Below are 56,284 nucleotides of genomic sequence, written 5' to 3'. Positions count from 1 at the left end.
CGCGCGGAGACCAGTCTGAACAGCCGCCTCTGGCGGTTGGAGGGGAAGGTCATTCTGACGAGTTCTGGCTCATGTCGTGGTCCGATACGCAGCGGATCACGTCATTCCTAGCACGCGTCGGCGGTATGCGAAGCTGAAGAAATCAGCACGGTGTGCCGGCGCAGCCGCCAAACTCCAGGGCCGAAATCCGCGATACCGCCTGAGGCCTCAATCTTCGGCGATCTCCGGGAGGCTCGCGCGTGAGTTTTGGTGTCTGAACGACTCCGCCTTGGCGCGTACTTTCCCGCCGTGACGCATGGTTGAGGGACGCGGAAAATCTGGCACAAACTGCACTTTGCGCGGCTTCCGCTGCGGCGTATTTTGATCGCCCCATTGAAGGGCGCATGTCATGTCCGAAGTGATTGTTCGAGCGGGCATCGTCGTATTGGGACTTTGCCCAATCGCAATGGTTGCCGTTGCTCTGTTCATTTGATGGAAGCCCACCTGGCCCGACCGCGCCAACCGGGCCGGTAGACGGCCCCAGCGCCTGCCCTCCCAGGCCCCCATAGGTTGCTGGGGCCACTCAACAAGGAGGCCGCCGGTTGGCGGCCTCGTTCTTTGCCTGGTACCGATTTGGGTGCGTCACCGGGATCATTGCCGCGCGAAGACATGGGGCGCTGAATCGAAAAGGGCCGTCGCATCGGCGGCCCTTTTCTGCAAATGCTCTGCAAAGAACGGTAACGCCGGCAGGGTTGGTATTACGACCGTCCTATCTGTCCAGAAATCCGGATCAGTACGGTGTTCCTGCGGTGGAACTCTTGGTCTGCGGATGCGTATCCGACGATCATGATGGGGCACCAGAGAGGGTGCCGCACCCATCAGGACATTCGCCTTGGGGAATCAGGACATCCCATGTCGCCGCGCTTCGCCAAGCATCATGTTGAGCATCGAGATGTGCTCGGCCGTGAGCTGCCGCTGCATGAGGCTCACGGCCCATCCTTCCGGGATCGCGTCCAGGCGCGCCGTCCAGGAACCGACGCGGCGGAGCATGATTGTCACAGGTTCGGTGCTGTCCCTGCCGGCAGCGCCTGGACGATCAAGGTAAACTCGCGGCCCCAGCTTGTACCCCCCTCGCTGGGGCCGTTTCTTTGGGGTGGATGCGCGGCGCATTCAAGCAGCGATGGTCCCGCCGCCTATCTCCGGCGGCGCTGCTTTCTCGGAAACAGCCGGTCGCGGATGTAGCGGGAGGTCGGCGTCAGGCGAAGGCCCCGCGGCTTCTGCCAGGCGGCGCGGTCGATCTCCTTCTTGTCGCCGATCGCCAGTCGGCCCTTGGCGTTCTTGGCGATGAAGATCGCGTCGCTCATCCTGCGGCCAGAACGCTTGTTCCTGGCGGTCACTTCCTTCCACAGGCTAAGCCTGCCGAGCTTGAGCTTCGGCAGCTCCTCCTTGATCTCGCGCTTGAGGCAATCCTTCCCGGTCTCGCGCGCGCGCCTGCGCCCGCCGGGGAACATCCACAGCCCGTCAGATCGGCGTCTAACCAGAAGAACCTTGCCGCGCTTCGCGGCTACCAGCTTGGAGGACTTGGGCATTGGAGTACTTGGGCATTTGCTGCGCAATGATCGAAATAGAATCGACCCATTTTAACTTGTCTATTTGTGTAGACAAGTTCGATGCCGCATTGTTCCACAGTCGTATGTCGGCCGTTTGTCTTTGACGGCTGCGATCCTCGCCGCGCGCGGTCGGCCGCGGCTTCTTGATCTCGCTTGATGTCCGGTACCTCACGTTGAATTCGTGAAAGCTGTTACGGCCGGTGACTGCAACTCACCCGGTTGCGTCGTGATAACGATACCCATGACGGACGGCTTTCGCTGCTTGACTCAATGTTCTTGTTTTGTTCTAATTGCCCTCCACCGGGAATTGGAGGACGCCATGGACAACCGCATCAGCGAAATTCGCAGGCAGATCAGGGCGCTGCGCGTCAGCATGCTCGAGGCCGAAGCCATCATGCGCCAGCAGATCAACCGCGATGAGGACTGCGCCTTCGTCGCCGGGGATCTCCTGAAGATGCGGCTGGTCATGAGCCGCCTGGTCGAGGAGCGGGAGGTCCTGGGCGACCGCGATCCGATCATCGTGCATGCGAGCGTTGCACCGCGCCGTCGCGCCGCGACGCCGGCCTTCATTCGCCCGGCGAAGCGAGAGCTGGCCGCCGGCGAAGCGCGTGCATGACGGCGCGCCCGGGATGCGGCGGCTGTGCGCCGAGCTGCAAGACGTGATGTGCCGGAGGAAAAGATGAGAGAGCCGCTTCGGTATTTCCACGACAGCGATGACCACGCGCCCTGGATCAAGGCGCTGGCCGAGGTCCGGCACATGGCGACGCGGGAAGGCTGGTGCTTTCACCACGTGCAGGCGATCATCGTGGCGATCGACCAGTATGCGGAGGCCGCGCTCGGCAATCGCGAGTTCTTCCTCAACCGGCCGCAGACCGTCGGTCCAGTGAGAAGAGGCGACGTGCCTTAACATGCTGACCGGCAGGCACGCGTGTTCGACGTCGCGGCAGCTCGACGCGCTGTCCGCGGCGGCGAAAAGCCTCGCTCAGGAAATAAAAGCCTCGCTCAGGAAGTGCCGACTATTTCGCGTAGCCTTGACTGCTGCAGTACCACCAGGATTCGGCGGGCGATGCGCCATGCTCGATCACGTATTTCCGGCAGGCTTCGTAGCTGACCGCATACCGCTTCCCGCACGGTACTGCAGAGATGCCGAAATTGCTGGTCGAGCATGTGGATGCGGCGTGGCTCGTCGACATCGACAGGACGCCGATAAAGGGCAGGACCGCTAGAAGTGACAGGGTCTTCATCATAGCCATCGCCTCCCAAGTTGGAGGACAGCGGGGCCGCCGTCCCCGCCGAGAACCTACTACATCGCACGCCGTTCACCACCGGATTTCGCGGGTCTCATGCGCGATCCGCATCGTCACGCACGCCGTGTTCGTCGTCATGCCCGGCGCGTGACGCCTTCCGGGCGCAGGGGCCAAATGTCCCGGCCTGCCTGAGGCGGGCGGGATGGCCAATCCGCTGCCAGCGACATATCGTGACGGTCCGAGGCCGAATCTGAGGCGGGCCGTTCATCGCCGGGTCATGTCCATCCGGCCATCGTCAGCGCCGCGCCCGCGAGGGCGGCGGCATATTTGCGGAGGAGGTTTCGGATGATCAGGGGCTGGCAGGTTGCGACGTCGGCGCTCGCCATCGTCGTGATGGTTGCAACGCTGGGGGCTGAGGCGAACGCGGCGCAGTGCGGCAACGGGCCCGGCGGGTTCGAAGCCTGGAAGCAGCAGTTCTCGGGCGAGGCGAGCGCCAAGGGCATCGGCGCCACCGCGATCGCCGCGCTGATGCAGACCCATTACGCCAGTGCGACGATTGCCGCGGATCGCGGCCAGCGCAGCTTCGGCCTGTCGCTCGAGCAGTTCATGGCCAAGCGGGGATCTGCAACCATCGTGGCGCGTGGCCGATCGCTAAAGCAGTCGCAGGCGGCGCTGTTCGCCTCGATCCAGCAGCGCTATGGCGTGCCGCCGGGACCGTTGATCGCGATCTGGGGCATGGAGAGCGGTTTTGGCAGCCAGCGCGGCAACCAGAACATGCTGTCCTCGATCGCAACGCTTGCCTATGACTGCCGCCGTCCGGAGTTCTTCACCGACCAGCTCTATGCGGCGCTGAAGCTCGTCGACCGCGGCACTTTGTCCGGGAGCACGCGCGGCTCGATGCATGGCGAGATCGGCCAGACCCAGTTCATGCCGAAGAACGTCCTCGCCTACGGCACCGGCAATCTCGACGTCGCGGCCAACGCGCTGAGCTCGACGGCGAACTTCCTGCGCGCCCATGGCTGGCGCGCCGGTGCCGGCTATCAGCCCGGGGAACCCAACTTCGCCGCGATCGAGGCGTGGAACGCGGCAGGCGTCTACCAGAAGGCGATCGCCATCATGGGACGACAGATCGACGGCCAATGAGCGCAGGCGTGAGTTCCTTCATCGCCTGTTAACGCAGCGGTGCCCAGATCGTGCGCTGTGAAACGGGAGCAGATGGAGACCGGCTCCATGCTCAAGAATGGCACCTACGCGGCGTGGTTTCGAACGTCGCTTGCGGACGGCACCGGCATCGTGCACGTCGCCGATGGCAGGCTGTGGGGCAGCGACGCGGTCATGCTCTACAGCGGCACCTATGAGGTCGACGGCGAGCGCTTCTCCGCCGTGCTCACCACGCAGCGGCACTCCAGAGACGGCACGACCGTGTTCGGCACCGACGACCTCGTGGTGCGGCTCGAGGGCATCTGGACCGGCGCGATCGCGACCTGCACGGGCAGGGCAGATGCTGTGCCCGATCTCGCCTTCGAGGTGACGCTGATTCCGAGCCAGGAGGTGGCACCCGAGCCGCCGCCGGATCTGCCGCTGCCGAAGTTCGACCCGAGCAAACTCCCGAAGCTGCCGAAGCGCTCCAGCCGCTAAGGCATGATCCGGAAACGTGCGAAGCGGTTTTCCCTCGCGACAAGCGCCAAGGCCGTTTGCGCGGGGACACGCGCTACGCGTCTCGCGGGCCCGCGGTCTCCGGAAATGGCGCGCCGGGGATGTAGAGCTTCAGCGCGCGGATCTCGTAGACCGCCGACGGGTTGACGCTGCGCAGGTCGCGCGCCGCGGCGATCGCCTCCGCCTCATCGGTGCAATCGATCACGTAGAAGCCGAGCAATTGCTCCTTGGTTTCGGAGAACGGCCCGTCGATAACCATGCCGTGGCCGGGCCCACGCAGCGTGCTGGCATTGCGGGTATCGCCGAGCCGCGCAGCCGGACCGAGCTTGCCCTTCAGCCGTTGATGGACCTCGCGCAGACCCGTCATCACGGCAGCGTCCTCCTCGGCGTTCCACGATTTGACCTCGGCTTCGACGTGATAGGCCAGGATGGCATAAAGCATCTGATGTGCTCCTTATTTCTGATGCGACTGGCCCAAGGACGTCCCGCGGCGATCCGAGCCGACATTTCATCTGTAGCGGATCGGACGGTTTCTGTGTTGCGACAAGGTATCCCGGCGGCCGGCATGGCGGCGGCGAATCGCGCAGGCCAAAACAGCAAAAAGGCGCGGCGGATGAGCTCCGCCGCGCCCCCGATATTGATGTCTCGCTGGTCCAGGGCTGAGAGCGCCCCGATGCCAGGCTGATTGCTCAGGGCCTAGCGGGCGATCCCAGCGAGGTGACAGCGCTTGAGACAAGACACTAGATCACCTCCTTTCTTTGTTGATGGGACTTCCAATATAGGTGCCGAATCCGCCGCTGTTAAGGCCGCCTCCGGCCCGGCCGCGCCGGAAAACCGGCCGGATTGCGGCGAAATGGTTTCGTTTACCGGAGAACAGAACGCACGCCGGGGCAGTTGAGGCCGCCGCCCGGCCGTGTTAGGTGAACCCGAGATGCGGGTGTAGCTCAATGGTAGAGCAGCAGCCTTCCAAGCTGAATACGAGGGTTCGATTCCCTTCACCCGCTCCAATAATTTGAGGTACTTATCGGAATATTTGATTTCCGTTCCGACAACAGCGCCGAATCCATTCCGACAAACGTTCACTTTCTGGCCGCCTGCTTGCGCCGCTTGATCTGTGCGTGCTTGGCCTCGTCGTCATGATGAAGGTCGTGCGCCATCGCTTTGGTCGATGACCATTGGCCGTTCTTCATCAGTCGCGTTCTTGTGGGGCCGGACGTGCTCGCCTCGGTGGTCCCCAAACGGCGTGAAGGTCAGCTCAGGGCGCAAGCCCCCAGCCGGAAAGATCTTCTTCGAAATCCGCTCGGCTTGTGTCGGCATTCGCCCTTGCTGCTTAACGACACCAAGCGAAATCAACTGCCTCGCAAGGCCAATTTCCGCTATCTTGCGCGCTCAACCGGACGCGATCCCGGATGGATATGCTCGGCGCGATGGACCGGGCGAGATCCCGTCCGTGGATTAGGAGGGGTGGGGGGAGCCATGCCGAGCTTCGTTCAGTTCCTGCAGAATTCGGGTGTGTACGCTGCGCAAAATTTCATGATCGTTCCTCGGGGAGGCTTCAACCTGGTCTGCCTCCGCGACAGCAAGGACGTTGGCCTGTCGTATGATCGCAATCGATTACTGGTCGAGGATGTGCGGCTCGATGACGTCGAACGTGTCGCTCAGGAATACATCAAGACCCGCTTCAGGGAGCAAAAAGGCCAGGAGCGCGACGACCAGTTGCTGCGTCTGCGTACAGCGCTGTATGCCACTGCACGGCCGGACGGCCCTGCGCGCGGCCTCAAGGTCTCGCCCAAGGATAAAGGCATTCCCGAGCTTAAAGCCGTACGCGGCAGCACAAGCATCAAGTTGGATGTCGCCATTCTGCCGCGCAAGGATTTCACGATCGCGTTCAAATTCCTCAAGTACCTCGATCAATCTGGCAATCTGATCAACGCCACGAAATGGACGCCGGACGACGTGCCCTGGTTCCTCACCAAGCTGAACTGGACGTTCGGGGCTCAGGCAAATATCTTCTTCACCCCGGCAGAGGCGACTTGGATGACGGTCCGGAAAGCCCTGGGGCCAAAAATCTCGCGGGATGTTTTCCGCAAGGAGATCGTCCCGTTCAAGGTGCGCGGCGCCGATCTCACGTGCTTTCTCGTCGGCGACTATGACGCAATGGATAACGAGGCGGCTGGAGAGTATCTGCCCGACGAGCAGGTCTTCGTGGTTGTCGATCAGGGCAATCCACCCGTGTTCGACTATGGCGAGGCGTTCGTTGGCGTCATGGCGCACGAGGTCGGTCACTTCCTGCACCACAAGCGGAACATTCCCGGCAGTGGGCACCATAATCGAAGCGGCATTTTGCTTTCCAGCGGCATGGAAAGCTTGTCCCTGGACAAGCAACTCGTCACCGACCTCAACGCGTGGTGAGAGCGCTTGTTCTCCACTCACGCTTTGGCAGCAATGTACCCGTAATAATTCATAAGGAAGTCCCCAATCGAGAGAGGCTTCTGAGCGCCACCCTTGCCCGGATGCGGGATCGCGTAATCTCCTTTGCCCCATGTGAAGATCGTTGTCGTCACGTTTCCGTTCGACACTTGTATCCTGTCACGCAAGACGACCCAGTGCCGCGTCAACACCGAGCCTTCATCCGACTGGTCGTCATATTCGATCATGTTGGCGCTTATGAACAGGCATACGCGGTATCCACTGGCGAGCAGGGCGTTGGCTTCGTTGACGCTGTCGATGCCTTTGCTGAATTTCAGATTGGTCTCCTCGCGTACGTCCTGGTATCCGGCCTTGCGGAACCATTGCTCCATTTCGCTCGGCAAGGTGATCCCCGCGACGTCGCTTATTCTGCCGGTGTCGTCAAAATCGAGGAACCAATTTTCCGAGTCGCGAATGGAGGCGCAAGTCAGCCAATCGACGTGGTCCAGCGAGTAGGGCGGCGTGTAGTTTTTCACGTCCTTTCCCGGCTTGATCAGCAGGCGGCCGAGGTTCGCCTGCCCCTTCTGATACAGATCGATGGCGAACCGCGCATATTGCCCCGGCTTGTCGGATGCGTAGCTGAACATCAGCGCGGAGGGGCCGCACATGCTCGCTTGATCCTGATCTATGAGGCTCGGCTTCGCAATTCGCCTGAGAATGCCTATCCCGACGCGGTGCGGGTCGAGCTTCGGAAAGAATGTGGTCCTCGTGTTCTTGAGGAAATCGCAGACCATCTCCGCGGCGAGCTTCTTTTGATCCGAGTTGAGGTCGTACGGTCCAACCCCGAGCCACTTCTTCTTTTCGTCGCCGACGAAGAGCGTGATGAGCTTCTTCGAAGTCGGAGAAAGCGTTCTGGAGGTGTTTGCAATAGTGGTCAGGTCGTCCAGCTCGAATGCGGTGACCATGCCATCCGTGACGGTCGCCCTGATAATGTCGACGACTTCCCCATAGTCCAGCTTGGAATCGTCGAGCAGACCCTTGCGAAGTGCGGCATCGACGGATGGCGTCGCGATCCCGTCCCATTGACCCTTGGGAGGAGGAGGCTTGGCGGCTGCCTTGGTCGCGAGATCAACGAGCCGAGTGAAGGTTGGCCCACCAGGCCGGATATAGCCGTCCGGCGTGCCCGGGAAGTTCTTCTGCTGGAAATACAGGATCGAGTTGTAGAGGCTGTCGCTGGCGTGACCCGTCACGACCATTTGCGGTTTGAGCGTGGTCTCGGCTCCTCCGTCGGAAATGGCGATCTTGTTGAGCAGCGAGATGACCAGTTCCTGGTCCTGCTTCCAGTTTTGGCAGCTGCGACCCGTGGCGGCAAACCGTCCTACTTTGTCTTTCAATTGCGGCATGAGCAATCACCAGCAATATGATCGTTTTCAGTGGCGGATTGCGGGCTCAACTATCGCATTGGTGGTCGGCTGAAGCGTCCACGCTAGCTTGTCGATGAACTCGTACTCAAATAGCGCCTGCGGATCGGTTCCGAAATAGTATCCATACTGATGCAGAATCTTGGAGCCCTTGGCGACCATCTCGCGTTTCCATTTCAGGTCCTTGGCAGAGCTGAACTGAAATCCAATCACCACCGCATAGTTTTCGTACGCTTCGGCCACTTGCAGAATGGTCGCGCGCGTCAGGATGCCAGCAGGGTCTTCCAGACCTTGAACTCTGAACGCGGTGATGCGGTTCATCAGATTTGATGCAACTTCCTCCTCGGACCAACCCATGACGCCCGCTGCAACGCCCTTTGCAAACCCCTCCTTGATGAACTTGACTTGAATGTTCTTGAGTGCCTCTCGGGCCGCGACCTTGTCAGCCACCATAAGGACCAGATCGGGGATCATCGCAGCGATGTTCTCGGCCTTGAAAGCCTCCTTTAAACCCGCCTTGAAGCCGGCCTTGGCCGCGCTCCAAAATCCTTCGCCAGCGACGGAGCCTGCCGGCGGCGGCGGGACCTCTGGCGGGGTCGGTGTGTTCCGCGGGACCTTCAATCTCACCTCCGGTGCCCGGAAGTCGAGCGCTTGAACGCCTCTCCTGCGCATCGCAATGAGCGTTCCTCCGCTGTCCCTGGTCAGCAACACCGGATTCTTGATGCCGCGAGCCACTCCGCCTGCCCTGACCTGGGCAACAACATCGGAATCGAACGCGGAAAGCCCGTGATTCAAACCCTCATTGCCCCACTTCCAAACTTGCGCGCGGGGCACCTGGGTCATCATTTTGTCTTCGACGATCCGCAAGTCAGTGAGCAATTTTTCGCCGGACTGAGCACGCGCTCCCTTTAGAAATTCAAACTTGACCCGCGGTGAGATCAGAACCTCGTGACCGTCCTTGGCCAGATTGAGAATTTCATTCTCGAAGCGTCGGCTGAGCGCTTTCTCGGCGGTGCTCGCCGCAGCTCTTTGCCCGTTCTGTATGTCTATAAGAATATTGGTATCGAGCCAGACGGGGGGCTTTAAGGGCGCCATTGCAACAACACCATTGGCATAAACTGTAGGACGCATTTTGCGTCGGCGAGCCTATCCCTCAGTCGCGTCTGCTGAAGCGCCGGTTCAAGCGGCTCTGCCGCACCCTCGATCGCAGACATGCGATCGTCAGCGCGCGCCTTTCGGCTTGGAGCCAAGCAGATCATGCGTTCCACTGACGCTTAACGTTCCCGAGCACTCGAATCCTCCGAAAATGCCGCAGGAGCCGGTGACGGTGACGCGCAAGTCCTTGCGTTGATACAGGTCGACCGAAACGCCAAATCGCGAAAAATCGTTGGCGCTGTTCGGCAGGATCAGGTCGATGTGATCGATCGCCCAGCGCGGCAGGTGAGGATTGCTCTTCCAGAACAGTTCATTGACGGCGTGGTGGCCGAAATTCGGTCCGACCGTGAGGGCGCCGTCTGCGCCCTCAAACACGAAGCCGGTCTCGTCGATGTGAACATTGACCCGGTCCGGCGCTACCGCGAAATGCAGCGACGTGATGTCCTGCGGCTGCGGGTCCTTGCCGAACTGCGCGCTATAGTCGTCGCTCCATTGCCCGCGGCCGCGCCCGAGCCCGAAGCCGTGCCGGCCCGGAAGGTCTCGCGTCGAGAGCGGCCGGTCGGATAGTTTTGGGCGCCAGATCTCCCGGAATCCCTTGCCGATTGTGGCTGCCATCGACAGATCGAGGGCCCAATGCGACGGCTTCTCCGGGCTTTTGCCTTCGGCGAAGGCGTCGAATCCGTCCGACGTCTTGGCAATGCGCAGCGTCTTGATAAGGTCTTCCCAGTCCTTGGGCAGGAACGTGACGCCGTCGAGCGTGCTCGTCGCGGCCGCGACGCCATACTTCTCCAATTGGCGTCGGATATAGGCCTTCTCGTCATAGAGGCGGACATTGGGATTCGGCCCCGCGAAATATTTCGACAGATCGATCTGCGGCCGGAGCATGGTCAGCCGCGCCGCGATCTTGCGGTAAGTGTCGGTCGTGGTCGGGTCGGTGGTCGTCACGGGGCTGCCCTCCGAGTGAAAGCCAGTCCCCGATTTGTCTGATCCGGCCGGGGCCGGGTTCAACTGAACCTCCTAACCGGAAACGCCGACCACCATTCGTGGAGCAGTGTCAACAGCAAGGACGATCCGATGTCACTTCGGAGCAGGGTGCTAGACGTACTCAATGGCCCGGCGGTCGCACGCATTCGCTTCCGGTTTCCGATCCGTGGCAGCCACGTGACGATTGCACCGCAAACGTTCCATCACGTCGCTCGCGCGATCCGGTTGGGACAGGTCAGCGTCAGAGTTCCGACGGACCTCGCGGCAAATGTTGCGGCACAATATAACGACGTCGCGCGGACCCGGGCGGACGGTACGGTCGTCGCGGCGAATACGCTGGAGGTCGTGTCGGCGACGGGGCGAATGGACGAAGCCTATATCGTCCACGAGGCATTGCATGCGGCTTACGATCTGCTGCGTACCGGCCTTGACGGCAATGCGGAGGAGGCGTCCGCCTATGTCTGTACCGCGCTCTACTGCCGCATGACGGGCCTGCCGCGACCCCGCTGGGCGAACGGCCCGATCTACGCCAATGCCGCGGAAGTCGCCCGAACGTTGCTGTCGCAATATCAGAAGGGTGATCCCGGCATTCCCTGGGTCGGCGAGCATGAATGGCGGATGTTGCGCGCCGGTGTCGGCCTTAGTGCGGTCTATGCCAGCGGACCCGGCGGCATTCTCACCGGGTGGCTGCTCGGCCAACAATACACCCACGACGGCTGATGGGACGTGGGGCGTCCGCTCCACAAAATGACGGGCCGGCTCCTTGCCGCCCGTCCTCAGGCCACCAGCAAACCCAGTTTGCCGACCGTCGCCAGCGAACGGTCAACGCTTTGCCGGGTTGACAGCAGCAACGGCTCGGCGGGCTGCCCGGCATCATCCAATTGCTTGACCTGGATGGTCGGTCCGAAGATTTCAGTCATTTCGGCTGTGATTTGCTCGATCGTCCGGGAGCCGTCGAGCAGTTGCAGAAAGTGGCGCGTCCTGTCGTCCTCCAACTGCACGGTTTGGTGAAGCAGATTGGTGACCAGCGGGCCGCTCTGCGCCTGTCTGCGGGCGAGCAGACTCGCCTGCGGACAATCCGTGACTTCTTTCACGAGAAACGGCCGTGATTTCAGAAAGGAGACCTCGCCGCTGCAGGCCAGGATATAGAGCGCTTCCGTCAATATCCGTTGGTCATCGGCTGTTTGCCGGCCTTCCAGCAGCGTCCGGGCGCCATCGAGCAGTTCAGTGAACGAGAGTGCGCGCGGCCAGGCCCGGCCGAGACAAAGATGTGCGGCCTTCAGGAGCGGATTGGTCACGGTGATTCGGCTGCCGTCCTGATTTTCAAATTCCATCTCGGAATCGTCGGTCAGGCAGGCGTCGGGGCGACGTGGGCTGGTGGTGCTCAGCAGATAGAAGGCGGTGATGAAGTCGAGATCGACCTTGCGGTCAAGGGAGATGCCTTCGTGGCAGAGCAACGTACGCCGAAACCCGTTGCCGTCGATGAAGTCCTGATACTGATCGCGCGCCATGAACTCGCTTTCGGGAAAGCGCTGCAGCGTGGCGCGGACCTCTTCGGTGTAGCCGGCAAGATAGCGTCGTGAGAAATCGGCGTCGCTCAGATATTGCAGCCCATGTCGGCCGGCGTCTTCGACGACTTCGTGCAGCAGGAACGCCGTCGCGCCAGAATCGAGATCGTCGTGAAAAAGCAACTCGTCCGGAGCCTTGAGCACGCGGTTGCACTGGTCGCGCATGACTGTACCGTGCACCGAGCTGGACTTCGATCCTTCGCTGAGAAATTTCACGATGGCGCGAGCTTGTCCCACTTTCTCCTTCATCCCGGTGATGCGCCGGGTGTGGTAGCGCATCATGTCGCGGACCATGTCGCGAAGATGCGAGAACGGGTGCGCGTTGTAACTGACGTAGCAGAGCCCCTGTGGCGCCAAATTCCGTTTGAAGATGGACATCATCTTCTCGCGCACGATCGGTGGTACCCATGAATACACGCCATGGGCGATGATGTAGTCGAACTGTCCGAAGGCAGCGTCGACATCCATGATGTCGCAATGCAGAAGCCTGATGTTGCCCAAGCCCAACGCGGCGATGTTCCGCTGTCCGCGTTCGATCGTAACGCCGCTCAGGTCGATACCGATGAACTCGCTGTCCGGATATTGAAAAGCCATCGGCAACAGATTGCCGCCAACGCCGCAGCCGAGCTCCAGGACCCTGCAGCGCTCGACCGGAGCCGGCTGCATGCCGTAGACCGTAGCGATCGTTGCCAGATGGTTCGGGTGAGTGAGCCCGTAGACATGCCCGGGATAATACACCTCATCGTATGGTGTGGTGCCGGTGGTCGGCTGGCGGTGCTCGGTCTGGATGTTCATCGCAGTCAGTTCCACGAATATGCAAACTTGTCGTTCACGATCGAGACGCGCGTCTGCTTGACCTCCTCCTTGGCGAGAGACTTGCTGAGGAATTCACGCGACAGTTCGGGCAGCAACGTGTTGGTGATGATGTTGTCGATCATCCGCCCGCCGGAGTCCGGATCGTTGCAGCGGGATACGATGTGCTCGACGACTGCATCGTCGTAGCCGAAGACAGCCTTGTGATTATCGCGGAGGCGCTGTCCGATCCGGTCGAGCTGCAATCTGACGATGCCGGCAAGCATCTCGTCCGAAAGCGGAAAGTAGGGGATCGAGACGATGCGCCCAAGCAACGCGGCAGGGAACACCTTCAGCAATTCCGGCCGCAGCAGCCTGGCGAGTTCTTCCGGCTCGTTGCGATACTTCGGATCGCGCGCCAGGCTCATGATGAGATCGGTGCCGACGTTCGTGGTCAGAATGATCAATGTGTTCTTGAAATCGATTCGCCGACCGTTGCCGTCCTCCATGACTCCCTTGTCGAACACCTGGAAGAAGATCTCATGGACGTCGGGATGGGCCTTCTCCACCTCGTCGAGCAGGATAACGCTGTAGGGCTTGCGCCGGACCGCTTCGGTGAGCCGGCCGCCTTCACCATAGCCGACGTAACCCGGAGGTGCGCCCTTCAAGGTCGAGACCGTATGCGCCTCCTGGAACTCCGACATGTTGATCGTGATCATGTTCTGCTCGCCGCCATAAAGGGTTTCGGCAAGCGCGAGGGCGGTTTCTGTCTTGCCCACGCCGGACGGTCCGGCCAGCATGAAAACGCCAATCGGCTTGGACGGGTTGTCCAACTTGGCGCGGCTGGTCTCGATTCGTTTCGCAATCATCGTCAGCCCGTGGGACTGGCCGACCACGCGTCGATTGAGAATTTCGGGTAGCTTCAGGACGGTTTCGATCTCGTCGCGCATCATTCTGCCGGTCGGGATACCGGTCCAGTCGGACACGACAGAGGCGACCGACTGCTGGTCGACATGGGCATAGATCATCCGCTTTTCCGGATTGATGCCTTCCAGTGTCTCGAACTTGCCGCGCAACTCGACGCGCTTCGTCGCTCGATCTTCGTCGCCGTTCTCGGAGAGGATTTCGCGAATGCTGCGGATGTCCTTGACGAGCTCCTGTTCCTTGGCCCAGTCGGCCTCCAGGCCGGACAGCTTGGCCTTCAGCGTCGCGATGTCGCCGTCGATTGTGGTGATGCGCTCGCTGTTCTCGTCCCCGAGATCGCCGTCGCTGACCAGCGCCGATCGTTCGGCCTCGCGGGCCGCGATCGCGACGCGAGCGTCCTCGATCAGGGCCGGCGTCGCGCTTTGACTGATGGCTACCCGTGCTGAAGCTGTGTCCAGCAGGCTGACCGCCTTGTCCGGCAGCTGTCGGGACGGAATGTAGCGATGCGACAGGTTGACCGCGGTCACGATCGCGGCGTCCGAGATGCGAACGCCGTGGTGCTTCTCCATCGGGCCCAGGAGACCGCGCAGCATGATGCAACAGGTCTCGACATCCGGCTCATCGACCTGGATCGGCTGAAAGCGCCGTGTGAGTGCGGGGTCCTTTTCGATGTATTGGCGATACTCTGCCCAGGTGGTGGCGGCGATGGTCCGCAGCGTGCCGCGAGCGAGGGGAGGCTTGAGGAGATTGGCCGCATCGCCGGTGCCGGCGGCGCCACCGGCCCCGATCAGCGTGTGCGCTTCGTCGATGAACAGGATAATCGGGGTAGGCGAGTTCTGTACCTCGTCGATCACCGAGCGCAGGCGCTGCTCGAACTCGCCCTTCATCGAGGCACCGGCCTGCATCAGGCCGATATCCAGCGCGCAGAGCCTGACGTTGCGCAGCGGCGGCGGCACCTCGCCGGCGGCAATGCGCTGGGCAAATCCCTCGACCACGGCGGTCTTGCCGACGCCGGCCTCGCCGGTGAGGATCGGATTGTTTTGCCTCCGGCGCATCAGCACGTCGATCAATTGGCGGATTTCGTCGTCTCGACCGAGGATCGGGTCCATCTGGCCCGATCTGGCCTTGGCGGTCAGATCCTGGGAGAACCGGTCGAGCGGCGTCGTCCCCTTGGGATTCGCCCGGTCCGTACCGTCAGTACCGGCACCGGCCAATCCGGAGCCGTCCATCGGACGCATGGTCTCCTCCTCGGAGCCTGCCCAGATGGCGCGGTGCTCCGCAGCCAATGCGTCGACATTTATCTTGGCGAATTCCTGCGAGATGTTGTTGAGCGCACGACGGATCTCGTTCGATTTCAATCCGGCGACTAGGAGATGTCCGGTGCGGATCTGGGTCTCGCCGAAGAACAGCGTGGCGTAGTGCCAGCCACGGTCGAGAATATCGATGACCGAATTGGCGACGCCCGGCATGTCGGTTTCGTTCTTGCGGAAACCGTTGATGACGCCTGCGAGGTCCGACAGCAGCCGCGCGCGGTCGAGCTTGTAGTGATCCACCGACAGGCTGAGGTCGGTCCGCTCCTGTTGCAGGATGTGAAACAGCCAGTGCGCAAGCTCCACGTTACGGTTGCTGACGCTCTTGGCGTGGCGCAGGGCCTGTATGAAGGCATCGTAGCCGGCCCGGTTCAGTTTGCCAGTCACGGCCTCAAGGCTGATATCGGTCACGATGGCGCCTCCTGCTCAATCCCGGACGATGCCGGGTCGTCGCGGAAATCGGCTCGAACTCCCATGATGTTAGGACAATCGGAGCGATCCTTAGGTTCAAATCGGCTGCTGATCAGTCGCAGCGTTGCGCCGGGCTCTGAGACGCTCGGCAAGGTGAAAGCGTGCATCGCGCCGATACTCCTCGGTCGAGGCCCAGTTCGGCGAAACCCAGCTGGTCCATCCAAGGCGTCCGCTCTGCCCGAGCTTCATCGGGACAACCGCTCCCGCCGGAATGGCAAGTTCCACCTCCCACTCGAGTTCGTCGCCGATGTAGAAGTAGACGGCGTCAGCCAGGGGCTCGGACAGGTTCGGCGCTTCGGTGGGCAGGAACTGCTCGTATTGAGCAAAATCCTTCACGAACACGCGAACCCTGATCTTGTCTTCGACGCTGAACACACGCGAGCCCAGGAGCGCGTCGTGACCAAGCTTGGCGTGCGTCCCGCCGAGCCGGCTGCAATGGCTTGGGTCGAATGGGAGCCACGTGCCGACGAACTCGTCGATCTCGACCCTGACATCGAACAGCCCTTGCAGCAGCCGCGCCAGTCGTGATGCGGATTTCGCTCTCGGTGAAACCAGCCCGGCGAAGCTCAGCTTCGCCATGTCAGGCACGGTATCCCGATTGGCAAAAATATCGGAGCCGAGGCCGGCGAAGGAGCCGACATAAGCGATGAAGCGGTCGTCGGATGGCCGATCATGCTGGGCGATCGGCCGTGCGTCTGCCCAGGCTCGAAAGAACAACTGCAGAAAGCGTCCGTTCAGCAGGTCGAGAAAACGGGGGAAAGCGTCGTCCCGCATCAACTGCCAGCCGACGCTCTCATCGGTGGTAGCCAGCGGCAGCGCGCCCTGCGGTCCGAGCAGGCCGAGGAATTTGACCAGAATTTTGAGCCTGCCATCACGATCGTCGACCGAGCTCAGATTGGAGGCGGGAAATTCCAGATAGGGGGTTTGACCGAGGTCGACAAACTCCTCGCGACGCGCTGCATTGTCGCCGATCCGCGGTCGATCCGGATTGCATCGCTCGAGCTGGCGGAGCGTCTGAAAGAAATCGAACCGCCAGGGCTCGGCCTTCATCTGGTCGATCAGCGTCACAGCGGCCTCCGGGTGCCCATGCGGGCCGGCCAACGCATGATCTCGCCGCGCTCCGGGGTCGAGATGACGGTCTGGGTGAAGGTGTTGAAGCCTGAATAGTCGGCGAAGAAGCGTTCCAGCACAGCTCCGAGCAGGAACACGCCGCTGCCCTCGAATGCCTTCTCGTCAAGCGTGACCGTGATCTCCAGGCCGCGCGCCGCGCCGCTGCCGGTACGCTCACGCACCCGCCGCACCACGGGCCTGCTCTCGACGCTGCGCACGCCACGAATCTTTCGCTCCGTCGCGTCGTCGAACTGGTCGGCGAACAATGACAGCATCTCCCGCAGTGCTCCGGCGTTCTTGCCGCCGCTGCGTTCCACGAGGCCGAGATAGTTCAAACTCAGCATGTTGATCAGGCGCCAGCTGACGACGCCGCTATTGGCGATTTCGCTGCGGCTGCGCAACTGCGCCACCACCGGCTCGCGTGGTCGGGTGGGGCCGGCGATGCACATCAGCTCGAGCGAGGTGTCGTCCAGCAGGCGAAAGTCGGCTCCGCCCTGGCCGACCGGCAGATGTTCCGTGAGATGCCGGTTGGAGCACAGCGCGCGGACGCTCAGCTCGGCGGCGGATCCGTCGCCGCTCGGGTCGCCGGGCTCGAGCAGCGAGAGGAACATGTCCGTCCCGGTATAGTCCGAGGCCGCGCCATAGGTCTTCTCTTCGACGGTGCGCCGCCGCGGCAGCCGACGAACCGTGTAATAAAGTCCCTCGACCGATCCGGCCGTCCTGTCGACGGCGGCGGAGTACAGCGGACGCACGCGCCGCTTGTCCTTTTCCGCCGGAAAGTGCGCGTAAACCTCCAGCACCTGGTGCGGCTCGTATTCGAGGTAGCGGCTTCGGTCGGGCACCACGTGGTATTCGTAGGTGTTCGACTTGATCGGGATGCGATCACTGGTCTTTTCGAACAGGTTGATCGCCGGGGCGGTGTAGAGACTGAACGTATCCGCCCGGACCGAGGCGGCGAGACGCGAGTTGTGTTCATCGAACGCGAAGACGATATCGATGGATTTGCTGCGTAACCGCGGCATCACAGCGCGAAGTTGCGTCAGATTGACGCCGAGGAACTTGCGCGGAAACACGAAATATTCCCGCAACAACTCCGACCCGCGAAAGACCCGGTTGTCGTTCGGAAACAGGGATTCGTTCTCGCTGAAGCCGACTTGCTGCACACAGTCGTTCGGAGCCCGGATGACGACCGGATCGCCGAAATCGTCGAGATAGCGAAAATAGAGCCCGACGCAGTTCGAGGTCAGTTGTTCGTAAAGTGCGATGGCGTCCGACTCGGCGCCGGTCAGATAGATGGGCAGTTCGCTGGTGCGGCAACCAGCGAACCAGGTCTCCGGCTTGTTGCGAGTCTCCGCGTCCGCCGGCTCCTCGTCGAGCCGCGCGGCGGTACGGTGTGTCAAGGAGACCCTGAGCCCGGCGATGACCTCTCCGCCGACTGGAATCCCGAGGGCCTGCAACGCGCCCGCGGTCGCAAAATATTCGGCGCCGGTGACGTCAAAAGGCCAAAGCACGATATCGCGGCAAAGCCGGAACCGGCAGGCGAGGCTGCGTTCCCTTTCGCGATAGTTCGCGTCGAAATAGGCGCCCCGCGCAATCTTCTTGCCGTCGCGCAACGCCGGATCGGCGTAGGTCGGCTGAATCTTGACCAGCATGGCGGACGGAGTCGGCGCGAGATAATTCGGAACCAACTGCTCAAGCAGGTTCGCGGTGAATTCCGGAAACTCGTGCTTGAGCTTGAGCTGGACACGCGCGGCGAGAAATGCAGCGCCCTCCAGCAGGCCTGAGATCATCGGATCCGAGCGGTCGCGGACCAGACCGCCGAGGCGCTCGGCGATACCAGGATATTCCTCGGCAAAACCCTCCGCGTGCTCGTACAGCAGCGACAGTTCACGATTGTAGAAGTCGAGGAATTCGCGGTTCATGCTATAATCGGTTGATCTGTATATCGCCGCTGTCGAGGTCGACGTCTGCGACGAATTCCACGGGTACGTTGAGCGGTTCGCATTTCAGGTCGGAATGCACGACGAAGCGCAGCTTGAGCTGCTCGGCGCCCACGGAGGTGTCGCGCCGCACCCGGATGGACTTGCGATCGAGTCTCGGCTCGTAGGTCGTGAGCGACATGCGCAGGGCATCGCTGAGCTCCTCGTCGGTAACTTCGTCGATCGAGCGGTTTGCGATATCGGGGAAACCATAGTTCAGGATCGAGGTGCGGACGCAACCGCGACCGGTCAGGTCAAGCGTCGATTCGAGGGCAATGGTATTGAGGAGTGTTTCGACGTCCTGCGAAACCTCGCGCCTTAGCAGCGTCTCCGAGATCGGGAAACGACCAGCGCTGCGCCGTCCCGCTATCACTCGCTCACCGAACTGATCGCGCAGTTCGAGTGGTTTGCGGGCATCGCGCGCGTCATGCGCCGCACGAAAGGCCAGCATCAATGGCGGAGAGAGCCGGTCCTTCCTTGGCGTAATGGTCATTGACGGTCCCCGTACCTCCCGCGCCGATTGCCGCTATTGGCAACCGGCGCCGGGCAGGAAGCCTGCGATCAGGCCCATTCCTTGTTGGCCGCAACGTCCCATCCGAACACCGGAGACGCGCCGGCGCCGCCTTTTTCGGTCTGGGTCTTGTAGGTCATTTTGACCTTCTGGAAGTTCAGGCTGACGTTTTCGGTGAGGCGATCCTCGCCGTGCGATCCGCCCGTCGAGACGCTGGAAACCAGAACGTGCTTCATCTCGATCTTGAGATATTCGAGCGGGTGTTCACCGGCCTTGCGTACCGTGAGGATGGCGCTGTCGATGTGCTTTCCATTGGCGCAGACCTTGAAAAGCTCGGGTGTCGCCTTGTCCACGAAGTGCGTGAAGTGGAGGTCTTGAACCGCGACCTTGCCGGCGCCGCCGCCCGACCCGCTGTGGAACGTGCCGCTTTGGCTCTCGCCGAACGACCAGCTCAAAATGTCGATTTCGTCCTTGTGTTTGTCGTCGAGCGACTCGCCCTTGATCGGATCGAGTTTCAAAAAGATGTCGACAGCCATAGCATAGCCCTTTCAAAATTCTCTGATGAGTGACGGTTGCAATAGCGCGGCGTCAGGAGCTCGGGCCTGGCAGGCGCGAAACGAGACTGAGACCGACGTCCATCGCTTCCAGTTGAAAGTGTGGACGGAGAAAGAAGCGCGCGTTGTAATATCCCGGGTTCTCCTCGTTTGCTATGACCTCAACCTTCGCAGCGGCCAGCGGCTTGCGCGCTTTCTGAGCTTCTGACGACAAGGCCGGATTGGCATCAACGTATTCGTTGATCCAGGTCTGCAGCCAGACCGTCAGCTCATCCTTTTCCTTCATGGATCCGATCTTGTCGCGAACCATGCACTTCAGATAATGCGCAAAGCGGGATACTGCGAACATGTAGGGCAGGCGTGACGACAGGTTGTCGGACGCGGTTGCATCCACGCCCTTGTCGCCGAAATACTTCTTCGGCTTATAGAGCGACTGGGCGCCGATGAAGGCGGCCTTGTCGGTGTTCTTGCGATGGATCAGCGGGATCAGTCCCGCCTTTGCAAGCTCGTGCTCGCGACGATCGCTGATGGCGATCTCGGTCGGGCATTTCAGGTCGACGCCACCGTCGTCGGTCGGGAACGTATGCGTCGGCAGGTTGATGACCTCGCCGCCGGACTGGACGCCGCGGATGCGCGTGCACCAGCCGAACTCCTTGAAGGCGCGGTTGATGTTGACCGCCATCGCATAGGCGGCGTTGATCCAGCCGTATTTGTCACCGGTGTGCCCGTCCGTCTCCTCTTCGAAGGCGAACTCTTCCACCGGCTCCGATTTGGCGCCGTAGGGGAGGCGGCCCAGTGCGCGCGGCATGCACAGACCGAGATAGCGCGAGTCGTCCTGATCGCGCAGTCCCTTCCATGCGGCGTATTCCGGCGTGTCGAACACCTTGCCGATGTCGCGAGGGTTGGACAGTTCGGTCCACGAGTCCATTCCCATCAGCGTAGGCTCGGCGCCGCTGAAGAAGGGGGCGTGCGCGGCGCCGGCGATCTTGCTGAGATCGCGGAGCAACTGCACGTCGGTGGGTAGGTGGCTGAAATAGTAGTCGCCGATCAGGCAGCCGAACGGCTCGCCGCCCAACTGGCCAAATTCGTACTCGTAGATCTGCTTGAACAGCGGGCTCTGGTCCCAGCGCGCATCGGGATAGAGGCGCAGGTTCCGATACAGCTCGTTCTTGGAGACGTTCATCACCCGGATCTTGAGGTTGGCGTCGGTCTCGGAGTTGAAGACGAGGTAGTGGAGGCCGCGCCAGGCACTTTCGATCGCCTGGAATTCGGGCGCGTGCAGGATCTCGTTCATCTGCGCGGTCAGCTTCTGATCGATCCGCGCGATCATCTCCTCGATGGTGTCGAGCACGTCCGACTTGATGACGCTCGTATCTTTCAGCGCTTCCTGAACGAGCGTGGACACCGCGTTCTCGACTTCGGTCGCCGCACGTTCGGTGCGCGGCTTGAAGCTTTGCTTCAGCAGGGCGGCGAACTCGTCAGCCTCGACGGTCCCGACCTTGGCGGTGGTCTCTTTGTGGATTGCTTCTTTTGCCATGGTCCCCATTCCTTCCCTTAGCTGTTGCTGTCGGATTCGGTGGACTGGCCGGTCGCGCGCTCGCGCAGTGCGGCCATCAGTTGAGGATCGGCGAGGAGCTTCTTCAGCTGGTCCTCGGCACCCACCTTGCCATCCATGTAGCGCAGCAGGTTGGCGAGCTGTTCACGCGCTTCGAGCAGCTTGGCCGTCGCCGGCACCTGGCGGGCGACCGCCACCGGCGTGAAGTCGGATATCTTGTTGAAGCGCAGGTTGACGGAGATCTTTTCGTCGGACCCGTCGCTGAGACGGTTGGCGACGCGCGCCGTCACGCCGGGCTGGATCGCCGCCATGCGGTTGTCGAAATTGTCCATGTCGAACTCGAGGAACTTGCGCTCCTCGACCTTCGTCTTCTCGATGCCGGGGTTGTTGCCGGAAAGATCGGACAGGACGCCCATGACGAACGGCAGTTCGATCAGCCGCTCGGCGTCGTAGGGATCTTCGTAAGTGATGTGCACGCGCGGTGCGCGGTTTCGGCGAATGAATTTTTGACCGCTGTCGGTTGCCATTGGGTTGCCCTCTTCACAAAAAATATCTGCGGAAGCCGACTTGCGCGACGCAGGCAGGGAAGTGCCTCGGTCTTTCGTCGGCGGAGCTTCCTTCCGTGCAGTTAGTCCCGTCGAACGGAAGGCGGGTTCAATTCGATTTATCGATCGCCTTCAGAGCGCCCTCCGGCAACACTTCATTCAGCAGGCTGAGGAAGTCTCGCTGCGCGAGTTCACGTGCGCGATCGACCAGGAACGGGATCGGGCTGGACGGCTCCGCGGCCCGGAAGAACGACGCGACCTTGCTCAGCAAGTCCAACGCCTGGGCTCTGTTTTCGGCTGCAAAAACAGTACCTTGAGCCTCATTTTCGGCCGCGGATGGGAGCGAGGTGGCGAATTCCGCCATGCGCTCGATCGGCAGGTCGAAGACTTTGTCGCGACCGATATTGATGGCGGCGGTTTCCACGTGGGCCGGCATCAGCATCCGCATCACTTCGATAAACGATTTGCCAACCATGTCCTGCGCCTGCCGCACCAGCAACAGCGCCGGGCTCGACGGTTCCTTCCGAGCGAAGTAGTCGGCAGCCGCCGCCAGCGCCGCGGATGCCTGTCCGGGTGACGTGACTGCGCCGGCGATTTCGATCGGAGGCTGTGGGCCGTCTTGGGCGGTCTCCTCCGGGGATGAGGCAGCTGCGGCCGGATCGCGTGCGGTCACCAGAGCTGCGAGCCAGCTGGACAAGCCGTTCGCGACGCCCGCCAGCCTGTCGAGACTGATGGGTTGCCCCGAGTTCAACTTTTCGTGCCAAACCGATTTGATGCCGGCAATCTCGGCAGCGACCGCCGAACAGCGGGCGCTCACCGCCTTGAGGGTGTCGAGATCGGTCTCGGCGACGATGCGCTCGATGGTTCCGAGATCTGGCATGTCGACATCGGCATCGCCGGCGGGAATTTCACCCTTGGCAATCTGATAGGCACGGTAGTTGAGGCTGCCGTGCCTTCGATTTTCGATCAGGGGGAGGAATTGGAGCGGGTTGATCACCGTCGGAAACACGTCGATCGCCTCGATGGTGACGGCACGAAAGGCATAGTCGCCGTCCTCGCCCCTCGGGTGAACCGCTTCCCATTGTTCGCGGAGCAGCAGGGTGGTTGCCCGCAGGCAGCCGAGGAAGCCGTCGAGATCGCGGTTCAGGATGGAAAACTTGGCGAGCAGCATGGTCAGGCGCAGATCGCGGGTGCGAGCCAACAGGGGCTGCGCAGCGGCGAACTGGCCGGCAATATCGATGGCCTTCGGGTCGAAGCGTCCGCGCTCTCCGTTCGCATTGACGACCTCGAAATACGACATCGGCAGCAGCGATTCCGCAGCTGCGAAGAAGTTCAGGTACTGGACGTCGCCGGCCGCATCGAGGTCAGGCCCGCAGGGATCGTCCGGGTCGATGGGCTGGGTCAGGGATGCGACGTCGAGCATGCAAAGAGGATCCGTCTGCGAGGCCCTGGCCCCTCGACCAGGTCCATGACATCTGGCGGATCACGCGGGGGATCATGATCCGATTGACTGGTAGGTCAGATCAACGCCGGCCTCGGTTCATTCCCGCGATGGTGGCGGTTTCCCGTGAACCAGCAAGCGCTTGGAACCGACTACATGAGTGCCGCAGTGGCTTCCCCGGGCGGGTGCGTTGCCGCGTCAGGAGAGTGACACCGAGCGGACTTGTCGGCCATCCCACCGATGGACGGCTCGGATTTAGGTTGTTCGTGCTTGACCGCCTGATGCGCCGGTTGCGCAGCTCGTGCGGTCAACGAGGGAGTTTAACGCCCACATGGGCCAGCTTACCCAGGATACCCGCCTCTGCGAGCTCAAGACCCCCCTTGGCAAGGACGTTCTGGTTTTTGCCCGGTTCGAGGCCGCCGAAGGTCTGAGCGAACTGTTCGAATATCGCATCGAGTGTCTCAGCGAGGAAGCCGATCTCGACTTCGATCGGGCCATCGGCAAGCAGTGCACCCTCACCATCAAATTGCACGAGAAGGAACGCGAGTTCAGCGGCATTCTCACGGAAGCCCAATGGCTGGGGGTGAAGAACGACTATTTCAGTTACCGGATCGTGCTGAGGCCCTGGTTGTGGCTGCTGTCGCGGACCACCGATTGCCGGATCTTTCAGGACAAGAAGGCGCCCGACATCATCAAGGAGGTCTTCAACGAGCGCGGCTTCACGGATTATGAGTCCAAGCTTACCGAAGAGGGCTCATGTCCAAAGCTCGAATACTGCGTTCAATATCGCGAGACCGATCTGGATTTCGTGTGCCGGTTGATGGAGCAGCACGGGATCTACTACTTCTTCAAGCATGAAGGCGGCAAGCACACGCTGGTGCTGGCTGACTCCAAGTCCTCGCACAGTCCAATCAACGGTCTTGCGAAGATCCCCTACATCCCGCTCACCGGCTCCGATCGTCGCGGCGAGCAGCATATTTATGAATGGGCTTCCGAGCGCCGGTTCCGCACCGGGAAGATCGAGCTCAACGATTACAACTACCAGAAGCCAAACGCGCAGATGATCAGCGACGCCAAGGGCTCCGAGCACTACACGCGATCCGAGATGGAGTTCTACGACTATCCCGGCAAGTTCAAGGAGAAATCCGACGGCGAGCGATACGCGAAGATCCAGCTCCAGGCTGAGCAGGCGATGGATCGTCGCCGCCGGGGCAACGGCGACGCCGTCAATCTGTTCCCGGGCGGACTAACCAAGCTCGAGAAGCACGCGAAAGACTCGCAGAACGTCGAATATCTCGTGGTACGGGCAGCTCACTCGTTTTCCATCGAATCCTATCGCACTGGCGGCCCCGGCGACGCCGGACAGCACGTCTACTTCGGCAGCTACGAATTTCTGCCGAGCGATCGGCCGTTTCGATCTCCCATGACGACGCCGAAGCCGAGGATCAACGGCATTCAGACAGCCAAGGTGGTGACCAAGGACGACAATTCGAGCGAGGAAATCGACGTCGAGTCGCTGGGCGAAATCTATGTTCGCTTTTTCTGGGATCGGAAGAAGAAGCGGTCGTGCCGGTTGCGCGTGGCGCAAGTCTGGTCCGGCAAGCGCTGGGGCGGTCAGATCATCCCGCGCGTCGGGCAGGAGGTGGTCGTGGAATTCCTGGAAGGGGATCCCGACCGGCCCCTGGTGATAGGGACCGTATACAACGATGAATACAAGCTGCCGTACGACCTGCCGTCCAAGAAGACGATCGCGGGTCTGAAATCCGACTCGACCAAGGGAGGAGGCGGCTACAACGAATGGAACTTCGAGGACAAGAAGGGGTCCGAGAAGATCACCCTGCACGCCGAGAAGGACTACGACGTCACGGTCCGCGACACCGAGACCAGGACCATCGGTGAGGCGGCGTTCGGCGGCGATACCCGCAAGACCACGCTCAAGAACGGCAACGACAAGCTTGATATCCAATTGGGCGGTCAGCACGTCAAGCTGGCGATGGATCAGTCCGTCGATGCGGGCCTGAGCATCACCCTTTCGGCCAACGTCAATATCACCCTGCAGGTTGGTCCAAGCCAGATCATCCTGTCTCCAGCCGGCATCGTCATCAACGCCCCAACCATCACCATGACCGCGCAGGCCGCCATGGCGCTCGCCGCCGGCGGCCCATTGGTTGCCCACGGCACGCCAACCATTGTCGGCTGACAGCCATGAATCAGGTTCGGTTCAGCACAGTCCGCGATCTCTTCGAAGCCTATCCGCTGGCGCGCTACGACGTCGGCAAAGCCGCTCCGGACAAACTGTCGTTGGATTTCCTGCAGGAGGCGGCCGATGCGGGCAACTGGCACCAGGCTGTGTCCTTCTGCGCGTATCTGCTCCCCAGGCGTGTGGCCGTCGCCTGGGGCTGTCGCTCGTTGCGGCAGATGTTCGATCATTTCGACGGCAATGAAGGCAGGTCGCTCAATTTTGCCGAAACCTGGGTCCGGCAACCGGACGAGCAATCGCGTAACAAGGCTTTGGCGGTCGGCAATGCCAACGATCTCGAGCAGCCGGCGACCTGGCTGGCGCTGGCGGCGGGTTGGTCCGGCGGAAGCGTGGTTCCCGCGGAATTTGCGCCGGTCGAAGCCAAGCCGGATCAGACGGCGCGTGCGGTTCGCGCAGCCCTTTTGATCGGCCTCTGCCGGCTTACCCGTGAGTCCAGGGACCGGATAATGACGGCCTGCCTGGAGGATGGTATTCAATTGGCACGCGGCGAACCGCGCCCTCCACGCTGATGAGACGATGTGATGGTGCTTCGCTTTAACATCGAGAACGAGCCGAACCTTCCAGACGGCGGCCCTGTGTCATTTACCGTCACCGGAAGGCGTTCGGTCGACATTGGCCGGGACCGCCATCTCGACTGGACATTGCCCGATCCGGCGCGGATGATTTCGGGCAAGCATTGCGAGGTCCATTATCGCGATGGCGGCTACTGGCTGCACGACGTCTCGACCAACGGCACCTTTCTCAATGGTGCCGACCAGCGTATGCGGGGACCGCATCGGCTGCGCAACGGCGATCGGCTCGTCATCGGCCACTATGTCATTGGCGTTTCGCTGGACCTGGATGAGCCTGCCGAGGACACTCCGAGCCATGGTGCGCAGCAGCAAGCTCCGCTCGCTCAGCAGCACGCCGATTACCACGAACTGTGGGCTCCCGGTCGCGACGTGCCGCCGCCAATCGACCCGCAGCAGTTGCGAAAACCGCGCGAGGCCGCGCGGCCCGTCAATCCGGAATTCCTGGACTGGGCAGCGAGCGTTCCTGCGGCGGGTGTGGATCCTGTCCGGTATTCGTCGCAGATGCCTCAACGCGAGCCGCCGCTGCACGACGACATGAGCTGGGCAGCCGGTCCGGTCGCCACGCCAAAACCGCCGGTCGACGTGGTGCACGCGATGCCGACGCCGCGCCGACCGTCGGTATGGGCCGACGAAGAAGCGGCTGCCCCGCCACCGCCGGTGCCCTCACCGACAGGGCATGTGGGAGCGCCGCGGCCGCAACTGGCCGAGCCGGTACCGGCCACGGCGGCGTCGATCGGCAATCCGGAGTTTGCGCGCCTGGTCGCACGTGCTGCCGGGCTGCCGGACGGTTTCTTTGCCGACAAGACCGAAGCCGAACTCGCGGAACAGCTTGGCGTCATCCTGCGCATGACCGTGGAAAACTTGATGGCCCTGCTGCAGGCGCGCACCCAGGCCAAGCAGCTGACGCGCAGCACCAGCCAAACCACCATCCAGGCCATCGAGAACAATCCGCTGAAATTCTCGCCGACCGCGGAAGACGCGATGCGTATCCTGTTCGGGCCGCCGACCCGCAGTTACCTCGATGCGCCGCATGCGTTCGCCCAGGGCTTCAAGGACCTCAAATCCCATCAATTGAAGACCTATGCGGCAATGCAGCATGCCGTCCGGGGACTAATCGCCAGCATCGATCCGACGCTGATGGCGCGCGAGCTCGAGCTTCAGCGCGGCGCACGGTCCTTGTTTGGCTCGAACAAGAGCAAGCTCTGGGATGAATTTTTGACGCGCTGGAACGCGCATCTCGGTCGCGACGAGAGCGCGCCGATCGATACCTTCATGCTGCATTTCTCCGAATATTACGACCGCGCAGACAAGTCGGGGTCAAAGTGAACTGTCGGTGACGATGCAGTCGCCGATCATTGCCGAGTGGATGTAGGAATGTCCTGGTACAGCAAAGTGTTCTGGTCGGAAGGCCTGTTCCTCCGGCCGCATCATTTGCAGCAGAACGATCGCTATCTCGAGCATCTGCTGGAAAAGCGTGTTCGTTACACGACACCGTACCCCTGGGGCTTTGCCCAGCTCGAGATCGATAACGATCTTACCCAGCAGAGCAAATTCGCCGTGCGCGGTGCGACCGGCGTCATGCCGGATGGAACGCCGTTCGATATTCCTGCCGACAGTCCGATCCCGGAAGCCATCGAAGTGCCGGATACGGCCGCAGGCCAGATCGTCTGGCTGATGATGCCGGTCGCGGCTCCCAATACGCGGGAGGTGGATGAGGATCGCACCGACAGCGCAAGTCGCTACGTTCGGACTGCCGAAACGTTTATCGATTCAACCTCGGCGCTGCGCATCGAAGAAGAGATCGACGTTGTCTATCCACGCCTGTCGTTCGAGCTGCGCAAGACGAGCAAGCCGGGATACATGGGTCTCGGCATCGCTCGCATCCTCGAAGTGCGCGACAAGAACATCCTGTTCGACGACAAGTTTGTGCCGCCGATGCTGGTCTGCGCCGCGCATCCGGTTGTCGATGGCTGGCTCAATCGAATCATCGGCTGGGTCGAGACCAAGCTCGACGAGCTTGCGCGCTACGCAGTCGATCCGTCGTCCGGCGGCGGTTTGCAGAGCGTCGACTATCTGGTGCTGCAGGTACTGAACCGGACCATTCCGGTGCTGACTCATTTCAAACGATCCGGCAGTGTACATCCGGAACGGCTCTACGAGGAATTGCTGAGGTTTGCCGGTGAGCTTGCGACCTTCGCGACCACCGAACGACGCGCGCGGGACTACCCGGCATACGATCACGACAACCTCGAATACGTCTTCACGCCGCTGGTGCGCGACATCCAGGATTTCCTGAGCGCGCGGCTGGGCAGGCGGGCGATCCGTCTGGAGATCATTGAACGCGCCCAGAACGCATTTGTATCGCCGATCCGCGATCGCGCGTTGTTCCGAAATGCGACCTTGGTGCTGGAGGTCGCCGCGCGGCGGCCTCTCGTGGAGATCCAGAATGAATTCCCGCACCTGTTCAAGGTCGGGCCCAACACGAAAATGACCGAGATCGTGCACGCAAACCTGCCGGGTTTGACCCTGGTGCATCTGCCGACGCCGCCACCGCACATCCGAGCCATCACAGACCACGTCTATTTCTATCTCGATCGCAAGTCGCCGCTGTGGCCCGAGTTCAGCACCGCGGCCTCGATCGGGATGCATTTTTCCGGCGACTGGCCGGAGCTTGAGTTGTACCTTTGGGCCATCCTGGAAGAGCGGCCATGACCGACAGGGACAAGCCGGTTAATCCTTTCGGTCGGGGTGAGCGGACCATCATCCGTCCGAACCCCGGCGGGAAGATGCCGCCGGCTCCGGCTCCTCAAGCTCCAGCAGGCGAGGGACCTGCCAGCCGTCCAGCGTACTCGCCATCGCCCATGGCTTCGCCTGGTGCCCCTTCGCCGCCGCCCTCGTTTTCTCCCACACCGCAGGGCGCAAGCTACGCCGCCCCGCCGACCAGCCAGCCCTCGGAGGAATGGATTTCGACTCCGGCGCAGGCTCAGGCGCCGCAACCGATCCTGCCGCCCGGACCGCTGTTGCGTGTCGACGATCTGGTTGCGCCAAACGCCAATCCGGTGATGCGCGCCGGCGGCCCTTTGCTGCAGTTGCTTGGCCGGCTGCGCGTCGCGCTGATGCGGGCGTCATTCGCGAGCCTGATGGAGCAGGTCGCCGACGCCATCAAGTTCTTCGAGAAGGATATCCGCTCGGCGGGCATTTCCGAGCACCAGGCCAATACGGCAAAGTATATCCTGTGCGCGACCGCCGACGATATTGTGCAGCACATTCCGACCGACGACCGGCACGTCTGGGCCCAATACTCGATGCTCAGCCGGTTCTTCGGCGAGCGCGTGGGCGGCGTACGCTTCTTCGAGATTCTCGACCATTTGAAGACTGATCCGCTCGTCAACTATCCGGTGCTCGAGCTTCAGCACGCCTGCCTTGCGCTCGGATTTCAGGGCATCCACCGGACGTCGCCGGGCGGGCTTGCGAACCTCCAGGTGATCCAGCGCAACCTCTATGAAACGCTGCGCCGGGTTCGGCCCAAGCCGACCAACGATTTGTCGCCGCACTGGCGCGGACAGGCCTTGGCCGGTCGGCGAAAGCACTTGCGTATTCCGGTTTGGCTGGTTGCGGCCGTGGTCGCTGCGCTGTTAACCGGATCCTATTTCGTTCTGCGAACGTTGCTGGCTGGCCGTGCGGAGAATGCTGCGCAAGTCGCGCTGGCACTGCATCCCGGCGATCCGATCGAGCTCAAGCGCCGCGTCGTTGCGCCGCCGCCACCACCGCCTCCGCCGCCACCGCCGGACCGCATCACCCAGCTGCAGCGCATTCGCAACGCGCTTGCGCAGGAGAAGACGGCCTGCGCCATGACCGCGGATCAGACGGCGAGCTTCATCGTGATCAGGGTGTGCGATCTCGCACTGTTTGCCTCGGGCCAGGCAACCATCCTGGATGGTTTCAAGCCGATCGCGGCCCGCGTCGCGGCGACGCTCGACAAGGAGCCGGGCCGAATCCGGGTGGTTGGCCATACCGACAGCTCGCCGATCCGCACCGTGCGTTTCCCCTCGAATTTCGAACTGTCGGTCGAGCGCGCCAAGGCGGTTGCCGCCGCGCTGAAGCCCGGCTTGGCCGATGGTTCGCGCGTCGATGTCGACGGCAAGGGATCGGATTCACCAATTGCCAGCAATTCGACACCCGAGGGGCGTGCCAAAAACCGTCGGGTCGAAATCTTCATCGAACGTAGCGAATAGGCGGACGCCAGAAGCTCACGCGATAAGCGACAGGTACCGATCAATATGCTCGCCAAGGACATTCTACGCATCGTTCTCTATGGAGTCGGGCTCAGCTCGCTTGGAGCAGTGATCTACCTTGCCGGTCCCTTCGTTGCTTTCGGCGACTGGCATCCGTTGGAAAATCACATCGTTCGCCAGATCGCGATCCTGCTGCTCGGCGCGGCGGCGGCAGGCATCACCGGCCTTCATTTCTTCAAGCGACGCAAGAATGCCAAAGAGATCGCCGACGGCGTCAGCGCTGCGGACCAGGCTGTCAGCGACGAGCCGGTGCTCAAGGAGCGCATGAAGGATGCGCTCGCAACGCTCAAGACCGCGAGCGGCAACAAGTCCGGATATCTCTACGACCTACCCTGGTACGTCATTATCGGCCCGCCCGGTGCGGGAAAGACCACCGCGCTGGTCAATTCGGGACTCAAGTTTCCGCTCGCGCGCGGGGCGACGCCGGCGGCGATCGCCGGCGTCGGCGGGACTCGCTACTGCGATTGGTGGTTTACCGAGGAAGCGGTGCTGATCGATACCGCCGGTCGCTACACGACCCAGGATTCGAACAGCAAAGCCGACAAGGAAAGCTGGCTGTCCTTCCTGGACATCCTGAAAAAAAATCGGTCGCGCCAGCCGATCAACGGCGTTCTCGTCGCGATCAGTCTGGAGGACGTGCTGACGCTGCCGAAGCAGGAACTCGCGCTTCATGCCGATGCCATCAGGATGCGGCTCCTCGAACTGCATCAAAGGCTGAAAGTGAGCTTCCCGGTCTACGCGCTGTTCACCAAGGCCGATCTCGTTGCCGGTTTCACCGAATATTTCGCCTATCTCAGCGAGGCCGGCCGGCGCCAGGTCTGGGGCGCCACGTTCCAGACCGCCGACAAGACCCAGAATCTGGTGGGGCAGGTCCCGGTCGAGTTCGATCGCCTGCTGGAGCGTCTGAGCGAGGAAACGCTCGACCGTCTGCAGGACGAGCCCACGCCGCAGCACCGGGTGCAGTTGTTTGGCTTCCCGGCGCAGATGGCGCGGCTCAAGCCGCAGATCCACGATTTCCTCAACCAGATTTTTGAGCCGACACGGTATCACGTGAACGCCAATCTGCGTGGATTCTATTTCACGTCGGGCACTCAGCAGGGTACGCCGATCGATCAATTGATCGGATCGTTGGCGCGTACGTTCGGCGCGGAGGAAGTCGGTGCCGGATCGTACTCCGGAACCGGCAAGAGCTATTTCCTCGCCGATTTGATTTCGAAGGTCATCATCGGCGAGGCCGAATGGGTCTCGACCGACCGCGCTGCGGTGCGCCGCGCCCTGATCCTCAAGACCGCGGCGCTGTCCGTGATAGGTTTGGTGGCGATCGGGCTGATCGGCGTGTGGCTGACCAGCTACAAGCGCAACTCCGAGCTGATCGAGCAGAGCTTGCAGGCGGACAGCGAGTATGCGGCCGCCGGTGCGCCGCTCATCAAGCAAACGCTGATCGCCGATCATGATCTCGACAAGGTGCTGCCGCTGCTCTATCGGCTGCGGAACGCCCCGGCCGGCTATGCCTCACGGAATGAGCCGGTCGCACTGTCGGCGCGCTACGGGCTCAGTCAGCACGCGCGCCTGTTGTCGCCCGCGAAGGCAGCCTATCACACCGCGCTTGAGCGCATGTTCAGGCCTCGCTTGCTGTACCGTTTGGAAGAGCAGCTCAATGCGCGCATCAACGAGCCTGCCTTCGTCTATGAGGCGCTGAAGGTCTACCTGATGCTCGGCGGCCTGCAATCCCCGGACCGCGAGCTCATCCGTTCCTGGATGCAGCGCGACTGGGCGGACAATCTCTATCCTGGCGCGACCAATGCGGAAGGGCGGCGTCTGCTCGACGAAAATCTCGTCGCCATGTTCGACCTCGAAACCGAGCAGCCGCCGCTGGTCGAGCTTGACGGACGGCTGATCAAGCAGGCCCAGAATTCATTGGCGCGCCTTAGCGTCTCGCAACGCGCCTACGAGTTCCTGAAGTCGGAGGCTCGAGGATCGACCGCCGGCGACTGGATCGCCAGCCGCCGAGGCGGTCCGGACGTGGCAGTTGTCTTCGAAACCACGACTGGGCAGCCCCTGGACAATGTGCGGGTGCCCGAGTTCTTCACCTACAACGGCTTCAATCAGAAGTTCATCGCTCGACTGCCCGGATTGTCGGAGCGCATGAAGCGGGAGCGGTGGGTGTTGGGTGACGCCGGCCAGCAATCGGCAATCGACCAGCAGTATGACAATCTGGCCGGCGATCTGCTCAGCATCTACTCCAATGAGTTCGTGACGACGTGGCGGACCGCGCTCGGCAGTCTGCGTCTGAAGAAATTGCTCGCCGACAAGCCGAAATACGAGGTGCTGAGGGCGCTTTCGGCGCCGACTTCGCCGATGCGGCAAATCCTGGAGTCGGTGCGCGATGAGACGATGCTGACCAAGGAACGCCCGAAGCCGGCGAGCGGCGGCACGCCGGCCGCGCCGCCCGCGGTGACCGCGCCGGCGCTGTTCAACAACGCCCAGGATGGTACGCCCGGTGCGGCGATCGAGTCGCAATTCAAACCCTACCATGCAGTGCTTGAAGGGGAGAGCACCCGCCGGCCGATCGACTCGACGATCGCAAACCTGAACGACATCGCGCAGAATCTGACGCTGATGGTCGAGAATCCGCAGCTGACGGCGCAAGCAACGGCGGGGCTTCAGACCCAGGTTGCGGCGTTGCGCAACAATGCCTCGCGTATGCCGCCACCATTTTCCGATATGCTGCGGGCGGCGGCTGGGGAGTTCGAAGGCAGCATCGCCGCCTCCACGGCCGGTCAGATCCTGCAGTCGTTGCGCGATCAGGTCACGCCGGTCTGTCAGCAGACGGTGACCAACCGCTACCCGTTCGTACGGAGCAGCGGTCAGGAAGTCCCGCTCGCGGACTTTGCCAAACTGTTTAGCCCGAACGGTGTCATGGACAAGTTCTTCACTCAGTTCCTGGCGCCTTATGCGGATACGTCGCGATCCGAATGGGTCTGGCGGAAGGAGAGCCCCGTCGGCCGATCGTTCTCGCCCGATACGCTAAAGCAGTTCCAGAACGCAGCCTATATCCGCGACGCCTTTTTCCAGACTGGCGGCGGTGTGCCGGCGGTGTCCTTTGCGATCCGGCCGCCGGCCGCGGCCGGACCCGGCATCACAGTCAAGACCGAGATCGGCGGCACGACGATCACGAGCCCAACCACACCAGGACCAGCCGCAACCCCCTCCATGTTTGGCGCGCCGCAACCCGCTCCGCCGCCGCCGCCGCAGAGCAATTCACCGACGACGGTGCTCTGGCCCGGCCCATCGCCGCGGACGGCAATTTCGGTCAGCAACGAGACCGGCTCGCCATCCGTGCTCGAGCGCATCGGCCCCTGGTCGTTGTTCCGAATGCTGGAGGCTGGCTCGCTGGTCGCCAAGGCGGAATCCGCCAGCGCAACGTTCATTGTTGCCGGACGCGAGCTCAACTATCAGATTTCGACCGGATCGCTGCGCAATCCGTTAAACCTGTCAGTGCTCCGCGAGTTTCGTTGCCCGACCGGAATATGACCATGCGATGCGGCTTATTCGGCAAGATCGGCGCGAAGCGTGATTTCATCGCGATCGCGACGCCGCGCAGCTTCCTCGAAGTCTGGGAGCCGTGGGTGCAGGCAGCCATCTCTGCGAGCCGCCATCAACTCGGCGCCGGCTGGCAGGAAGCATTCCTGACCGCGCCGATTTGGCGATTCTGGCTTGGCGCCGCGATCTGCGGCACCACCGTCGCAGGAGCGATCATGCCCTCGCTTGACGGCGTGGGGCGATACTATCCGTTGACGCTGCATGCGGTGCCGGATGGCGACGCCGCGCTGTCGCCGCCACACATCGATCCGCAGGACGAATGGTTTGTGCAAGTGGAGACGTTCCTGCTCTCGACCCTGGACCGGGCTGCGACGTTCGAGCAGATATCCGATGCACTGGATCGTCTCGCGCTTCCGCGTCTGCGGACGCCGGGGACCGATCGACCGCCGGTCGTGTCGCTGAGCGATGCGACGCTGGGAATGGTTTCGACGGTCGACGGGTTTGCCGAGTCGTTCGGCACGCTCTGCGGCGCCAACCCTCAAGTCTATGCCGCGGCTAGTTTCTGGTGGACCGCCGGGGGCGAAGGGTTTTCGCCGGTCGCACTCTGTTGCCGCGGATTGCCGGATCCGTTTCGCTATTCCACATTGCTGACCGGCGACGTTGGCCGCGAAGTATCCGGGACGGGATGACGCGCGATGGCACACGTCCCCTCCTTGTTCGATGTCGGTAGCGTCACTCACGCCGGACGGGTGCGGGCGCGGAACGAGGATGCGTGCCTGGTAAGGACCGACGTCGGCCTGTGGGCCGTCGCTGACGGCATGGGCGGTCACGAGGCGGGCGATCTTGCCAGCCGCATCGTGGTGGAGTCGCTTGATTCCATCGGCGCGCCGGACTCCGCGGCGGACCTGTTGGCGCAATGCGAGGCGCGTCTGTTCAGCGCCAACCAGCAGATCCTGGCACTCAGCCATGAAAGGCAGGGTGCCATTGTCGGGACCACAACGGCAGTCCTGCTCGTACGCGACGGCCATTATGCCTGCATCTGGGCGGGTGACAGCCGGGTGTACCTGATCAACCGCCACGGCATCACACAGGTGTCGCACGATCACAGCGAGTTGGAGGAGCTGATCGCCGATGGCGCGCTGTCGCGCGAAGAGGTCCAGGACTGGCCGAGCAATGCCATCACCCGTGCTGTCGGTGTCGTCGCCGACCCCGAGCTCGAGGTGGTGACCGGTCCGGCCGAACCGGAAGACATCTTCGTGATTTGCAGTGACGGCTTGACCCGGCACGTGCGGGACGACGAGATCGAGCAGCACGCGGCCACTCGACTTGCCCAGACAGCCTGCGACGACATGCTCGCGCTCGCGCTTGAGCGTGGCGGGCTCGACAACGTCACGATCGTGATCGTGCGATTGCTCGCGCCGCGATCCTCAGAGCCCACGAGGACGCCGCTCGATCAGGAGCCACGACCATGACCGCGAACGATCCGTTTCGGTCATCCTACCGCGGTGTGCCGGCCGGCACGCGGCTCAACGGCATTTACCAGATCGAGACGATGATCGGGGCAGGCGGCATGGGGGAGGTCTACCGATGCCGCGAGATCCAGACCGGATCGCCCGTCGCGGTCAAGATGCTGCTCCCCGACATGGTCGACAACGAGGCGGCGCTTGCGCTGTTCCGGCGGGAGGCCGCGGCACTTCACAATCTTCCGCACGAAGCAATCGTTCGCTACTTCCTGTTCACGGTCGAACCCGCACTGCAGCGCCCGTATCTGGCGATGGAGTTTGTGAACGGACGCTCGCTGTCGAACATGCTCGACGACGGGCCGCTGACCTTCGAAGCGCTGATCAAGTTGATGCGGCGGGTCGCATCGGGCCTTCAGGCCGCTCACGAGCACGGCATTATCCATCGCGATGTCTCCCCCGATAACATCATCGTGCCGCTCGACGATGTAAGGCGGGCGAAGATTATCGACTTCGGGATCGCCCGGTCGACGCAGATGGGTGACAAGACCATCATCGGCTCCGGCTTCGCCGGCAAGGACAATTACGCGTCGCCGGAACAGGTCGGCTTGTACGGCAACGATGTCACCGCGAAATCCGACGTCTACAGCTTTGGTCTCGTGCTGTTCCATGCCCTGACCGGACAGAAGCTCGATATGGGCGGGAGCCAGTTTCAGCTGGTCGAGAAGCGTCGGCGCGTGCCCGATCTCGGCGCAGTGGACATGCGCATCAGGCCGCTTCTCGAGAGGATGCTGCAGCCGGACCCGGCGTTGCGCCCGACCATGGCGGAAGTCGCCAACTGGACGCCGGCGGGTTCGGCGCAGCGGTCCGCCGCGCCGCTCTACGGCTTCGATCCATTGGGGAAGCCGGAAGCCGGGACGTCTGCGCAGCAGGAGCGGGTGCCATCAACCACGCGGAACTCTCGCCGCATCTGGCTCAGCGCTTGCGTCGCGGGGCTGCTGCTTCTGCTGGGCGGCGGTGGGTACACCTTCTATAAATTTGTCTGGAAGACATCGGGCTTGGCGGCCTTGCCGCCACCTCCGAAACTCGCCGGGACATCCGCGCCGACGAGCGAGCCTGCTCCGCCACCGCCGGCACGTCAGGAGCCGGTGAAGCTGCCGTCTCAGCCGACGTTGACGCCGTCTCCGTCCCCCGACGGGCCGGGTCGAGCCGAGCGCATCCGCAAATATGTTGCCCAGTATGCGGGCGGCGACTGCTTCTTCATCCTGCCTGTTGCCGTGAGCTCAAGCGCAGCCGTCATTGAAGGCTTCGGCGCTTCGACCGCCCCGTTCGATACCTTCGACAAGGCGTTTCGAAAGGAGCAGGGATTTGAGGCTTCGGTCGGCGTCAGGCAGGTGAATCAGGCACAATGTCCGGCCGTCAAATTCCTCAGTCAGGTCGGAAGCGATCAAGCGCGGGCGCCGCGCATCAACCTGTCGGCGACGGAGCTGAAGGCCGGCGAGACCCTCAATGGGACCGTCGAGAATTTTGCCAACCGGGTGGTGGAACTGCTCATGGTCTCGGATCGCGGCGAGGTGCGGAGTTTGTCCTACCTCCTGAAGCCGGGCGTCGATTCGCTTTCCTTTGCCCTGCCGATGGAGCGTACGACCGGTCCGCAACTCCTGTTGGCCGTCGCAGCCCCGCGGGTTCTGGATTCATTGCGCCAGCCGCGACCGATGGCTGCCGACACATTCTTCCTGCAGGCAACCAGCGAAGCTCAACGCGGCAACGTGACCATCACCGCGGCTGGACGCTATGTGATGCTCACCAATTGAGCTGCCGTTCAGAACTTGCCGATCATCAAGATCTTCAGGTCGGCATCCGGCTTGAAGTCGCTCGCCGTGAACTGCCGCGAATTGTCGGCAGATGCCGGCTTGAGTCGCCCTGGACAAAAACTGACCAGGCGATCGTCGCCGCCCGGATCGATCGTCAACGTGAAGGACCGGATTGGACCCGCCCAGTTCGCACCCGTCTTGAGCACGTAGGAAATGCGCCGCTCCTGCAGTTTTGCGGTATTGGCCTGGCTGTCGCCTGTGCGCTTGTCCAATTCGGCAAGGAACGCATCCGTAATGCAATAGTCTCTCCGGTATCGCTCGACCTCCGGGCCTAGCGCCGCGCTGCGACGTAGGCCCGCGCGCAGGACCGTGTCAGGGCTGGAGCCGACGCTCGGGCGATATTGATGTTCGACCGTGACGGTATGCGCTGCTGGGAACACTTGCTCGCGAACAGCCGACGTCCTGGTTATCCAGCCGGGCGTGTATTGCTGGCGACCGTTGTCGCTCATGCCGGCAGGCATCAGAAGGCCATCATCGATCAGCTTCGTGCGGGTTGTCGCCGGCAGGTCGGCCACCCGTATCTCCCGATCACCGAGCGGCAGCAAAGGCAGCTTGAACTGACGGAGGAGGGCGGTGACATCCTTGTTGCCGACCATGGCGCGCTGGTCGATGGCCAGCGGCACCGGGTTGCCGTCGATCCTCGTCTCGAACGCGACGAAGTTGACCGGATCGCTCGATGGAAGCGCAATGCTCTCGGCTTCGGACAGGTCGATGTCCGGCAGCGGAAAGGCGACAGTGAGCGCAACCGGCTTGCTCGTCTGGTTGACGAATTGGTAGCGAACGCTGACCCGGTCCAGCCCGATACGAAGCTCCTCGCTCGCCATGGCCACGTCCTTGGTGCGGACGAATTGCAGCCCGCCGATGGACAATTCGGCTGCCGAATCGTTCGCCCGCGCAGGCCAGCCGGTTGCGGCCAACAGGACGATCATCAAGGCTCGCGACCTCAACGACAGCCCGCTTAACGCTCCATTTGCCATGCCGGCCTCCATGCGGCGCCGCAGCGTCTGCCCGTGCGGGTCAATCGATCGCCTGATAAAGGTCGCCCCATTCCGGCTTCCAGACGCCATCGGGGTCGCAAACCACGATCGCGAGCTTCATGTCATTGGCGAGACGGATTGCGCCGCGAAAGGCATCCTGGGCGGGCATATGGGCGCTGACCTGGTCGCTGCTCAGGCGACCTCCGCTTGCGGCGGCCGGCAACACGATTGACCCGGAGGCGCCGGCATTGTCGCATCTCAAAACCAGCGTAATCGCGTCGGGCTGGATTTCGCTGACTTGCTCAAATCTGTTTCTGGCCATGATTTTGCACTGCAGGCTGAAGGAGTTCGGACTATCACCGTCCAGTGAAAGAGTTGAACGGGATCGGGGTTGCTCGCCACCAATTGACACTGCACTCGCGCAGTCTTGGATTAGGCAGTCTTGGATTAGTCGGACTGACGCCGCATTCGGTTCGGTTACATTGAGGCGGATATGCTTCGTCGATCTAGCTGGATCTGGCTCTCTATCGTTGGCACTGCCATAGCGGCCACCGGGGCACGGGCCGACGATGCGGTCGTGCGAAGCTTTGCCGGCGGTTCGGCTGCATCCATGGTGGGAATCGTCGCGGCCAGCCAGGACGTCGAACTCGCGGGCCCGCAAGCGCTCAGCGCTGACGGACAGGGAAATCTGTTTGTGCTCGATCAAATCAATGGCCGCATTCTGCAGTTCGACCCCAAGCAACCGAACACTGCTCCCGACATCCTGAAGATGCCTGGCGACGTCCAGCCCACCGACCTCGTCGTCCATAACGACGACATCATGGTTTGGGACGGCGGTGTGCGAATGCTGAAGGCGGCACCAGGACAGTCCACACGCGGGCTGGGCGGCGACGAGATCCAACTGGAGGAAGTCTCATCCCGCGGAACCGACGACCAGGTCGCCATTTCGGCCTTCGCACAGATGGGCTCGCAGGCGCTGAGCAGCCCGACCGACTTGCTGGATCAGAATACGCGCGCGGCCATCGTGAGGACGACGCGACAGCCCGATCGGCAATATATCGCCTCGCGCAGCAAGGGATCGGTGATCGCCGATATCATTCCCGACAAGGGCAATGCCGGCGTTCGGGTCGAAATCCAGACCATGGTCTCCAACGAGACCATCGGTCAGCTCGGCCTGCGCGTCCGCAACCAGCTCGGCACCGTGGAGTTTCTCGAGATCGACAACAGCGACCGCTTCTACATGCTGGCCGAGGACATTCCGCCGTCGGGCAAGAATGCCTCCACCTTCGTCGCACGCTATGCCGCGAACGGACGCCTTGAGGGTATCTACGAGCTGCCGCTGGAGAACACGCCCGTGACCCGGCGGTTCGTCACCGTCTCGGGCGACGGCGACGTCTATTTTCTGCGTACCAAGCCGGATGGCGTCGAGGTGGTTGGTGTCGGCTTCCGCCCCCTGGGGAAGGTATCCGTCATTGACGTCAGGCCGTCGCGCACGGCGGCCGCGCCGGCGGCGGCGCGGCCGGATATCAAGTTCAATGCGACCGCCGCCGTGCGGCCGTCCAATCGTCAGCAGGCGATCGAGACGGCCTTCGCCTTTGAGGGCATCCAGTGGAAGCTGACACCGGCGAACTACGGCAGCGATCCCGACAGCCAATGCTCCGGTTTCAGCCGTATTCGCCGGCCGTGGTATCTGCAGGGCAAGGTAAACCAGGAAGTGCGGGGTGTGCCCTATTGCTGGGGCTGCCACGGTTCGCTCGCGAATTTCCGGCAGCGGATCGACGGCGGGACCCTGGCGGGCAATGTCTGCACCCGTAACGAGCCACGGCCGGATGTGGCGGGTGTCGACTGTTCGGCGTTCGTCAGTGCCACGTGGGGACTTTCCGTCCATTACACGACCGCTGCCATTCCCGCGATCGCCGCGCCGGTGACCAACCCCTGGGACCTCAAGCCTGGTGACGCCCTGAACAAACCGGGTTCCCACGTGATGTTGTTCCTGCGGTTCACCCCGGATCGCAAGGCCGAGGTCATGGAATCCTCGACGGGTGGCTGCAACGGTCGGGTCTGCCGCAACGTCTACCCGCTCGCGAGCCTGCTTGCGCGCGGTTTACGTTCCGGTCCGCTTTCGGGCGTTCGCAGACGATCAGACGACCGTTTCCGCGAACGCCTATCAGGAGACCGAGGCGCCGACAGGCCGCAAGACGGCGAACAAACGGCGCTGAACCTGAGGTCTTGCCAAGGCTACAGATGAACATGGATCACCGCCTGCGCGCTGGTTTCCGGAGGTCCGGACGGCATTCCTGCCGCTCTGCCTTGCCGGTGCGGTTCCAGGGCGGACCTGCTTGATATCGAGGTGGATCGCGATGCGAACGCTCAGGGGCTTTGATCGAAGGACCGGTTGGCTGTGTGCCGCCATCCTGCTCGCCGCGTTGATCGGCCTGCCACTCCAGCGCGCGCATGCGGCGGGTGAACTGTCGATAAGCAATCCCGACGGTGCGGCGCTCCGGGCGCTCGTCATCGGGATCGACGACTACCAGCATGTACGCAAATTGAAGGGCGCGGTCGCCGACGCCAATGACATCGTGTCGAGCCTGAGGACCATGGGCGTCAGCGATGTGGTCGAGCTGACCAATGCACAGGCGGACAGGGCGAGCGTGCTGCGCGAAATCAGCTCACTGGTGGAGCGGACCAAGAGCAACGATCTCGTCTTCCTGTCGATCGCAGGTCACGGCACGCAGGAGCCGGAGCGGATCAAGGGCTCGGAACCGGACGGAATGGAGAACGTGTTCCTGCTGCCTGAATTCGCGACCACGCCCGCCGGGTCGGTCGAGCGCATTCTGGGAAGCGAATTCAACCATTTCATCCGGCAGTTCGAATTGCGCGGCGCAAGGGTGATTTTCGTCGCGGATACCTGCCATGGCGGCGGAATGGTGCGCGATATCGATCCGCGGGCGGCTGAGATGAGTTTTCGGCAGGTGCCCCGCTACACGCTGCTGGTCGATGAATTGAAGCCGGTGTCGAGCAGCGACGACCCGAAGTCCGAACTCGATCTCGACCACACCGCGTTCATCGCCGCGGTCGATCGGCACACCAAGGCGCCGGAAGTGCGGATTCCGGGGATCGATGGCCTGCGCGGCGCCCTGAGTTATGCCGTTGCGCGCGCCGTGGAGGGCAACGCGGACATCAATCATGATGGCAAGGTGACCCTGAAAGAGCTTTTCAGCAATGTTCGGCAGGTGGTCTATCAACTGTCCGACCAGCGCCAGAATATCGTGACGGTATCGTCGCCGGCACAGATGCCGGAAACCGAGGTCGCGTTCGAACTGACCCGCGGCGTGGTGCTGATCCAGGGGACGGCGGCGAGAGCTGCCTCCGGCCAGGTCGCTACCGTCGCGTCCGCCGAGAAGCAGACCCCTGCGCCGCCGGCCGTTACGGCCAAGTCGCAAACCGCTCCAACCAGTGCCGCTGCGACCGCCCCGGCTGCGCCCAGTGCCGCACTGCCACCCTTCCGCCTCACCACGCCGATCCGCTTGGCAGCGCTTGACGGCAAGATGGGCTATTTCACCAGCGTCAAGCCGCAGGACGCCAGCGTGCAGGCCGTTCAACCGACTGATAATCCCGACCTGATTTGGGACCCCGTATCCCATGATGTGATCGCCTGGGGCGACGTGGTCGCCTATGGCGTCGACGTTGGCGGTTTGACGACAGTGGTCAACCGAACCGCGGCAATTCGGGAGCTGAAGCGCATGGCGACGCAGTCGCCGCAGCTGATGCGTATTTGGCCGGATGACCGACAGCAGCGCAGCGGACAGACCGTCGAGGTCGAATTGTCCGACGTCGGTTCGCGGGCGGTGCTGCTATTCAACGTGTCCGGTGATGGAACCATCCAGATGCTGTATCCGGTGGGTTCCGATGCCGCGATGGCTCGGTCAGCAAATCTGCGGCTGCCTCTTCGGGTAGGCGAGCCGTTTGGCGCCGAGCAGATCGTCGCGGTAACCTCGCAGCAGCGGATGGTTGATCTGGAGACGGTCTTGATGCAGCTCAACCGGCGCCGTGCCTCGGGGCAGGTGATCAAGAGTCTGGAGCGCTACCTGCCGGCGGACGCGCGGATCGCGTCAATCGGCTTTTTCAGCGTTCCCTGACGAAGCTGTGACAGCCGGTCATGTCGCCAGCGAAACTGGTTTCCCGCAAGCAATCCTGGTTCGCGATCGTGCTGCTGCTGGCAGGAGGCGGGGCCGCGTGGGCGACGCCGCCGCCATCGGCCGCTCCATCGGCAGGTGCGACGAATGCTCCGTTGCTCTGGCGCGTACAGGCCCCGCGCGGGCCGGCAAATGCCGCCGGCGTGGCGCTTGAAATCCTGCCGGGTCCAACCGTCAACATTGGCGGCAAGGTGTCATTCGGCGTAACCGCCAGGAAGCCGGGCTATCTGATGCTGGTGGATGTTGATGCGGACGGGCGGATGTCCCAGATCTTCCCGACTGCCGAGCTATTGGCGCAGTCGGTCGGACCCGACATGAATCTTGTCAAGCCTGGCGTCCAATTCATCGTTCCGACCCCGGCGGCACAGCAACGTGGATTTGAATATGTCGTCGCGCCGCCGGCCGGGTCCGCCGTGATCGTTGCGATCCTGAGCGAGCGACGCGTGCAATTGCTCGATCTGCCGGACATTCAGCGCAAGCTTCAGGGGCCGGCCGACACGTTGAGCTATCTGTCGGATTGGACCAGTCAGCTGCGGATACCGGACAGCGGCGGCGGAAGACTGTTGCCGAACAATTGGTCGTTCGACATCAAATCATACTCCATCAAGTAGGTAGCGATCGCGTTGCTCCGGCTACTCGGGCGGTTGAGGAGGCCGTCGCGCGCGATCATGTGGTGAATATCCTTGTGGCGGAGGCTGCTGTTCGGCTTCTTGCATGCAGGGCCCTGCGGTTTGGCTCCGTTGCACCCCCCCGGGCATGACCGATTGCGGAGGAGACGGCGGCCCGATCTCGAGCGCGCCGCCGTGGCCGTCCTAGTTGCAGACCTCAACATTGCCGGTACCGCCGCCGGGACCTCCGCCGCCACGGTAATCGAGATGACATCCGCGACGGACCGGGCGGCATAGATAAGCATCACACACGATCTGGCCGCTGCCACCCGAGGGTCTCGCAGTCGCCTGTCGTCGGGGAGTGTCGGCTTGCGGCTCGGGCCTCTCGCGGACCGGACGATCGGCGCGCGACGGGCGCTCATCAATGTAACGCTTTGCCACCGGCTTTTTACCGCGCCGCTTCTCGCATTCGTTATCCTCGTTCAGGAACGAGCCCTCGGCGCAGGTGATCTTGCGGCACTGGTCGCCGTCGGCCTTGTAGCCATGTTCGCAGATCAGCGGGCAAACCCGGGCCGGCTTCAGCTTGATCGCATCGAGCGCATCGAGGCTTGCAAGCTTGACGTCAAATTTGGTTCCGGCGTGCCGGTTGAACAGGGTCAGGGAGCGACGCGAGGCCGCGTTCCAATCACCGTCGATGGAGCCCGTGAAACAGCCAACCCGGCTCAACTCGCTCTGCACCGATTTGGCAAGATCCTCCTGCGGCGGCGCCGTGTTCAAGGCGGCAACCTTCGCGCCCTCGCTATTCAGCGATGGGGTAGCGGTTGCAATATTATCCGGCTTGGCGCTGTCGACCACAGGTCCGTTCGTGGAAAGCATGGCGACCGTTGAGGTTTGGGATGCGGTCCGCTTCCGTTCAGCCTCGGCAGCTTGGTCCTGCGCCGCCTGCTTTGTTCTTTCTGCCGCGATACGGGCATCCTCCGCGGCCTTGAATTCTGCGGCCGCCTTTTCCTGCTCCGCTCGCTGGGCACCTTCGGACGCAAGCCGCACCTTCTGCTGCTCCGCTTCCTGCGCTTTCCGGGTGGCGGTAACGCGTGCGTCCTCCGCGTCGATCTGGTTGAGCTGAAGCTTGGCCAGATTTGAATAATAGCCGTCGGGGTGCTGGGCGAGGAACGCGCTCATAGCGGCCTTGTTACCCAGTTGCAGGGCCAATTCGTAGTCGCGACGAATCTCCGACGAGGCGTTAGCCGGCGGCGGCGCCGGCTCTTCTGCCTTTGGCACGAGGGCAACGTCCTCACCGCCCAGTGAGCCGTAAACGTAAGGCTCCTGTCGGTTGCCGGTCGCTTGCAAGACATCATCGCGGACGAAGCCGAAAGCCCTGCGCAGGTCCAGTCCAGGCTTTGCGATATATTTCACCAGCGCTGTCGCGTAGGGACTGTTCGTGCTGTTGCCGTCGAGCGCGGTCAGTCCGGCCTTCGCCGCAAACGCGATCAGCGTATTGGATACGGCGGGTTCTACCCGGGCGAGCCCGCGGCTGATCGCGCGCGAAGCGACGGTTCGTTTCATCGTGTCGGCGAATGGATTGTTGCGGCAGGCATCAACGATCACGACGCGGAGCTGTTTGGCGGGCTCGATGGCCAGCAGGACGCGATCGAGCGAGAAGGCCTCGTCATAGATATCAGTGTCGCGTTCAAGCCTTGCATCCGTCGGAATCAGATAATTCGTCCCGTCGATCTCGATTCCGTGACCTGCATAGTAGACGATGGCGATGTCCGCATCGCGGGCTTGATCGGCGAAATCCCTCAGTGCCCGCCGCATGTCGCTCGAGGTCAGGTTCAGCCGAGACTCCACCAAATCGAACCCGGCGCCCTTCAAGGTCGCGGCGATAGCGGTGGCATCATTGGCAGGATTCGGAAGTAGTGGCGCATTTTGATAGTTCGAATTGCCGACCACCAAAGCCACTCGCTTCGTTGCCCAGGCTGGCTGAGACGCCAGGAGAACCGAAGCAGCAAGAACAACAAGAACTCGGAGGAGCGTGTAGCGCATGGCGAACGTCCAAAATCGGCTCGAAACAACGGCAGCTTTATCGAAGGTGGCCGCGCGCAAACTCCACTGCGTCAAGCGTTACGGGCGCCGGCATACCTCCGTAGAGAACAAACTTGAGTCCAATCCATTCCTGATGTTGTCGTCCGGGGCAGCGAGATTGTTCAAGGATACACCGAAGCGTGTAGGGCCGGTGGTGCACGGCCGAACAAATGTCAATTGACCTGTAAGATATTGAAATATCTGTCTTTTATCGTTAGCGCCGGAATGGCTGGCAGTGCCGGCATCCGCCTGGGCTTCGCCAAGCTGAAGTTCCATCTCTCGATAGTGATCTCGGAATTGAACTCGCATGCTCAAGCGATGCTCGTGCCGGATCGTCAGCGTGTGACGGCCGCGTTGTTAGTCTCGGTGGCGTCGACAAGGTTCAGCCCGTTCGTCTCGGCCGTTTGTCGCAGCCTCGAGCCTCTTCCATAGGAGCGCGAACTGCGTCTATCTGGAAGCAACGCCGATCCGTTCGAGTTGAGACGTGCGAGTCCCGAAAAATCGAAATCTGCGTCCTCGGGATCCGGACGTCGACGTGTGGACGCCCACCGCAGGTGTCGTCGAAATCTCTGGAGACGCACATGTCTATTCCACTGAAAATCTACATTACGCCATTTGCCGAGAAAGGTGTCGCCGAGCCGCAAAAATGGAGTGGCGAGGCCGCCAAGAAGGCACTGGATGTGGTCAATAAGATCTGGGCGAAGGCCAAGATCGCGTTCGTGATCAATGATTACGTGGAAGATAAACCGCTCGATATGGCGAAGAGCGCGCGCAACAATGATCAGCGCGTGCTGGATGTTCTCAGTTTCCGGCATGCTCCCGACAATGCGGTCCACATCTATCTCGTCAATCCGATAGTCAATCTCTCGGCTGGTGGCGGCTCGTATCTTCATAGCGATCCCGAGCCGGCAAGCTTTGTCCAATGGTATGGCAATGACTTTGCCAACGGACGCGCGTGGGCCCATGAACTTGGGCATTTGATGAGTCTCGACCACGTCGACGTAGATTACGCCGATGAGAAGCAGGCCGCCCTGCGCAGCAACTTGATGACGAAGGGATTGAGCGTGGGAAGCGATTTGACCGGTCAGCAGATAAGCACGGCCAAAGGTTCAAAACTGGTGAAGCGATTTGGCGGCTGACCTCGGAACCTCCTGCTGCCGCCTTCCATGAAACGGTTTACAGCCGGCCCGATCGCTCGTTCGCCCGCCAACCGCCGGAGAGACGCCATGCCCAGGGTCGACCTTGCAAACGTGCCGGAACGCAACGGGACCGGCTATCCGGCGGAGTTCGCCGCGCCGTGCGCCGAGCGGGTGCGGCAGCGTCTCGGTGATGCCGGCGGGCTCGCCGACTTCGGCGTCAACCTGATGCGGCTGCCGCCCGGCAACTGGTCGAGCCAGCGCCACTGGCATTCGGATGAGGACGAGTTCGTCTATGTGCTCGCGGGCGAGGTGGTTCTGATGGAGGACGGCGGCGAGACGGTGCTGCGGGCCGGCGATTGCGCGGCGTTTCCGAAGAACTCCGGCAACGGGCATCATCTGATCAACAGGTCGCAGATGACGGCGACCTATCTCGAGGTCGGCTCGCGCTCGCGCGCCGACGTCATCACCTGCTCCGACATCGACATGATGAGCCCGAGCTCCGACGGCCGCTTCCTGCACAAGGACGGCACGCCGTACGAATAGCCCCACCTGTCGCGCCGCGCACGAAATCGGGCGTTGCGGATTGGCCGGCGAAGGACCAATGTTCCGGCGAGGAGCTTTGGTCGCCTCCATGGCGGAATGGTATTTTATCTGGGTCGACGGTCCGCGCGGACCCGAGCCGCAGAAATGGTCGTCGGATGCGCTGTGGGGCCAGCTGGCGCGTCAGGACGTGATCGTGCGTTTTCCCCTGAGCGATCGCGAGGCCGAATTGTCGCTCGACCAGCTCGCAAGGCTGCACCCGGTGCCGCAGTGAGCTGCGCCGCAGTTCTTTCCGTCGACGTTCGATCCGCCGGGGTGAACGTCAGACCGAAAGATCGAAGCCGGGCGTCGCGATTTCGGTCAGGAACGCGGCGACGAACATCTTGCCCAGCACATGCTTGGCCGCCGGCGTGCCGGCCTTGAGCCGGCCGGCGCGTGTGGCCTCTGCGAGCTCGGCAAGCGTCGGTGCCGCAAGGCTCGTATCGGGTACGGTGCGCGGCGCCGTCGCCGATGCGCTGAGCAGCACGCCGGCGTAGTAGAGCCGGGTGAGCGCGCGGACATGTGCGAGCCGTGCGCGCCGCGCCTCGTCGAGCCGGCGGCCGAGCCAGGCACGATGCAAAATGCTTTCCAGCTCCGGCGTCCGCGCCAAGCTGTCGCCGACAATCGCGAGGTCGACCAGCGGATCGGTGCGATAGGCGGATTCCCAGTCGATCATCCAGAGCCTGTTGCCGTCGAACAGGATGTTGGCGGGGAGCGAGTCGTTGTGGCTCGACACCGAGTTGGCCTCATCCCAGGCATAGGCCGCGCGGATGCGCGCGAGGTGCGCGTTGCAGCGCTCAAGCACGCCGGGCGCGAACAGGCCGGTGCGGCCGACATGGGCCCAGAGCCGGGCCACGATGTCGGGGTAGCGCACGAAAGCGGGAAAGGTCGGCGTCTCCTGCAGGCGCGCCAGCAATTCGCCGAGCGCCTTCGCCAGCGCCGGCAGGCCGCCGGGATAGCGGCCGAGCGGCTGCCGCTGCACAAAATCCATCACCGCGACGCGCGCGAGGCCTCGTCGACATAATGGAGTCGCGGCGCGATGCCGGCCTCGGCGGCGATCCTGAGCGACACATACTGAAACGGATTGCGCAGCGGGCTCGGCATTCCTTCGATTCGGAGCAAATAATTCTCGCCGCCTGCATCGATCCGGAACAATTGCGCCGACGTTGCGCCGCCCGAGACCGATGTGACCGCGTCGATCGCCGCGGTGCCGATCACCTGACGCAGTGCGGCATGTGCTGCGTCGCGCTGTGCCGGCGGAAGTTTATCGAGAGCACTCATGCGCAGGAAGTTAGCATGGCCGCTATGCGTGCTCAAAATCGCGTTGATGCAGCGTTCGCGATCTATTGCTGGCAGCGCACGACGAAGCATGAAACAATGCTGCAAAAATCATGTTGGGAGAGAACTTGATGTCGTTCGAGCGGGAGTTGCATTGCGCCGTTGCGTGCCGATCATGGATCGCGTTGCCATTATTCTGCCTGATCAGCACGTTCGGAGTGATGCATAACGCCGCCGCGAACGAGTCCTTGCAGATTGTGGACGCGCGCGTGCCGGCGGTCGACAAAGCGGGCGGGGACCTACCGTTGACGATGACGATCAAGAACGAGGCCGACAGCGCCGATGCGCTGCTTCGTGTCCGCTGCCCGGTTGCGAATTTTTCCGAGCGTCATACTGTGGATCGCGGCGAAGGCGCACCGGCGATGCGCTCGATATCCAATATACCAGTGCCGGCAAAGGCGATGCTCGAGCTGAAGCGTGACGGTTATCACGTCATGCTGCTGCAGATGCGTCAGGCGCTCACGCCGGGCGAGACCTTCAAATGCGCGCTCGTTTTTCAGAAAGCAGGCACCATCGAGACGGAGGTACAGGTCCAGAAGTGACCTCACACAAGTGACTCAAGAAGACGGCGGGTGGTGCACAGCCATGCGCCGGGACTCAAGGCTTCTCGCGTGATCGCCCGTGTGTGACGGGCGGTTCGATCAATGAAGAATGCTAGATCCGGAGGAAATGAACTCATGACAAGGTTGAATTGGGTAAAGTCGCATATGCTCGCCGCGGCAGTAGCATCCGCAGCGACCTTCGCGGGCTCTTTCGCGCTCGCCGACGATGTCGGCCAGGACCGTCTGCTCAATGCTGACAAGGAAGCAGGCAACTGGCTGCACCACCACAAGAACTATTCGGCGACGCGCTTCTCGTCGCTGGCCGATATCAACAAGGACAACGTCAAGAACCTCAAGGTCGCCTGGACCATGCATCTCGGCGGCGTCGAGGGCGGCGGAATCTGGTCGCACGGCGGCTTGGAGGGGACGCCGATCGTCGAGAACGGCTTCATGTACGTCACCGACGGCTGGGGTTCGGTCTACAAGATCGATGCCCATGGCGGCAAAGGCGTGCTGCTCTGGAAGATGGATCCGAAGACCGACCATGACTGGGCCGGCGCGGTCGCCTGCTGCGGCGTCGACAACCGCGGCGTCGCATTGTGGGGCAACCTCGTCGTCTCGCACACGCTCGACGGCCGCCTGATCGCGACCAACAAGGAGACCGGGCAGGTCGCCTGGCAGCGCCAGGTCGCCGATCCCGACAAGGGCGAGGTGATCACCGGTGCACCGCTGATCGTCAAGGACATGGCGATCACGGGCGTTGCCGGCGCCGAATACGGCATTCGCGGCTGGATCGCGGCGACCGACCTGAAGAGCCAGAAGGAAGTGTGGCGCACCCACACCATCCCGGGCAAGGACGAGGCCGGTCACGAGACCTGGAAGGACGACAAGGACGCCAAGGCGAGCGGCGGCGGATCGACCTGGGTCACCGGCAGCTTCGACCCCTCGACCAACACCATCGTCTGGGGTGTCGGCAATCCCGGACCGGACTGGGACAACGAGTATCGGCCCGGCGACAACCTCTACACCGACTCCTCGCTTGGTCTCGATGCCGACACCGGCAAGATCAAGTGGCACTACCAGCACACGCCGAACGATCCCTACGACTATGACAGCGTGGCGGAGAACGTGCTGGTCGACGTCCCCGGTCCGAACAACACGACGCAGAAGCTCGCGCTCGAGGCCGACCGCAACGGCTTTGCCTATGCGATCGACCGCAACAGCGGCAAGTTCATCTGGGGTCTGCCGTTCGTCAAGAAGGTGACCTGGACCAAGGGTCTCGATCCCGAATCCGGCAAGCCGGTGGAGTATGATCCGAAGCAGGGCGTGCAGCGCTACAACGCGGCGGTGACGCCAAGCCGCACCAACAAGGTGACGGACATCTGCCCCGGCAACATGGGCGGCAAGAACTGGCCGCCGACCGCGTATAATCCGAACCTGAAGCTCTGGTACATCCCGGTGATCGAGAGCTGCAACCGGATCACGGTCGAGGAGACGACGCCGGACAAGTTGAAGAAGCGCGAGTTCTTCACGGGCGGCGGACCGAGCCAGCCGGTCAAGATCACCGGCAGCGTCACCGCGATCGACGTCACCACCGGCAAGGTGGCAGGGAAGGCGGAGACCGAATTCCCGAACCTCGGGGGCATCCTGGCGACGCCCGACCTCGTGTTCTCCGGACAGCCGTCCGGCGAGGTGATCGCCTATGACGCGAAATCGCTGCAGCAGCTCTGGCAGTTCAACACCGGCGGCGGCGTCAACGCGCCTCCGATGACGTTCTCGGTGGACGGCAAGCAGTATGTCGCGATTTTGGTCGGCCTCGGCGGTGCCTGGGACAAGTGGTTCATCGATGCCACGCCCGAGCTGAAGCGGATGCAGCCGGGCTCGATGCTCTACGTGTTCGCCCTTTGACGTCGCAGCGCGGGAGGCCTCTCACCGAGGCCTCCCGCGTCGATTTGGCCGAGAAAGACAAGAAACAAGACGAATGAAAAAAATATCGCTGGTTGGCGCGTGGCTCGGCTGCGCGCTGGTGATGGGATTTATCGGTACCGCGCAAGCGCAGTCGGCGAGCGATCCGACCGATGCGGGCAAGGCGGTGTTCAAGCGCGGCAATTGCGTCGGCTGCCACAAATGGCACGGCAATGGCGGCGGCGGCTATGGCGGCGACGCGCTGTCGCTGCGCAAGACCGAGCTGACCCGCGAGCAGATCATCGAGACCGTGACGTGCGGCCGGCCGGGCACCGGCATGCCGTTCTTCGTGCGCGGCTCCTACGACACCACGAAATGCTACGAGATGACCCGGCAGGACGTCGCGGACCGCATGCCGCCCGAAGCGAATGTGTTCCTGCGGCCGAACGAAATCGAAGCCGTCGCCGATTACGTGCTTGCCCGCGTCAAGGGCAAGGGCGAGCCGACCTACGATGAATGCATCGCGTTCTTCGGCGATGGCTCGCGGGTCTGCAACGTCTACAAGGAGGCCGGCCACGCCGCCGCGCCGTCCGACCAGAGCGAGAAGGCAAAGCCATGAGCAAGCAAAGATCGGCAATCCGTGGCTTGGTCTTCGCTGTCACCGTCACGGCAGCGGTACCGGCGATGGCGACCGCGGGAGACCTTCGCGACATCAGTGTCGGAATGGCGATCAGCAGCGTGCCGGACGCGGGCTACATCAACCTGACCTGCGTCGGCGAGAAGACCCACAGATTGGCTGACTGGGCGCAATGGCAGGCTTGCCAGGCCGGACCGGACCAGCTGCGCAGCATCCGCTTCGAGTACGATCGCGAGAGTGGGCGGGAAGGCACCATGGTCGGCGGCCATCCCGCGATCCTCACCGTCATGATCGACAAGGACGCCAAGATCGCGGCGCTGATGATCGAGACCGATCCGAAGGCGCGGCTCTATCTGCGCAAGAAGGCCTTCCTGCTCGGCCTGCAGGCGAGGTCGCGCTATGGCGAGGACGGCTGGACCTGTTCCAAGGCACAGCCGGGCGCCGACAAGCAGGAGGTCGGCGGCGTATTTGTCGACGAGAAATGCACCAAGACGATCGACGGCCGCACGGTCGAGATCGAGCGCCATCTCTACCGCGAGCCGAACAAGGAGCTCAAGGACATGACCGACGAGACCCGCATCACGATCCGCCGCGCCGGGTCCTGAGCTGCAAACTGAAATAGCCAAATTTCAGCTGCCTAACTGATCTAAAATGACTCTCTTTCTTTTCGTCATGGCCGGGCTTGTCCCGGCCATCCACGTCTTTTCTTACGCGATTGCAGCGAAGACGTGGATGCCCGGCACAAGGCCGGTCATGACGGAGCTAGTCTAATGCCGCGCCAGCAGCACCACGACGATCAGGGCCAGGATCGCGCATAGCACCTTCCAGAAGGTCACGGGATCGCGGTCGTGCAGCGATTTGCGGGTGGTGACGGCGGGGCCGGCCCAGGTCGCGCCGTTTTCCAGTTCGTGCGCGAACTCGATGGCGTCGCCAAAACGTTGCGCGGGGTCGACGCTGAGCGCCTTGCCGATCACCGCGTCGAGCCAGGCCGGCAGGTCCGGCCGGTAGCGCGATAGCGGCGCCGGCTTGCCGAAGCGAGGCCGCGAGAACGGTTCGATCTCGCCGAACGGATAGTTCGCGGTGAACATGCGATAGACCGTGACGCCGAGCGCGAACAGGTCGGAGGCCTCGTCACCGGCCTTGCCGCCGAACAGTTCGGGCGCCATGTAGCTCGCGGTGCCCGGAATGTCCTCGGCGGGAAAATCCTCCAGCAGCGGCACCCGCGCGACGCCGAGGTCGACAAGGCGCAACCCGCCGTCCTTCAGCAAGATCACGTTGTCCGGCTTGATGTCGCGATGGATGATGCCGGCGCGGTGCAGCGCGGTGACCGCGCGCACCAGCTTGGTTGCGATCGCGATGCCGTCGGTGAGCGACAGCCGCGGCGCGCGGCCAAGCCGCTGCTCCAGTGTTTCGCCCTCGTAGAGCGGCATCGCCGAATAGAGCCTGGTCTGCCGCTCCGCCGGCACCTCGATGATTTCGCCGATCCAGAGGCTGCGCACACGCGCGGCGACCCAGGCCTCGCGCACGAAGGCGAGGCGGTAGGAGCCTTCGCTCGCGACCCGCGGATGTGGAAACTTCAGCACCACTTCGCGGCCGGCGCGCTTGTCGATCGCCTTGAACAGGCGGCTGTAGCGCCCGTCGGACAAGACGTCGCCGAGGCTGAAATCGTCGATCGTATCGCCGGTCACCGGCAAATCGAGGATCGGCAGCGTCGCGATCGCGTGGGTGAGATCGTCGCGGTCCGCCGGCGGCAGGTCGACGACGTCGAGCACCAGTGCGGTCGTGTTGTCGCTGCTGCCGGCCGCGAGGGCGGCGTCGACGATGCTGCGCGCGGACTCGTCAGGCGGCGTGCGTTCCTCCAGCAATTGCTGGAGGCGCAAATCGCCGAGCGCGCCGTGAACCCCGTCGCTGCAGATCAGCAGGCGATCATGTTGCCGGAGCCCGAGGGACGTGTAGTCGAAGCGGGCGAACTCCTCGAAACCGATGGCGCGGCTCAGCATGTGGGCGAGGTCACCGCGGCCGGCGATATGGTCCTGCGTCAGGCGTTCCAGGCGGCCGTCGCTCAGGCGATAGGCACGGGTGTCGCCGATATGGATCACATGGCATTGTCGCCGTGACAGGATGATCGAGGATAACGCGCAGGCCATGCCGCTGCGCGCGGCATCGACGCGGCCCTGGCCGTAGATCCAGCTGTTGGCGGCTTCCAGCGCCCGCGCGGCGCGGCGGCGGACACCGAGCGTCTCGGGCAACGAATAATAGGCGTCGATGAAGCTGCGGACCGCAACCTCCGCGGCCTCGCGCCCGCCCTTGTGGCCGCCGACGCCGTCGGCGACCGCGGCGACCACATCGCGATGCAGCGTGCCCGGCTGGCCCAAGCAGGCCGCGACATAATCCTCATTGGCGGCGCGCTTGCCGGTCTCGCTGGCAAAGCCGACGCGCACCCCCAAGTCCCGTTGCGAACCGTTCGCCACGTCCGGGCCCCGTCATGTTGCGGAGCGGAGTCCTCAGACGCGCGCTCCCGATACCGCGCCCCACGTGGTGCGCCAGCGAACCTTGACCATGGCAAGTCCGATGAAGCCAAGCAACGCCAGCCCGCCGAAGAACAGGAAGCCGGCGCCGAAGCCGCCGGTCATGCCCTTGGCGGCGCCGAGCGTCTGGGCGAGGAAGAAGCCGCCGACGCCGCCGGCGCAACCGACCAGCCCGGTCATCAGGCCGATCTCGTGACGGAAGCGCAGCGGGATCAGCTGGAATACCGCGCCGTTGCCCATGCCGAGGGCCAGCACGCCGATCGAGAACAGCAGCACCGAGATCCAGGCGATGCGCGGCAGTCCCGTCAACGCCCAACCGGCCTGCGTCGGCGCCGTCGGGCCCTCCGGCATGAAGGCAATGACGAGATAGACCGCGACCACGACACCGAACAGGATCGACAGCGAACGGATGCCGCCGATCCGGTCGGCGATCATGCCGCCGACGGGGCGGAATCCCGAGCCGAACGCGACGATCAGCGCGACCAGCATGCCCGCCGCGACGCCGGAGACATGATACTGCACGGTGAAATAGAGCGGCAGCGCGTTGGCGAGGCCGACGAAGCCGCCGAAGGTGATGAAGTAGAAGAACATGAACCAGCGGCTGTCGGAATCCTTCAGCAGTGCGCCGTAGGCCTGCAGCGAGACCTTCTTGCGCTCGCCCGGCGCGTCCTTGGCTGCGACCGCGTAATAGGCAAGCACCATCAGCATCGGAATAAGCAGGCAGCCGAACACGGCCTGCCAGCCCCAATGCTCGGCAATGGTCGGCGCGAGCAGCGTGTCGAGCACGACGCCCATATTGCCGGCACCGGCAATCCCCATCACCACGCCCTGATATTGCGGCGGATACCAGCGGCTCGCCTGGGGCAGGGCGACGGCGAACGAGGCGCCGCCGACGCCGAGCGCAAGCCCGAACAGCTCGATCGCGAGCTTGCTGGTCAGCCCGAAGTGCCACACCGCAGCAGTCGCGGCGATCACGACGAGCTGGGCGATGATGCCGGTGCGCTTGGCGCCGATGATGTCGGCGAGAATGCCCATCGGCACGCGCAGCAGCGCGCCGGCCAGCACGGGAATGGCGACCAGGGTGAACTTCTCGTTCACGGCCAGATTCATGTCTCGCGCGATGTAGACGATCAGCGGTCCGAGCGCGACCCACGCCATGAAACTGATGTCGAAGTACAGGAACGCGGCAAGCAGTGTCGGCCAGTGACCTGCCTTCTTGAACTCGGCAAGCTTCATCGCAAGCATCTCGCGTTGATGCGGCGGAGGCAGCCGCGAAAGCGCGGCCATCTCAGGCGCAGACAAATGGAATGTTGGTGAATGGGAGTGCGCTCGTCGTTGAGACGCACTCCGTCAACAGCTGGGGTCAGCAATTACCGTGCCATCGATCAGGTCGTGTCGCTTTGCCGTGCAGTCGCAAGACGTTGCCGCGCAATCGCGAACAGCGTTCCGCCGCCGCGCGTGGCGTGGCTTGCGGCAAGTGCCGCCGCGCAAACGTGCATGCTGGTGCTTTTTTGTGCGATGCGCCAAGTCCCTGCGATCGCGCATCAAATGCGATTTCGCGATCGCATCGCGGCCGGCGATGCTGTGATGCACAAGAGATCATCGGCGTGGCTAAAATTTCGGCCGGCTGTCGGCGCGGCGCGCGGACCGGTGGATTTTGATCGGCCGGAAACCTTTTGATTTTGCAGCCGGATTCGCCCGCCACGAGTTGGCACGCGTTTTGAATATTAATCAACAACGGAACATCGGTCGTCATCGAAGACGGTCTGCGCCCGCGGCTGGGCTTCCTACAACTCCAAACCTTTATCGGTGCCCATCAACGACGCACGCCGCGTCGCTGCGCAGCGCCGTCGGAATTGAAAGGCAGACCATGCTCGACAAAGTGACCAAGCAGAAGCTCGTGGTGATCGGCAACGGGATGGCCGGCATCCGGACGGTCGAGGCGCTGCTGGAGCGCGCGCCCGACCTCTACGACATCACGGTGTTCGGCTCCGAGCCCTACGGCAATTACAACCGCATCCTGCTGTCGCCGGTGCTCGCCGGCGAGAAGACCGTCGACGACATCATGCTCAACACCGTCGACTGGTACGAGGACAACAACATCACGCTACGCAAGGGCGAGACGATCACCATGATCGATCGCCGGACCTGCGAAGTCGTCACCGAGGCCGGCAAGCGGGTGCCCTATGACCGCCTGCTGATCGCGACGGGCTCAAACCCGATCATGCTGCCGCTGCCGGGCAAGGAACTGCCAGGCGTGATCGGCTTCCGCGACATCTACGACGTCGATCGCATGATCAAGGCCTCGACCGACTATCGCAACGCGGTGGTGATCGGCGGCGGCCTGTTGGGCCTCGAGGCCGCCAATGGGCTGATGAAGCGCGGCATGAACGTCACGGTCGTGCATCTGCTCGACACGCTGATGGAGCGTCAGCTCGATCCGGTGGCCGGCGGCCTGTTGCGCAAGTCGCTGGAAGAGCGCGGCATGGTGTTCAAGATGCCGGCGCAGACCCAGGCCATCCTGGGCG

Annotated in this window: 51 protein-coding genes and 1 tRNA gene (2 of these 52 only partly in view); 28 read left to right on the top strand and 24 right to left on the bottom strand. The window is 62.7% G+C overall.

Annotated features, from left to right (window positions below; genetic code table 11):
* The 3 genes from ACVMIH_RS11375 to ACVMIH_RS11365 all read right to left on the bottom strand — a co-directional run.
* On the bottom strand, nucleotides 1–53 hold the beginning of the coding sequence (locus ACVMIH_RS11375) for a chloride channel protein (RefSeq protein ID WP_057019609.1). Its footprint begins 1,261 nt before the window's first position; the window shows 53 of its 1,314 coding nt (coding positions 1–53); it begins with the start codon at nucleotides 51–53; its stop codon lies beyond the left edge, outside the window.
* Between the two features lie 826 nt (nucleotides 54–879).
* Nucleotides 880–1,029, bottom strand: coding sequence for a hypothetical protein (locus ACVMIH_RS11370; RefSeq protein ID WP_158074226.1), 150 nt, complete (start codon nucleotides 1,027–1,029; stop codon nucleotides 880–882).
* A 143-nt stretch (nucleotides 1,030–1,172) separates the two neighbouring features.
* Entirely contained in the window at nucleotides 1,173–1,568 is a 396-nt protein-coding gene (locus ACVMIH_RS11365; RefSeq protein WP_026192922.1) for an NUDIX hydrolase, read from the bottom strand.
* 340 nt (nucleotides 1,569–1,908) lie between these two features.
* Here ACVMIH_RS11365 and ACVMIH_RS11360 point away from each other — a divergent pair, with 340 nt between their 5' ends.
* Both ACVMIH_RS11360 and ACVMIH_RS11355 read left to right on the top strand, forming a co-directional pair.
* A complete protein-coding gene (locus ACVMIH_RS11360) occupies nucleotides 1,909–2,205 on the top strand; it encodes a hypothetical protein (RefSeq protein WP_028339395.1) in 297 nt (98 codons plus the stop codon).
* A 63-nt stretch (nucleotides 2,206–2,268) separates the two neighbouring features.
* Nucleotides 2,269–2,496, top strand: a complete 228-nt coding sequence (locus ACVMIH_RS11355; protein WP_016843397.1) for a hypothetical protein — start codon at nucleotides 2,269–2,271, stop codon at nucleotides 2,494–2,496.
* Nucleotides 2,497–2,605: 109 nt separating this feature from the next.
* Here ACVMIH_RS11355 and ACVMIH_RS11350 read toward each other — a convergent pair whose 3' ends face one another.
* Nucleotides 2,606–2,836, bottom strand: coding sequence for a hypothetical protein (locus ACVMIH_RS11350; protein ID WP_456785216.1), 231 nt, complete (start codon nucleotides 2,834–2,836; stop codon nucleotides 2,606–2,608).
* A gap of 345 nt (nucleotides 2,837–3,181) precedes the next feature.
* Between ACVMIH_RS11350 and ACVMIH_RS11345 the strand changes: the two genes are divergently transcribed.
* Nucleotides 3,182–3,979: a lytic murein transglycosylase gene (locus ACVMIH_RS11345; RefSeq protein ID WP_038383190.1), complete on the top strand. Its 798-nt coding sequence runs from the start codon at nucleotides 3,182–3,184 to the stop codon at nucleotides 3,977–3,979.
* 87 nt (nucleotides 3,980–4,066) lie between these two features.
* A complete protein-coding gene (locus ACVMIH_RS11340) occupies nucleotides 4,067–4,474 on the top strand; it encodes a hypothetical protein (RefSeq protein WP_026192921.1) in 408 nt (135 codons plus the stop codon).
* Between the two features lie 73 nt (nucleotides 4,475–4,547).
* On the opposite strand, the gene ACVMIH_RS11335 is transcribed toward ACVMIH_RS11340, so the two are convergent.
* Nucleotides 4,548–4,934 (bottom strand): YciI family protein, encoded by a 387-nt coding sequence (locus tag ACVMIH_RS11335; protein ID WP_076831500.1) that lies wholly within the window; start codon nucleotides 4,932–4,934, stop codon nucleotides 4,548–4,550.
* Between the two features lie 491 nt (nucleotides 4,935–5,425).
* Between ACVMIH_RS11335 and ACVMIH_RS11330 the strand changes: the two genes are divergently transcribed.
* Nucleotides 5,426–5,499: transfer RNA gene (locus ACVMIH_RS11330), tRNA-Gly, on the top strand.
* A gap of 469 nt (nucleotides 5,500–5,968) precedes the next feature.
* Entirely contained in the window at nucleotides 5,969–6,904 is a 936-nt protein-coding gene (locus ACVMIH_RS11325) for a hypothetical protein (RefSeq protein WP_456861713.1), read from the top strand.
* A gap of 17 nt (nucleotides 6,905–6,921) precedes the next feature.
* Here ACVMIH_RS11325 and ACVMIH_RS11320 read toward each other — a convergent pair whose 3' ends face one another.
* The 3 genes from ACVMIH_RS11320 to ACVMIH_RS11310 all read right to left on the bottom strand — a co-directional run bounded on the left by ACVMIH_RS11320 (nucleotide 6,922) and on the right by ACVMIH_RS11310 (nucleotide 10,422).
* The gene (locus ACVMIH_RS11320; protein ID WP_168858780.1) at nucleotides 6,922–8,304 is read right to left on the bottom strand and encodes a hypothetical protein; all 1,383 of its coding nucleotides are present in this window, start codon (nucleotides 8,302–8,304) and stop codon (nucleotides 6,922–6,924) included.
* 27 nt (nucleotides 8,305–8,331) lie between these two features.
* A complete protein-coding gene (locus tag ACVMIH_RS11315; protein WP_229189337.1) occupies nucleotides 8,332–9,453 on the bottom strand; it encodes a type II toxin-antitoxin system VapC family toxin in 1,122 nt (373 codons plus the stop codon).
* A gap of 90 nt (nucleotides 9,454–9,543) precedes the next feature.
* Nucleotides 9,544–10,422 carry a hypothetical protein gene (locus tag ACVMIH_RS11310; RefSeq protein WP_057019602.1) on the bottom strand — a complete coding sequence of 293 codons (879 nt, stop codon included), beginning with the start codon at nucleotides 10,420–10,422 and terminating at the stop codon, nucleotides 9,544–9,546.
* A 129-nt stretch (nucleotides 10,423–10,551) separates the two neighbouring features.
* On the opposite strand from ACVMIH_RS11310, the gene ACVMIH_RS11305 reads away from it, so the two are divergent.
* Nucleotides 10,552–11,181, top strand: a complete 630-nt coding sequence (locus tag ACVMIH_RS11305; protein ID WP_057019601.1) for a hypothetical protein — start codon at nucleotides 10,552–10,554, stop codon at nucleotides 11,179–11,181.
* Between the two features lie 56 nt (nucleotides 11,182–11,237).
* Here ACVMIH_RS11305 and ACVMIH_RS11300 read toward each other — a convergent pair whose 3' ends face one another.
* The 9 genes from ACVMIH_RS11300 to ACVMIH_RS11260 form a co-directional block, all read right to left on the bottom strand.
* The gene (locus ACVMIH_RS11300; protein ID WP_456861711.1) at nucleotides 11,238–12,824 is read right to left on the bottom strand and encodes a methyltransferase regulatory domain-containing protein; all 1,587 of its coding nucleotides are present in this window, start codon (nucleotides 12,822–12,824) and stop codon (nucleotides 11,238–11,240) included.
* A gap of 5 nt (nucleotides 12,825–12,829) precedes the next feature.
* Nucleotides 12,830–15,466, bottom strand: coding sequence for a type VI secretion system ATPase TssH (gene tssH, locus ACVMIH_RS11295; RefSeq protein ID WP_076831492.1), 2,637 nt, complete (start codon nucleotides 15,464–15,466; stop codon nucleotides 12,830–12,832).
* 96 nt (nucleotides 15,467–15,562) lie between these two features.
* Entirely contained in the window at nucleotides 15,563–16,627 is a 1,065-nt protein-coding gene (gene tssG, locus ACVMIH_RS11290) for a type VI secretion system baseplate subunit TssG (protein WP_316397690.1), read from the bottom strand.
* Entirely contained in the window at nucleotides 16,591–18,558 is a 1,968-nt protein-coding gene (gene tssF, locus ACVMIH_RS11285) for a type VI secretion system baseplate subunit TssF (protein ID WP_168858784.1), read from the bottom strand. The genes tssG and tssF overlap by 37 nt, the downstream gene beginning before the upstream one ends.
* A 1-nt stretch (nucleotide 18,559) precedes the next feature.
* A complete protein-coding gene (gene tssE / locus ACVMIH_RS11280) occupies nucleotides 18,560–19,108 on the bottom strand; it encodes a type VI secretion system baseplate subunit TssE (RefSeq protein WP_456861708.1) in 549 nt (182 codons plus the stop codon).
* Between the two features lie 68 nt (nucleotides 19,109–19,176).
* Entirely contained in the window at nucleotides 19,177–19,662 is a 486-nt protein-coding gene (locus ACVMIH_RS11275; protein ID WP_016843423.1) for an Hcp family type VI secretion system effector, read from the bottom strand.
* 52 nt (nucleotides 19,663–19,714) lie between these two features.
* On the bottom strand, nucleotides 19,715–21,217 hold the full coding sequence (gene tssC, locus ACVMIH_RS11270) for a type VI secretion system contractile sheath large subunit (RefSeq protein ID WP_057019596.1): 1,503 nt from the start codon (nucleotides 21,215–21,217) through the stop codon (nucleotides 19,715–19,717).
* 17 nt (nucleotides 21,218–21,234) lie between these two features.
* Nucleotides 21,235–21,762 (bottom strand): type VI secretion system contractile sheath small subunit, encoded by a 528-nt coding sequence (gene tssB, locus ACVMIH_RS11265; RefSeq protein ID WP_057019595.1) that lies wholly within the window; start codon nucleotides 21,760–21,762, stop codon nucleotides 21,235–21,237.
* A gap of 127 nt (nucleotides 21,763–21,889) precedes the next feature.
* Nucleotides 21,890–23,203: a type VI secretion system protein TssA gene (locus ACVMIH_RS11260; protein WP_456861706.1), complete on the bottom strand. Its 1,314-nt coding sequence runs from the start codon at nucleotides 23,201–23,203 to the stop codon at nucleotides 21,890–21,892.
* A gap of 349 nt (nucleotides 23,204–23,552) precedes the next feature.
* Here ACVMIH_RS11260 and ACVMIH_RS11255 point away from each other — a divergent pair, with 349 nt between their 5' ends.
* From ACVMIH_RS11255 to ACVMIH_RS11215, 9 genes are all read left to right on the top strand, one after another.
* Nucleotides 23,553–25,421, top strand: a complete 1,869-nt coding sequence (locus ACVMIH_RS11255) for a type VI secretion system Vgr family protein (RefSeq protein ID WP_057019593.1) — start codon at nucleotides 23,553–23,555, stop codon at nucleotides 25,419–25,421.
* Between the two features lie 5 nt (nucleotides 25,422–25,426).
* Entirely contained in the window at nucleotides 25,427–25,990 is a 564-nt protein-coding gene (locus tag ACVMIH_RS11250; protein WP_168858787.1) for a DUF6931 family protein, read from the top strand.
* 12 nt (nucleotides 25,991–26,002) lie between these two features.
* Entirely contained in the window at nucleotides 26,003–27,379 is a 1,377-nt protein-coding gene (gene tagH / locus ACVMIH_RS11245; RefSeq protein ID WP_456861704.1) for a type VI secretion system-associated FHA domain protein TagH, read from the top strand.
* A gap of 48 nt (nucleotides 27,380–27,427) precedes the next feature.
* Nucleotides 27,428–28,765, top strand: a complete 1,338-nt coding sequence (gene tssK, locus ACVMIH_RS11240) for a type VI secretion system baseplate subunit TssK (protein WP_456861702.1) — start codon at nucleotides 27,428–27,430, stop codon at nucleotides 28,763–28,765.
* A 149-nt stretch (nucleotides 28,766–28,914) separates the two neighbouring features.
* On the top strand, nucleotides 28,915–30,288 hold the full coding sequence (tssL, locus tag ACVMIH_RS11235) for a type VI secretion system protein TssL, long form (protein ID WP_456861700.1): 1,374 nt from the start codon (nucleotides 28,915–28,917) through the stop codon (nucleotides 30,286–30,288).
* 45 nt (nucleotides 30,289–30,333) lie between these two features.
* Complete coding sequence (tssM, locus tag ACVMIH_RS11230) at nucleotides 30,334–33,882, top strand: type VI secretion system membrane subunit TssM (protein ID WP_057019589.1); 3,549 nt, start codon at nucleotides 30,334–30,336, stop codon at nucleotides 33,880–33,882.
* Nucleotides 33,879–34,580 carry a type VI secretion system-associated protein TagF gene (gene tagF, locus ACVMIH_RS11225; RefSeq protein WP_057019588.1) on the top strand — a complete coding sequence of 234 codons (702 nt, stop codon included), beginning with the start codon at nucleotides 33,879–33,881 and terminating at the stop codon, nucleotides 34,578–34,580. The genes tssM and tagF overlap by 4 nt, the downstream gene beginning before the upstream one ends.
* A 6-nt stretch (nucleotides 34,581–34,586) precedes the next feature.
* A complete protein-coding gene (locus ACVMIH_RS11220; protein ID WP_141339661.1) occupies nucleotides 34,587–35,363 on the top strand; it encodes a PP2C family protein-serine/threonine phosphatase in 777 nt (258 codons plus the stop codon).
* Nucleotides 35,360–37,165: a serine/threonine-protein kinase gene (locus tag ACVMIH_RS11215; protein ID WP_456861697.1), complete on the top strand. Its 1,806-nt coding sequence runs from the start codon at nucleotides 35,360–35,362 to the stop codon at nucleotides 37,163–37,165. The genes ACVMIH_RS11220 and ACVMIH_RS11215 overlap by 4 nt, the downstream gene beginning before the upstream one ends.
* 8 nt (nucleotides 37,166–37,173) lie before the next feature.
* Here ACVMIH_RS11215 and ACVMIH_RS11210 read toward each other — a convergent pair whose 3' ends face one another.
* Nucleotides 37,174–38,154, bottom strand: coding sequence for a DUF4424 domain-containing protein (locus tag ACVMIH_RS11210; protein ID WP_456861695.1), 981 nt, complete (start codon nucleotides 38,152–38,154; stop codon nucleotides 37,174–37,176).
* A gap of 88 nt (nucleotides 38,155–38,242) precedes the next feature.
* A complete protein-coding gene (locus tag ACVMIH_RS11205) occupies nucleotides 38,243–38,614 on the bottom strand; it encodes a hypothetical protein (protein WP_244558919.1) in 372 nt (123 codons plus the stop codon).
* An 81-nt stretch (nucleotides 38,615–38,695) separates the two neighbouring features.
* On the opposite strand from ACVMIH_RS11205, the gene ACVMIH_RS11200 reads away from it, so the two are divergent.
* The 3 genes from ACVMIH_RS11200 (at nucleotide 38,696) to ACVMIH_RS11190 (ending at nucleotide 43,009) form a co-directional block, all read left to right on the top strand.
* On the top strand, nucleotides 38,696–40,450 hold the full coding sequence (locus tag ACVMIH_RS11200; protein ID WP_456861693.1) for a hypothetical protein: 1,755 nt from the start codon (nucleotides 38,696–38,698) through the stop codon (nucleotides 40,448–40,450).
* 112 nt (nucleotides 40,451–40,562) lie between these two features.
* Nucleotides 40,563–42,341, top strand: a complete 1,779-nt coding sequence (locus ACVMIH_RS11195) for a caspase family protein (RefSeq protein WP_168857063.1) — start codon at nucleotides 40,563–40,565, stop codon at nucleotides 42,339–42,341.
* A 68-nt stretch (nucleotides 42,342–42,409) separates the two neighbouring features.
* A complete protein-coding gene (locus ACVMIH_RS11190) occupies nucleotides 42,410–43,009 on the top strand; it encodes a DUF4384 domain-containing protein (protein WP_229189324.1) in 600 nt (199 codons plus the stop codon).
* Between the two features lie 201 nt (nucleotides 43,010–43,210).
* Here ACVMIH_RS11190 and ACVMIH_RS11185 read toward each other — a convergent pair whose 3' ends face one another.
* Entirely contained in the window at nucleotides 43,211–45,049 is a 1,839-nt protein-coding gene (locus tag ACVMIH_RS11185; RefSeq protein ID WP_063790152.1) for a caspase family protein, read from the bottom strand.
* A 620-nt stretch (nucleotides 45,050–45,669) separates the two neighbouring features.
* Here ACVMIH_RS11185 and ACVMIH_RS11180 point away from each other — a divergent pair.
* From ACVMIH_RS11180 to ACVMIH_RS11170, 3 genes are all read left to right on the top strand, one after another.
* On the top strand, nucleotides 45,670–46,227 hold the full coding sequence (locus tag ACVMIH_RS11180; RefSeq protein WP_057019579.1) for a zinc metalloprotease: 558 nt from the start codon (nucleotides 45,670–45,672) through the stop codon (nucleotides 46,225–46,227).
* A gap of 87 nt (nucleotides 46,228–46,314) precedes the next feature.
* On the top strand, nucleotides 46,315–46,770 hold the full coding sequence (locus ACVMIH_RS11175; RefSeq protein WP_057019578.1) for a cupin domain-containing protein: 456 nt from the start codon (nucleotides 46,315–46,317) through the stop codon (nucleotides 46,768–46,770).
* Nucleotides 46,771–46,858: 88 nt separating this feature from the next.
* Nucleotides 46,859–47,041: a hypothetical protein gene (locus ACVMIH_RS11170; protein ID WP_168857061.1), complete on the top strand. Its 183-nt coding sequence runs from the start codon at nucleotides 46,859–46,861 to the stop codon at nucleotides 47,039–47,041.
* A 48-nt stretch (nucleotides 47,042–47,089) separates the two neighbouring features.
* Here the strand turns inward: ACVMIH_RS11170 and ACVMIH_RS11165 are convergent, their stop codons facing one another.
* The gene (locus tag ACVMIH_RS11165; protein WP_456861690.1) at nucleotides 47,090–47,797 is read right to left on the bottom strand and encodes a phosphotransferase family protein; all 708 of its coding nucleotides are present in this window, start codon (nucleotides 47,795–47,797) and stop codon (nucleotides 47,090–47,092) included.
* Nucleotides 47,797–48,087: a hypothetical protein gene (locus ACVMIH_RS11160; RefSeq protein ID WP_456861688.1), complete on the bottom strand. Its 291-nt coding sequence runs from the start codon at nucleotides 48,085–48,087 to the stop codon at nucleotides 47,797–47,799. Before ACVMIH_RS11160 ends, ACVMIH_RS11165 begins: the two co-directional genes overlap by 1 nt.
* A gap of 128 nt (nucleotides 48,088–48,215) precedes the next feature.
* Here ACVMIH_RS11160 and ACVMIH_RS11155 point away from each other — a divergent pair, with 128 nt between their 5' ends.
* The 4 genes from ACVMIH_RS11155 (at nucleotide 48,216) to ACVMIH_RS11140 (ending at nucleotide 51,833) form a co-directional block, all read left to right on the top strand.
* Nucleotides 48,216–48,686 (top strand): copper chaperone PCu(A)C, encoded by a 471-nt coding sequence (locus ACVMIH_RS11155; protein ID WP_456861686.1) that lies wholly within the window; start codon nucleotides 48,216–48,218, stop codon nucleotides 48,684–48,686.
* A gap of 135 nt (nucleotides 48,687–48,821) precedes the next feature.
* Complete coding sequence (locus ACVMIH_RS11150) at nucleotides 48,822–50,594, top strand: PQQ-dependent dehydrogenase, methanol/ethanol family (RefSeq protein WP_129965109.1); 1,773 nt, start codon at nucleotides 48,822–48,824, stop codon at nucleotides 50,592–50,594.
* A 73-nt stretch (nucleotides 50,595–50,667) separates the two neighbouring features.
* Nucleotides 50,668–51,210 carry a c-type cytochrome gene (locus ACVMIH_RS11145; RefSeq protein ID WP_057019575.1) on the top strand — a complete coding sequence of 181 codons (543 nt, stop codon included), beginning with the start codon at nucleotides 50,668–50,670 and terminating at the stop codon, nucleotides 51,208–51,210.
* Complete coding sequence (locus tag ACVMIH_RS11140) at nucleotides 51,207–51,833, top strand: hypothetical protein (protein ID WP_456861684.1); 627 nt, start codon at nucleotides 51,207–51,209, stop codon at nucleotides 51,831–51,833. Before ACVMIH_RS11145 ends, ACVMIH_RS11140 begins: the two co-directional genes overlap by 4 nt.
* A gap of 162 nt (nucleotides 51,834–51,995) precedes the next feature.
* On the opposite strand, the gene ACVMIH_RS11135 is transcribed toward ACVMIH_RS11140, so the two are convergent.
* Both ACVMIH_RS11135 and ACVMIH_RS11130 read right to left on the bottom strand, forming a co-directional pair.
* On the bottom strand, nucleotides 51,996–53,669 hold the full coding sequence (locus ACVMIH_RS11135) for a protein kinase domain-containing protein (RefSeq protein ID WP_456861682.1): 1,674 nt from the start codon (nucleotides 53,667–53,669) through the stop codon (nucleotides 51,996–51,998).
* A 63-nt stretch (nucleotides 53,670–53,732) separates the two neighbouring features.
* Nucleotides 53,733–54,992, bottom strand: coding sequence for an MFS transporter (locus ACVMIH_RS11130; RefSeq protein ID WP_057019680.1), 1,260 nt, complete (start codon nucleotides 54,990–54,992; stop codon nucleotides 53,733–53,735).
* A gap of 261 nt (nucleotides 54,993–55,253) precedes the next feature.
* On the opposite strand from ACVMIH_RS11130, the gene ACVMIH_RS11125 reads away from it, so the two are divergent.
* Together ACVMIH_RS11125 and nirB are read left to right on the top strand one after the other, a co-directional pair.
* On the top strand, nucleotides 55,254–55,436 hold the full coding sequence (locus tag ACVMIH_RS11125; RefSeq protein ID WP_057019572.1) for a hypothetical protein: 183 nt from the start codon (nucleotides 55,254–55,256) through the stop codon (nucleotides 55,434–55,436).
* 190 nt (nucleotides 55,437–55,626) lie between these two features.
* Nucleotides 55,627–56,284, top strand: partial view of a nitrite reductase large subunit NirB gene (gene nirB / locus ACVMIH_RS11120; protein ID WP_456861680.1) — the 5' portion only. 1,802 nt of this gene lie beyond the right edge of the window; the window shows 658 of its 2,460 coding nt (coding positions 1–658); it begins with the start codon at nucleotides 55,627–55,629; its stop codon lies off the right edge, out of view.

Source organism: Bradyrhizobium sp. USDA 4503 (assembly GCF_054055815.1).
The sequence above is the reverse complement of the archived record's forward strand: the minus strand, read 5'-3'. Positions and strand labels throughout refer to the sequence as shown.

What these genes read in the sequence shown, in the direction of transcription:
- ACVMIH_RS11370 (WP_158074226.1), bottom strand. Translation starts at nt 1,029, where the DNA reads ATGCTCCGCCGCGTCGGTTCCTGGACGGCGCGCCTGGACGCGATCCCG.
- ACVMIH_RS11365 (WP_026192922.1), bottom strand. Translation starts at nt 1,568, where the DNA reads ATGCCCAAGTCCTCCAAGCTGGTAGCCGCGAAGCGCGGCAAGGTTCTT.
- ACVMIH_RS11360 (WP_028339395.1), top strand. Translation starts at nt 1,909, where the DNA reads ATGGACAACCGCATCAGCGAAATTCGCAGGCAGATCAGGGCGCTGCGC.
- ACVMIH_RS11355 (WP_016843397.1), top strand. Translation starts at nt 2,269, where the DNA reads ATGAGAGAGCCGCTTCGGTATTTCCACGACAGCGATGACCACGCGCCC.
- ACVMIH_RS11350 (WP_456785216.1), bottom strand. Translation starts at nt 2,836, where the DNA reads ATGATGAAGACCCTGTCACTTCTAGCGGTCCTGCCCTTTATCGGCGTC.
- ACVMIH_RS11345 (WP_038383190.1), top strand. Translation starts at nt 3,182, where the DNA reads ATGATCAGGGGCTGGCAGGTTGCGACGTCGGCGCTCGCCATCGTCGTG.
- ACVMIH_RS11340 (WP_026192921.1), top strand. Translation starts at nt 4,067, where the DNA reads ATGCTCAAGAATGGCACCTACGCGGCGTGGTTTCGAACGTCGCTTGCG.
- ACVMIH_RS11335 (WP_076831500.1), bottom strand. Translation starts at nt 4,934, where the DNA reads ATGCTTTATGCCATCCTGGCCTATCACGTCGAAGCCGAGGTCAAATCG.
- ACVMIH_RS11325 (WP_456861713.1), top strand. Translation starts at nt 5,969, where the DNA reads ATGCCGAGCTTCGTTCAGTTCCTGCAGAATTCGGGTGTGTACGCTGCG.
- ACVMIH_RS11320 (WP_168858780.1), bottom strand. Translation starts at nt 8,304, where the DNA reads ATGCCGCAATTGAAAGACAAAGTAGGACGGTTTGCCGCCACGGGTCGC.
- ACVMIH_RS11315 (WP_229189337.1), bottom strand. Translation starts at nt 9,453, where the DNA reads ATGCGTCCTACAGTTTATGCCAATGGTGTTGTTGCAATGGCGCCCTTA.
- ACVMIH_RS11305 (WP_057019601.1), top strand. Translation starts at nt 10,552, where the DNA reads ATGTCACTTCGGAGCAGGGTGCTAGACGTACTCAATGGCCCGGCGGTC.
- ACVMIH_RS11300 (WP_456861711.1), bottom strand. Translation starts at nt 12,824, where the DNA reads ATGAACATCCAGACCGAGCACCGCCAGCCGACCACCGGCACCACACCA.
- tssF (WP_168858784.1), bottom strand. Translation starts at nt 18,558, where the DNA reads ATGAACCGCGAATTCCTCGACTTCTACAATCGTGAACTGTCGCTGCTG.
- tssE (WP_456861708.1), bottom strand. Translation starts at nt 19,108, where the DNA reads ATGACCATTACGCCAAGGAAGGACCGGCTCTCTCCGCCATTGATGCTG.
- ACVMIH_RS11275 (WP_016843423.1), bottom strand. Translation starts at nt 19,662, where the DNA reads ATGGCTGTCGACATCTTTTTGAAACTCGATCCGATCAAGGGCGAGTCG.
- tssC (WP_057019596.1), bottom strand. Translation starts at nt 21,217, where the DNA reads ATGGCAAAAGAAGCAATCCACAAAGAGACCACCGCCAAGGTCGGGACC.
- tssB (WP_057019595.1), bottom strand. Translation starts at nt 21,762, where the DNA reads ATGGCAACCGACAGCGGTCAAAAATTCATTCGCCGAAACCGCGCACCG.
- ACVMIH_RS11260 (WP_456861706.1), bottom strand. Translation starts at nt 23,203, where the DNA reads ATGCTCGACGTCGCATCCCTGACCCAGCCCATCGACCCGGACGATCCC.
- ACVMIH_RS11255 (WP_057019593.1), top strand. Translation starts at nt 23,553, where the DNA reads ATGGGCCAGCTTACCCAGGATACCCGCCTCTGCGAGCTCAAGACCCCC.
- ACVMIH_RS11250 (WP_168858787.1), top strand. Translation starts at nt 25,427, where the DNA reads ATGAATCAGGTTCGGTTCAGCACAGTCCGCGATCTCTTCGAAGCCTAT.
- tagH (WP_456861704.1), top strand. Translation starts at nt 26,003, where the DNA reads ATGGTGCTTCGCTTTAACATCGAGAACGAGCCGAACCTTCCAGACGGC.
- tssK (WP_456861702.1), top strand. Translation starts at nt 27,428, where the DNA reads ATGTCCTGGTACAGCAAAGTGTTCTGGTCGGAAGGCCTGTTCCTCCGG.
- tssL (WP_456861700.1), top strand. Translation starts at nt 28,915, where the DNA reads ATGGCTTCGCCTGGTGCCCCTTCGCCGCCGCCCTCGTTTTCTCCCACA.
- tssM (WP_057019589.1), top strand. Translation starts at nt 30,334, where the DNA reads ATGCTCGCCAAGGACATTCTACGCATCGTTCTCTATGGAGTCGGGCTC.
- tagF (WP_057019588.1), top strand. Translation starts at nt 33,879, where the DNA reads ATGACCATGCGATGCGGCTTATTCGGCAAGATCGGCGCGAAGCGTGAT.
- ACVMIH_RS11220 (WP_141339661.1), top strand. Translation starts at nt 34,587, where the DNA reads ATGGCACACGTCCCCTCCTTGTTCGATGTCGGTAGCGTCACTCACGCC.
- ACVMIH_RS11215 (WP_456861697.1), top strand. Translation starts at nt 35,360, where the DNA reads ATGACCGCGAACGATCCGTTTCGGTCATCCTACCGCGGTGTGCCGGCC.
- ACVMIH_RS11210 (WP_456861695.1), bottom strand. Translation starts at nt 38,154, where the DNA reads ATGATCGTCCTGTTGGCCGCAACCGGCTGGCCTGCGCGGGCGAACGAT.
- ACVMIH_RS11200 (WP_456861693.1), top strand. Translation starts at nt 38,696, where the DNA reads ATGCTTCGTCGATCTAGCTGGATCTGGCTCTCTATCGTTGGCACTGCC.
- ACVMIH_RS11195 (WP_168857063.1), top strand. Translation starts at nt 40,563, where the DNA reads ATGCGAACGCTCAGGGGCTTTGATCGAAGGACCGGTTGGCTGTGTGCC.
- ACVMIH_RS11185 (WP_063790152.1), bottom strand. Translation starts at nt 45,049, where the DNA reads ATGCGCTACACGCTCCTCCGAGTTCTTGTTGTTCTTGCTGCTTCGGTT.
- ACVMIH_RS11180 (WP_057019579.1), top strand. Translation starts at nt 45,670, where the DNA reads ATGTCTATTCCACTGAAAATCTACATTACGCCATTTGCCGAGAAAGGT.
- ACVMIH_RS11175 (WP_057019578.1), top strand. Translation starts at nt 46,315, where the DNA reads ATGCCCAGGGTCGACCTTGCAAACGTGCCGGAACGCAACGGGACCGGC.
- ACVMIH_RS11170 (WP_168857061.1), top strand. Translation starts at nt 46,859, where the DNA reads ATGGCGGAATGGTATTTTATCTGGGTCGACGGTCCGCGCGGACCCGAG.
- ACVMIH_RS11165 (WP_456861690.1), bottom strand. Translation starts at nt 47,797, where the DNA reads ATGGATTTTGTGCAGCGGCAGCCGCTCGGCCGCTATCCCGGCGGCCTG.
- ACVMIH_RS11160 (WP_456861688.1), bottom strand. Translation starts at nt 48,087, where the DNA reads ATGAGTGCTCTCGATAAACTTCCGCCGGCACAGCGCGACGCAGCACAT.
- ACVMIH_RS11155 (WP_456861686.1), top strand. Translation starts at nt 48,216, where the DNA reads ATGTCGTTCGAGCGGGAGTTGCATTGCGCCGTTGCGTGCCGATCATGG.
- ACVMIH_RS11150 (WP_129965109.1), top strand. Translation starts at nt 48,822, where the DNA reads ATGACAAGGTTGAATTGGGTAAAGTCGCATATGCTCGCCGCGGCAGTA.
- ACVMIH_RS11145 (WP_057019575.1), top strand. Translation starts at nt 50,668, where the DNA reads ATGAAAAAAATATCGCTGGTTGGCGCGTGGCTCGGCTGCGCGCTGGTG.
- ACVMIH_RS11140 (WP_456861684.1), top strand. Translation starts at nt 51,207, where the DNA reads ATGAGCAAGCAAAGATCGGCAATCCGTGGCTTGGTCTTCGCTGTCACC.
- ACVMIH_RS11130 (WP_057019680.1), bottom strand. Translation starts at nt 54,992, where the DNA reads ATGAAGCTTGCCGAGTTCAAGAAGGCAGGTCACTGGCCGACACTGCTT.
- ACVMIH_RS11125 (WP_057019572.1), top strand. Translation starts at nt 55,254, where the DNA reads ATGCTGGTGCTTTTTTGTGCGATGCGCCAAGTCCCTGCGATCGCGCAT.